The sequence below is a fragment of the Curtobacterium caseinilyticum genome (genome assembly GCF_030363035.1).
In the GTDB taxonomy this organism is placed as follows: domain Bacteria; phylum Actinomycetota; class Actinomycetes; order Actinomycetales; family Microbacteriaceae; genus Curtobacterium; species Curtobacterium caseinilyticum.
The window spans coordinates 57,672-112,416 of the sequence record NZ_JAUCMN010000004.1 but is presented as its reverse complement, the minus strand read 5'-3'; the positions used below and the strand labels follow the sequence as shown (position 1 = coordinate 112,416).

58 protein-coding genes and 1 riboswitch (1 of these 59 running past the window's edge) are annotated in these 54,745 nt (G+C 73.2%); of the genes, 28 read left to right on the top strand and 30 right to left on the bottom strand.

The genetic code is table 11. The features are described from left to right. Positions 1-753, top strand: partial view of a S1C family serine protease gene (locus tag QUG93_RS07265; protein ID WP_289473259.1) — the 3' end only. It extends 777 nt beyond the left edge of the window; the window shows 753 of its 1,530 coding nt (coding positions 778-1,530); the start codon falls outside the window, past its left edge; the stop codon is at positions 751-753. A gap of 79 nt (positions 754-832) precedes the next feature. Here QUG93_RS07265 and QUG93_RS07260 read toward each other — a convergent pair whose 3' ends face one another. After that, on the bottom strand, positions 833-1,990 hold the full coding sequence (locus QUG93_RS07260; RefSeq protein WP_289473258.1) for a hypothetical protein: 1,158 nt from the start codon (positions 1,988-1,990) through the stop codon (positions 833-835). A 94-nt stretch (positions 1,991-2,084) separates the two neighbouring features. Continuing rightward, positions 2,085-2,345, bottom strand: a complete 261-nt coding sequence (locus QUG93_RS07255) for a hypothetical protein (RefSeq protein WP_289473257.1) — start codon at positions 2,343-2,345, stop codon at positions 2,085-2,087. 104 nt (positions 2,346-2,449) lie between these two features. Here QUG93_RS07255 and QUG93_RS07250 point away from each other — a divergent pair, with 104 nt between their 5' ends. After that, a complete protein-coding gene (locus tag QUG93_RS07250) occupies positions 2,450-2,812 on the top strand; it encodes an RNA-binding S4 domain-containing protein (RefSeq protein WP_289473256.1) in 363 nt (120 codons plus the stop codon). Positions 2,813-2,873: 61 nt separating this feature from the next. Here the strand turns inward: QUG93_RS07250 and QUG93_RS07245 are convergent, their stop codons facing one another. The 3 genes from QUG93_RS07245 to QUG93_RS07235 form a co-directional block, all read right to left on the bottom strand. Further along, complete coding sequence (locus QUG93_RS07245) at positions 2,874-3,821, bottom strand: J domain-containing protein (RefSeq protein ID WP_289473255.1); 948 nt, start codon at positions 3,819-3,821, stop codon at positions 2,874-2,876. A gap of 165 nt (positions 3,822-3,986) precedes the next feature. Further along, a complete protein-coding gene (locus tag QUG93_RS07240; RefSeq protein WP_289473254.1) occupies positions 3,987-4,739 on the bottom strand; it encodes a phosphotransferase enzyme family protein in 753 nt (250 codons plus the stop codon). 98 nt (positions 4,740-4,837) lie between these two features. After that, the gene (locus QUG93_RS07235) at positions 4,838-5,806 is read right to left on the bottom strand and encodes an NUDIX domain-containing protein (RefSeq protein ID WP_289473253.1); all 969 of its coding nucleotides are present in this window, start codon (positions 5,804-5,806) and stop codon (positions 4,838-4,840) included. Positions 5,807-5,896: 90 nt separating this feature from the next. Then, positions 5,897-5,992, top strand: a riboswitch (TPP riboswitch). On the opposite strand from QUG93_RS07235, the gene thiM reads away from it, so the two are divergent. The 3 genes from thiM to thiD all read left to right on the top strand — a co-directional run bounded on the left by thiM (position 5,981) and on the right by thiD (position 9,068). Beyond that, on the top strand, positions 5,981-6,886 hold the full coding sequence (gene thiM / locus QUG93_RS07230) for a hydroxyethylthiazole kinase (protein ID WP_289473252.1): 906 nt from the start codon (positions 5,981-5,983) through the stop codon (positions 6,884-6,886). (Overlaps the previous riboswitch by 12 nt.) Continuing rightward, on the top strand, positions 6,883-7,551 hold the full coding sequence (gene thiE / locus QUG93_RS07225; RefSeq protein WP_289473251.1) for a thiamine phosphate synthase: 669 nt from the start codon (positions 6,883-6,885) through the stop codon (positions 7,549-7,551). Before thiM ends, thiE begins: the two co-directional genes overlap by 4 nt. Before the next feature lie 17 nt (positions 7,552-7,568). Then, the gene (gene thiD / locus QUG93_RS07220) at positions 7,569-9,068 is read left to right on the top strand and encodes a bifunctional hydroxymethylpyrimidine kinase/phosphomethylpyrimidine kinase (RefSeq protein WP_289473250.1); all 1,500 of its coding nucleotides are present in this window, start codon (positions 7,569-7,571) and stop codon (positions 9,066-9,068) included. On the opposite strand, the gene QUG93_RS07215 is transcribed toward thiD, so the two are convergent. From QUG93_RS07215 to QUG93_RS07200, 4 genes are all read right to left on the bottom strand, one after another. Continuing rightward, complete coding sequence (locus tag QUG93_RS07215) at positions 8,992-9,501, bottom strand: metallophosphoesterase family protein (RefSeq protein ID WP_289473249.1); 510 nt, start codon at positions 9,499-9,501, stop codon at positions 8,992-8,994. The two genes, thiD and QUG93_RS07215, sit on opposite strands and share 77 nt — an antisense overlap. Continuing rightward, the gene (locus QUG93_RS07210; protein ID WP_289473248.1) at positions 9,498-9,986 is read right to left on the bottom strand and encodes a MarR family winged helix-turn-helix transcriptional regulator; all 489 of its coding nucleotides are present in this window, start codon (positions 9,984-9,986) and stop codon (positions 9,498-9,500) included. Before QUG93_RS07210 ends, QUG93_RS07215 begins: the two co-directional genes overlap by 4 nt. Positions 9,987-10,073: 87 nt before the next feature. Then, positions 10,074-10,535: a VOC family protein gene (locus QUG93_RS07205; RefSeq protein ID WP_289473247.1), complete on the bottom strand. Its 462-nt coding sequence runs from the start codon at positions 10,533-10,535 to the stop codon at positions 10,074-10,076. 59 nt (positions 10,536-10,594) lie between these two features. Further along, the gene (locus QUG93_RS07200; protein ID WP_289473246.1) at positions 10,595-10,891 is read right to left on the bottom strand and encodes a GNAT family N-acetyltransferase; all 297 of its coding nucleotides are present in this window, start codon (positions 10,889-10,891) and stop codon (positions 10,595-10,597) included. A 56-nt stretch (positions 10,892-10,947) separates the two neighbouring features. Between QUG93_RS07200 and QUG93_RS07195 the strand changes: the two genes are divergently transcribed. Together QUG93_RS07195 and QUG93_RS07190 are read left to right on the top strand one after the other, a co-directional pair. Continuing rightward, positions 10,948-11,595, top strand: coding sequence for an NADPH-dependent F420 reductase (locus QUG93_RS07195; protein WP_289473245.1), 648 nt, complete (start codon positions 10,948-10,950; stop codon positions 11,593-11,595). Between the two features lie 184 nt (positions 11,596-11,779). Further along, complete coding sequence (locus QUG93_RS07190; protein WP_289473244.1) at positions 11,780-13,093, top strand: hypothetical protein; 1,314 nt, start codon at positions 11,780-11,782, stop codon at positions 13,091-13,093. Between the two features lie 69 nt (positions 13,094-13,162). Here the strand turns inward: QUG93_RS07190 and QUG93_RS07185 are convergent, their stop codons facing one another. Next, positions 13,163-14,020 (bottom strand): LysR substrate-binding domain-containing protein, encoded by an 858-nt coding sequence (locus QUG93_RS07185; protein WP_289473243.1) that lies wholly within the window; start codon positions 14,018-14,020, stop codon positions 13,163-13,165. 146 nt (positions 14,021-14,166) lie between these two features. Here QUG93_RS07185 and QUG93_RS07180 point away from each other — a divergent pair, with 146 nt between their 5' ends. Next, on the top strand, positions 14,167-15,492 hold the full coding sequence (locus tag QUG93_RS07180) for an MFS transporter (RefSeq protein ID WP_289473242.1): 1,326 nt from the start codon (positions 14,167-14,169) through the stop codon (positions 15,490-15,492). Between the two features lie 152 nt (positions 15,493-15,644). Here QUG93_RS07180 and QUG93_RS07175 read toward each other — a convergent pair whose 3' ends face one another. After that, complete coding sequence (locus QUG93_RS07175) at positions 15,645-16,298, bottom strand: NAD(P)-dependent oxidoreductase (protein WP_289473241.1); 654 nt, start codon at positions 16,296-16,298, stop codon at positions 15,645-15,647. Positions 16,299-16,388: 90 nt separating this feature from the next. Between QUG93_RS07175 and QUG93_RS07170 the strand changes: the two genes are divergently transcribed. The 3 genes from QUG93_RS07170 (at position 16,389) to QUG93_RS07160 (ending at position 18,884) form a co-directional block, all read left to right on the top strand. Continuing rightward, positions 16,389-16,751, top strand: coding sequence for a winged helix-turn-helix transcriptional regulator (locus QUG93_RS07170; RefSeq protein WP_289473240.1), 363 nt, complete (start codon positions 16,389-16,391; stop codon positions 16,749-16,751). An 80-nt stretch (positions 16,752-16,831) separates the two neighbouring features. Further along, positions 16,832-17,860: an NADPH:quinone reductase gene (locus QUG93_RS07165; RefSeq protein ID WP_289473239.1), complete on the top strand. Its 1,029-nt coding sequence runs from the start codon at positions 16,832-16,834 to the stop codon at positions 17,858-17,860. Positions 17,861-18,011: 151 nt separating this feature from the next. Beyond that, positions 18,012-18,884, top strand: coding sequence for a patatin-like phospholipase family protein (locus tag QUG93_RS07160; RefSeq protein ID WP_289473238.1), 873 nt, complete (start codon positions 18,012-18,014; stop codon positions 18,882-18,884). Positions 18,885-18,997: 113 nt separating this feature from the next. On the opposite strand, the gene QUG93_RS07155 is transcribed toward QUG93_RS07160, so the two are convergent. Continuing rightward, on the bottom strand, positions 18,998-20,191 hold the full coding sequence (locus QUG93_RS07155; RefSeq protein ID WP_289473237.1) for an acyl-CoA dehydrogenase family protein: 1,194 nt from the start codon (positions 20,189-20,191) through the stop codon (positions 18,998-19,000). A gap of 63 nt (positions 20,192-20,254) precedes the next feature. Between QUG93_RS07155 and QUG93_RS07150 the strand changes: the two genes are divergently transcribed. Continuing rightward, a complete protein-coding gene (locus tag QUG93_RS07150; protein ID WP_289473236.1) occupies positions 20,255-20,875 on the top strand; it encodes a QsdR family transcriptional regulator in 621 nt (206 codons plus the stop codon). A gap of 70 nt (positions 20,876-20,945) precedes the next feature. Here QUG93_RS07150 and QUG93_RS07145 read toward each other — a convergent pair whose 3' ends face one another. The 5 genes from QUG93_RS07145 to QUG93_RS07125 all read right to left on the bottom strand — a co-directional run bounded on the left by QUG93_RS07145 (position 20,946) and on the right by QUG93_RS07125 (position 26,088). Next, positions 20,946-21,170, bottom strand: a complete 225-nt coding sequence (locus tag QUG93_RS07145; protein WP_289473235.1) for a cold-shock protein — start codon at positions 21,168-21,170, stop codon at positions 20,946-20,948. Between the two features lie 32 nt (positions 21,171-21,202). Further along, the gene (locus QUG93_RS07140) at positions 21,203-21,640 is read right to left on the bottom strand and encodes a VOC family protein (protein WP_289473234.1); all 438 of its coding nucleotides are present in this window, start codon (positions 21,638-21,640) and stop codon (positions 21,203-21,205) included. Positions 21,641-21,688: 48 nt separating this feature from the next. Next, positions 21,689-22,186: a VOC family protein gene (locus QUG93_RS07135; RefSeq protein WP_289473233.1), complete on the bottom strand. Its 498-nt coding sequence runs from the start codon at positions 22,184-22,186 to the stop codon at positions 21,689-21,691. Beyond that, entirely contained in the window at positions 22,183-22,338 is a 156-nt protein-coding gene (locus QUG93_RS07130; RefSeq protein ID WP_289473232.1) for a DUF8730 family Cys-rich protein, read from the bottom strand. Before QUG93_RS07130 ends, QUG93_RS07135 begins: the two co-directional genes overlap by 4 nt. 276 nt (positions 22,339-22,614) lie before the next feature. After that, entirely contained in the window at positions 22,615-26,088 is a 3,474-nt protein-coding gene (locus QUG93_RS07125; protein WP_289473231.1) for a proline dehydrogenase family protein, read from the bottom strand. A gap of 81 nt (positions 26,089-26,169) precedes the next feature. On the opposite strand from QUG93_RS07125, the gene QUG93_RS07120 reads away from it, so the two are divergent. The 5 genes from QUG93_RS07120 to QUG93_RS07100 all read left to right on the top strand — a co-directional run bounded on the left by QUG93_RS07120 (position 26,170) and on the right by QUG93_RS07100 (position 33,270). Then, positions 26,170-27,072 carry a LysR family transcriptional regulator gene (locus QUG93_RS07120; protein ID WP_289473230.1) on the top strand — a complete coding sequence of 301 codons (903 nt, stop codon included), beginning with the start codon at positions 26,170-26,172 and terminating at the stop codon, positions 27,070-27,072. Positions 27,073-27,186: 114 nt separating this feature from the next. Continuing rightward, positions 27,187-28,845 carry a Hint domain-containing protein gene (locus QUG93_RS07115; RefSeq protein WP_289473229.1) on the top strand — a complete coding sequence of 553 codons (1,659 nt, stop codon included), beginning with the start codon at positions 27,187-27,189 and terminating at the stop codon, positions 28,843-28,845. A gap of 239 nt (positions 28,846-29,084) precedes the next feature. After that, positions 29,085-30,620: a hypothetical protein gene (locus QUG93_RS07110; protein WP_289473228.1), complete on the top strand. Its 1,536-nt coding sequence runs from the start codon at positions 29,085-29,087 to the stop codon at positions 30,618-30,620. Positions 30,621-30,848: 228 nt separating this feature from the next. Continuing rightward, positions 30,849-32,477, top strand: a complete 1,629-nt coding sequence (locus QUG93_RS07105) for a putative Ig domain-containing protein (protein WP_289473227.1) — start codon at positions 30,849-30,851, stop codon at positions 32,475-32,477. 160 nt (positions 32,478-32,637) lie between these two features. Then, entirely contained in the window at positions 32,638-33,270 is a 633-nt protein-coding gene (locus QUG93_RS07100; RefSeq protein ID WP_289473226.1) for an FMN-dependent NADH-azoreductase, read from the top strand. A 61-nt stretch (positions 33,271-33,331) separates the two neighbouring features. Here QUG93_RS07100 and QUG93_RS07095 read toward each other — a convergent pair whose 3' ends face one another. Then, the gene (locus tag QUG93_RS07095) at positions 33,332-34,375 is read right to left on the bottom strand and encodes an MBL fold metallo-hydrolase (protein ID WP_289473225.1); all 1,044 of its coding nucleotides are present in this window, start codon (positions 34,373-34,375) and stop codon (positions 33,332-33,334) included. Between the two features lie 171 nt (positions 34,376-34,546). On the opposite strand from QUG93_RS07095, the gene QUG93_RS07090 reads away from it, so the two are divergent. From QUG93_RS07090 to QUG93_RS07080, 3 genes are all read left to right on the top strand, one after another. Next, positions 34,547-35,017: a 6,7-dimethyl-8-ribityllumazine synthase gene (locus QUG93_RS07090; RefSeq protein WP_289473224.1), complete on the top strand. Its 471-nt coding sequence runs from the start codon at positions 34,547-34,549 to the stop codon at positions 35,015-35,017. Between the two features lie 58 nt (positions 35,018-35,075). Beyond that, positions 35,076-36,119, top strand: coding sequence for an ATP-dependent DNA ligase (locus QUG93_RS07085; protein WP_289473223.1), 1,044 nt, complete (start codon positions 35,076-35,078; stop codon positions 36,117-36,119). 100 nt (positions 36,120-36,219) lie between these two features. Then, on the top strand, positions 36,220-36,363 hold the full coding sequence (locus QUG93_RS07080) for a hypothetical protein (protein ID WP_289473222.1): 144 nt from the start codon (positions 36,220-36,222) through the stop codon (positions 36,361-36,363). An 84-nt stretch (positions 36,364-36,447) separates the two neighbouring features. Here QUG93_RS07080 and ligD read toward each other — a convergent pair whose 3' ends face one another. Together ligD and QUG93_RS07070 are read right to left on the bottom strand one after the other, a co-directional pair. Beyond that, positions 36,448-37,467, bottom strand: coding sequence for a non-homologous end-joining DNA ligase (ligD, locus tag QUG93_RS07075; protein WP_289473221.1), 1,020 nt, complete (start codon positions 37,465-37,467; stop codon positions 36,448-36,450). Between the two features lie 34 nt (positions 37,468-37,501). Continuing rightward, positions 37,502-38,179, bottom strand: coding sequence for a G5 domain-containing protein (locus tag QUG93_RS07070; RefSeq protein ID WP_289473220.1), 678 nt, complete (start codon positions 38,177-38,179; stop codon positions 37,502-37,504). Positions 38,180-38,331: 152 nt separating this feature from the next. Between QUG93_RS07070 and QUG93_RS07065 the strand changes: the two genes are divergently transcribed. Genes QUG93_RS07065 through QUG93_RS07055 form a run of 3 tightly spaced genes read left to right on the top strand, consistent with a single transcriptional unit; the run spans position 38,332 to position 41,072 of the window. Next, positions 38,332-39,228: a DUF429 domain-containing protein gene (locus QUG93_RS07065; protein WP_289473219.1), complete on the top strand. Its 897-nt coding sequence runs from the start codon at positions 38,332-38,334 to the stop codon at positions 39,226-39,228. 9 nt (positions 39,229-39,237) lie between these two features. Further along, complete coding sequence (locus tag QUG93_RS07060) at positions 39,238-40,440, top strand: glycosyltransferase (protein ID WP_289473218.1); 1,203 nt, start codon at positions 39,238-39,240, stop codon at positions 40,438-40,440. After that, positions 40,440-41,072: a uracil-DNA glycosylase gene (locus QUG93_RS07055; RefSeq protein WP_289473217.1), complete on the top strand. Its 633-nt coding sequence runs from the start codon at positions 40,440-40,442 to the stop codon at positions 41,070-41,072. The genes QUG93_RS07060 and QUG93_RS07055 overlap by 1 nt, the downstream gene beginning before the upstream one ends. A gap of 14 nt (positions 41,073-41,086) precedes the next feature. On the opposite strand, the gene QUG93_RS07050 is transcribed toward QUG93_RS07055, so the two are convergent. Next, positions 41,087-41,515: a DUF6892 domain-containing protein gene (locus tag QUG93_RS07050; RefSeq protein WP_289473216.1), complete on the bottom strand. Its 429-nt coding sequence runs from the start codon at positions 41,513-41,515 to the stop codon at positions 41,087-41,089. 122 nt (positions 41,516-41,637) lie between these two features. Between QUG93_RS07050 and QUG93_RS07045 the strand changes: the two genes are divergently transcribed. Further along, positions 41,638-43,191, top strand: coding sequence for an APC family permease (locus QUG93_RS07045; RefSeq protein ID WP_289473215.1), 1,554 nt, complete (start codon positions 41,638-41,640; stop codon positions 43,189-43,191). A gap of 380 nt (positions 43,192-43,571) precedes the next feature. Beyond that, the gene (locus QUG93_RS07040; protein ID WP_289473214.1) at positions 43,572-44,186 is read left to right on the top strand and encodes a hypothetical protein; all 615 of its coding nucleotides are present in this window, start codon (positions 43,572-43,574) and stop codon (positions 44,184-44,186) included. Between the two features lie 23 nt (positions 44,187-44,209). On the opposite strand, the gene QUG93_RS07035 is transcribed toward QUG93_RS07040, so the two are convergent. The 3 genes from QUG93_RS07035 to QUG93_RS07025 form a co-directional block, all read right to left on the bottom strand. Next, entirely contained in the window at positions 44,210-44,683 is a 474-nt protein-coding gene (locus tag QUG93_RS07035; protein ID WP_289473213.1) for a hypothetical protein, read from the bottom strand. Between the two features lie 93 nt (positions 44,684-44,776). Continuing rightward, positions 44,777-45,097 (bottom strand): hypothetical protein, encoded by a 321-nt coding sequence (locus QUG93_RS07030; RefSeq protein ID WP_289473212.1) that lies wholly within the window; start codon positions 45,095-45,097, stop codon positions 44,777-44,779. A 233-nt stretch (positions 45,098-45,330) separates the two neighbouring features. Further along, positions 45,331-45,720 (bottom strand): DoxX family protein, encoded by a 390-nt coding sequence (locus tag QUG93_RS07025; protein WP_289473211.1) that lies wholly within the window; start codon positions 45,718-45,720, stop codon positions 45,331-45,333. A 135-nt stretch (positions 45,721-45,855) separates the two neighbouring features. On the opposite strand from QUG93_RS07025, the gene QUG93_RS07020 reads away from it, so the two are divergent. Next, entirely contained in the window at positions 45,856-46,188 is a 333-nt protein-coding gene (locus tag QUG93_RS07020; protein WP_289473210.1) for a hypothetical protein, read from the top strand. 126 nt (positions 46,189-46,314) lie between these two features. Here the strand turns inward: QUG93_RS07020 and QUG93_RS07015 are convergent, their stop codons facing one another. Continuing rightward, entirely contained in the window at positions 46,315-46,761 is a 447-nt protein-coding gene (locus QUG93_RS07015) for a DUF427 domain-containing protein (RefSeq protein ID WP_434533089.1), read from the bottom strand. Between the two features lie 91 nt (positions 46,762-46,852). Here QUG93_RS07015 and QUG93_RS07010 point away from each other — a divergent pair, with 91 nt between their 5' ends. Continuing rightward, positions 46,853-48,274, top strand: a complete 1,422-nt coding sequence (locus QUG93_RS07010; RefSeq protein ID WP_289473208.1) for an amino acid permease — start codon at positions 46,853-46,855, stop codon at positions 48,272-48,274. 161 nt (positions 48,275-48,435) lie between these two features. On the opposite strand, the gene QUG93_RS07005 is transcribed toward QUG93_RS07010, so the two are convergent. The 5 genes from QUG93_RS07005 to QUG93_RS06985 all read right to left on the bottom strand — a co-directional run bounded on the left by QUG93_RS07005 (position 48,436) and on the right by QUG93_RS06985 (position 51,077). Next, positions 48,436-48,621 (bottom strand): hypothetical protein, encoded by a 186-nt coding sequence (locus QUG93_RS07005; RefSeq protein ID WP_289473207.1) that lies wholly within the window; start codon positions 48,619-48,621, stop codon positions 48,436-48,438. A 3-nt stretch (positions 48,622-48,624) separates the two neighbouring features. After that, on the bottom strand, positions 48,625-49,140 hold the full coding sequence (locus QUG93_RS07000) for a hypothetical protein (RefSeq protein ID WP_289473206.1): 516 nt from the start codon (positions 49,138-49,140) through the stop codon (positions 48,625-48,627). A gap of 518 nt (positions 49,141-49,658) precedes the next feature. Then, on the bottom strand, positions 49,659-49,964 hold the full coding sequence (locus tag QUG93_RS06995; RefSeq protein ID WP_289473205.1) for a hypothetical protein: 306 nt from the start codon (positions 49,962-49,964) through the stop codon (positions 49,659-49,661). A 41-nt stretch (positions 49,965-50,005) separates the two neighbouring features. Next, a complete protein-coding gene (locus QUG93_RS06990) occupies positions 50,006-50,440 on the bottom strand; it encodes a BLUF domain-containing protein (protein WP_289473456.1) in 435 nt (144 codons plus the stop codon). 88 nt (positions 50,441-50,528) lie between these two features. Then, complete coding sequence (locus QUG93_RS06985) at positions 50,529-51,077, bottom strand: hypothetical protein (protein WP_289473204.1); 549 nt, start codon at positions 51,075-51,077, stop codon at positions 50,529-50,531. A gap of 81 nt (positions 51,078-51,158) precedes the next feature. Between QUG93_RS06985 and QUG93_RS06980 the strand changes: the two genes are divergently transcribed. Further along, positions 51,159-54,461, top strand: a complete 3,303-nt coding sequence (locus QUG93_RS06980) for a DEAD/DEAH box helicase (RefSeq protein WP_289473203.1) — start codon at positions 51,159-51,161, stop codon at positions 54,459-54,461. The last annotated feature ends 284 nt before the right edge of the window (positions 54,462-54,745 follow it).

Here is a 54,745-nt window from a genome sequence, read left to right as displayed (position 1 = left end):
GAGACCACGGGCAAGGAGTACGCGGCCGAGGTCGTCGGCACCGACGCCACGCACGACGTCGCCGTGCTGAAGCTGAAGGGCGCGTCGGGGCTGTCCACCGTGACGCTCGACGACGACGGCGAGCCGTCGACGGGTGACACCGTCACCGACGTCGGCAACGCCGAGGGCACCGGCAACCTCGTCGCCGCCACGGGCACGGTCACCGCGCTCGACCAGGACATCCAGGTGCAGAGCGAGACCGGTACCGGGACCGAGTCGCTGCAGGGCCTGATCGAGGTGGCCGCCGACATCGTGTCGGGTGACTCGGGCGGGCCGGTCCTCGACAGCGAGGGCGAGGTCGTCGGGATGGCCACGGCCGCGTCCTCCGGGTCCGCCGAGGTGACCGGGTACGCGATCCCGATCACCACCGCGAAGGCGATCGCCGACAAGATCCTCGCCGGGGAGTCCTCGGACACGATCACGATCGGGTTGCCGGCGTTCCTCGGCGTGCAGGTCGGGTCGGGCGCCACGACGCAGACCGGCAGCGGCGTCGCGGTCGCGGGCACGGTCGAGGGTTCCGGTGCGGCTGCTGCCGGCCTGGTGGCCGGCGACACGATCACGAGCCTCGACGGCACGGCGGTGACGAGCAGCGAGGCGCTGACCGCCGCGGTGCAGTCGCACGCGGTGGGCGACGAGGTCGTGGTCGGCTACACCGACGCCTCCGGCGCGGCGAAGACCGTCACGGTCACCCTCACCGCGGGCCCCGCAGCCTGACCCGAGGAGCTCAGCCGAGCAACGCCCGCACGACGGACCGGTAGACGTTTGCCCAGCGGGCGCAGCGTCCGGAACGTCGTCAGCCGAGCAACGCCCGCACGACGGACCGGTAGACGTTGGCTGGGGAGTCGGTCCGGAAGGCCGTCTCCCCGGCCTCGGTCCGTCCCACACGTGCGAACCCGATCCCCTCGGCGTGCACGACGACGACCGGGGTCGGACGCCCCGGACGGCGGATCGACGAAACCGTCCACGGCGCCGCCCAGAACCGCGCCAGACGCGGGTCCGCCTCGGCGACGACCTGCGGCAGGTCCGGCGCGGCGACTGCCGCACCCGTCCTGCGGGCAAGCAGGTCGGCGCCGACCGACCCCGTGCGGAACGGGAAGGTCCACGTCGGACGGATGCCGAGCCTCCCGGCCATCAGCGCGACCACGCGCTCGACCGGCAGCCGCGAGACGGTGCCGCCCGTCTCGTCCGTCCCGTCGACGACGGTCTCGGCCCAGGCCTGGAGGCGCGTGGTGCGCCCGTCGGGCAACCGCTGTTCGAGGGTGACCGGCTGGGTGTCGTCGGCCCAGGGACCGATGAGCTCCTGGGTCGGCTCGGGGAGCGTGCCGAGGCGACCGACCAGCCCGGACTGCACGAGTTCGCGGCCACCGGGCGTGCGGAGGAGCGTCGGGCTCCAGCGCCGGCCGGCCAGGGAGCGGAGCGTCGCGAGTGCCTCGGCGCCGAGGTGCGTGCCGTCCAGGTCCGGGGCCGGCACCGCCGCCGGGAGCGGCTCGAGTCCGCGCTGCGGCCGCGCCGGCACCGGTTCGGTCGCCCGGACGGACTCGAGGACGGCCGAGACGAGGTCGTCGGTCGCGAGCATCCGAGCGAGCGGACGCTCCACGGTGAGGTCGACGCGGTGCCGCCCGGTCACGAAGAGCAGGTGCGAGCCGGCGACGTCGCCGCCCTCGTCGGGTCGCACGTACTCGACCAGGCGTGCGGGTGCGTCGGCGACCGTCCACGGATCGCAGCCGATCAGGTGGAGTCCCTCGACGGAACCGGGCAGCCGCTCGAGCAGGCTGGTGTGCTCCTCGGCGATCGTGCGGTCGGAGGGACGCGAACGCACGGTGAGCACCACGTCGTCGCCGGTCAGGCGGAGGTCGGCCTGCGGAGCGTCCTCCCGGCGCCAACGGTCCGGGTGGCGGAGCGTGAGGCGGGCGGTCCGGTCCTCGGTGCCGAGCGGGACGGGGACGACCATGGGTCGAGGCTACGTGGGGTGCGGGGCGCGGACGGCGACGGCTCGCCGGTGTCGGGAGGGCCCGAGGCGGGGCACGGGAGCGAGCGGCGCGTGGTCAGCGCTGTCGCTGCCGCGGTGCGGGCGGCGGCGGGACCGGCTTCGCGGCGACGACGTCCGCCAACGGGACCTGCACCGGACCCCTCCGGGTGTCGATCGTCACCGCGGACGGCGAGCGGGCGGACAGCGTGCCGAGGGCGTCCCGCGCTCCGTCGCCGTGCCGGGCCCGCACCACGAGGCGGTCGCCGAGCGCCGCGCCGTCGAGCACGCCGAGCGCCAGCGCGCGGGCGATGGCGTCCTGGTCGCGGCGGTCGGGCACGGGTCGAGCGTAGCCGCGAGCGGGCCCACCCCGACGGCTGGGACGTCACCGGACGTGGCCGTGGCCGCGTCCGCGTCCGCGTCCGGCACGCCTAGGGTGGACGGATGGAGAAGGCGCGCGTGGACAGCTGGATCTGGGCGGTGCGGATCACGAAGACCCGGTCCGCCGCCACCACCGCGTGCAAGGCCGGCCACGTCCGGGTGAACGGGGAGCGCGCGAAGCCGGCGCAGCCGATCGGCCCCGGCGACGAGGTCCGCGTCCGCCAGCACGGCTTCGACCGGATCGTCGTCGTGACGGGCATCATCCTCAAGCGCACGAGTGCTGCCGAGGCCGCGAAGCACTTCGAGGACCGGACGCCGCCGCGACTGCCGAAGGAGGAGGCCGGCTTCGTCCCGGTGCGCGACCCCGGCGCGGGGCGGCCCAGCAAGCGGGAGCGCCGCGACCTCGAGAAGCTCCGCGGCTACTGACCCGCGCTGTGGTGGTCCGTCGTGAGCGTCGCGCCGACGACCGCCACCACGCGGTCGGGCATCAGACGAACCGGACGGTCTGCTGCAGGCGGTCGCGGATGTCGAAGACGTCGACGGAACCCTCCGGCGACCACACGCCGTTGAGCACCTGTCCGAGGGCGCTCCGGCGCACGACGAGGGCGGTGGGCTTCCGCGGGGAGCCGACGACCTGCACGTCCTCGTCGACCGCGGAGTCCGGCACGACCACGAGCCGGCCGGTGAACTTCACCCGGGTCTGCTTCTGCACCGCCCGCGCCGCGCGTACGAGCTCCTTGACGGGCCGCTCCCCCGGTGCGAGGGTCTCCCCGGTGACCTCGCCGTGCTCGATGCGCACGGGGGCGCCCCAGTCGATCGACTCGACCGCCCACAGACCGCTCGGGGTCAGGACGGCGTGGTCGAGCTTGCCCTCGGCACCGGCGTCGAGGTCGTGCCACACCGTGACGCCGATGCCCATGTCGGCGACGATGGCCGCCGTCGCCTCCTCGGCGAGGGCCTCGCCCAGCAGACGCCGGATGTGCCGCGGGGCGGACCGGACGAGCGTCGGGTCGTACGGGTCCTCGATCGGGTCGCCGAGGCCGACCCACTCGCGCTCGGCCTGCAGGAAGACCTCGCGCGACCGGCCGCCGGGGTGTCCGTGGGACCGGGCGCGGGGGCGGGAGTCGCGACGCGCTGTCGGCGGTGCGTACTCGTCACGACCGGAGTCGGGCCTCCAGGCCGAGGAACCGGACGGGCCGGACGCGCCCTGCGGAGTCGAGGTGCGGGATCCGGCGTCGTAGGCACGGCGTGCAGCGGGCGTGCCGACGCGCTCCCAGGCGACCTGCACCTGGCGGAAGCGCCGGGCGTCGCCGCCGAGGTCGGGGTGGGTCTCGCGGGCGGCCCGGCGGTACGCGCGGCGGAGTTCGTCGTCGTCAGCGGTCGCGGGGACGCCGAGGACCTCGTACGGGGTGGCGTCGGCCGGGCTGTCGGTCATGGCCCACCGACACTACCCGAGGCAGCTTCGGAGTCCGCCGCGTGGCTGCTGGGAGCTGCCGGGAGGCCCGGTGTGCGTCCGACACGCTCGTCCGGCCCGCCGTCGGGTCGCGTCCGCTGCTCGGCCCGCGGGACGCCGGCGTTCCGCCGACGACCGCACCGCGGCTCAGGGCAGTGCGACCGCGGTGCGGATGGCCTCGGCGTGCGACTCGATCCAGGCGACGTCGGCCCGGTACAGGTCCGCGTGCCCGTGCTCGAGGTCGCTCGTGAACTTCGGGTTGCCCGCCGCGGCCTCGGTCTCCATGGTCGTCACGAGGGCGACGAGCGACGCCGTCATCGTGTCGACGAGGACGCCGCGGGACCGGTCGTCGAGCCCGTACGCACGGCAGAACTCCGCCGCCCGGTCGAGTCGCTCGTCGAGGCTCGGCGCCGTGCCGCCCTCGACCGCCCCGGTCGTGAACGGGGCGAAGCGGTACACGGCACTCGCCACGTCCCACACCCGCGGTCCGGGGTGGGCGGTGTCGAAGTCGATGAGGCCCACGGCGGCGATGCCGTCGTAGACGCAGTTGTACGGCGCGAAGTCGCCGTGCACGATCGTCTCGACCGGCAGCCGCTCGGCCTGGGACCACACGTCGACGGCGTCGTCGCGGGGGTAGGTCGCCGCGGCGTCGTGGTACTGCCGGAGCAGGCGCGCGGACGTGACGAGGGCCGCCTCGCTCGCGATCTCGGCACTCCACGGGTAGTTGCCGGCGGTGCCCGGGACGAACGTCACCGTCTCGAGGGCGTCCCCGACGGCGATGGGTTCGGGGGCCGCGACGAAGCCCTGCTCGTGCAGGTGCGCGAGCAGCCGGTGCACCGTGGGCGTCCAGGGCCCCGCGGGGCGGTGGACGCGGTCGTCGGCTCTGGTGACACGCTCCATCGTGACCTCCTGATCGGTACGTCTCCGTTGACGTGAGGGCCAGCGTAGCGACCACGGGTGTCCGACGTCACGATCCGGTCACGGAGTGCGAGATCGGGCTACTGCTCCCGGAACCATCCCGGTCCGCGGACCTCGGCGCCGAGGGCCTCGACGCGGGTCCGGAGCTCCCGGTCCGCCGTCACGACGACCACCGGTGCACCGCCGGCGCCGAGCGCGGCACGGGCGGCCTCGACGATCGCGTCGTCGCCGGAGCCGTCCGCCCGCAGGACCCGGACGCCACCGGCCCCGACCGGCGCATCGCCACCGGTCGCGTCCGCTCCAGCGCCACCGGCACCGGCCCCGGCGACGACGCGGCCGCTCCGGCCGTCCGTCCGCGCCGCTCGTGCGTCACCCTCGAGCACCACGGTCCACTGCGGCCACCACCGGGCGAAGGGCAACCCCAGCTCCCGCGCGTCCAGGCCACGCTCGGCGAGCGCCGCCACGGACGACAGCAGCCGCTCCGCTGCACCCGCACGGTCCTTCCACCACCCGTCCGGCACGCTGCCGACGACGTTCGCCGCGTCGACCACGACGTGCGGCGTCGTGCTGATCGCCGCACGGAGCGCCGGCCACGAGGCACCGAACCCGGGGTGCAGCGGCAGGTCGTCGACCTCGTCCACGGGCACCCACGACAGCGCCAGGCTCTCGCGGTCGGCGATGACCGGCTCGAACGCCTCGCGAGCACGGCCGACCACGGTCGTGTACGTCCAGAAGCCCAGGTCGAGCACGGCGGCGTGCCGCAGGTCGATGCCGTCCTCGGGCACGCCCGCTTCCTCGGCGGACTCGCGGAGTGCCGCGGCCACGGCCTCCTCGCCCTGGTGCCGGGCACCACCGGGGATGCCCCACGTGCCGCCGTGGTGGCTCCACTCGACGCGGTGCTGCAACAGCACCCGCCCGGCGCCGTCGTCGACGAGCAGTCCGGCCGCGCCGAACCGCCCCCAGGCCTTCGTGCCGTCCGGCCCGACGGCCCAGGCGTCGCCGGGATCGCGGGGGCCGGGCGGGGGTCCGGGAGGGGTCGCTTCTGGCACCCGTCAACCCTGGCACAGGGTGCCTGCGGTGTGACGGGAACGGCGCCGCGGGAGTGCTCGGAGCCGTCGCGCGGCGTCGTGTACGGTGTCGTCCGAGACACGGGGTGCCGCACCGAGCGGCTGAGATCACACCCGTCGAACCTGCTCGAGCTCGTACTCGCGAAGGGATCGTCCATGCACACTGCTGCGCCCGTACCCGGCCCCGCGCCCACACCCGGGGTCCCGTCCCCGGACTGGGCCGACCGCACCGCCACGCTGCTCGAGGGGGTGCGCGCGAGCAGCCCCCTGGTGCAGTGCATCACGAACACCGTCGTGCAGAACGTCACGGCCAACGTCCTGCTGGCGCTCGGGGCGTCCGCTGCGATGGTCGACGTCACCACCGAGGCCGGACCGTTCGCCCGCGTCGCGGACGCCCTGCTCGTGAACACGGGGACGCCGCACCCCGAACCGCGGGCCGCGTCGCTCGAGGCCGCGCACGCGGCGGTCGAGGCCGGGACCCCGTGGGTGCTCGACCCCGTCGCCGTGGGCTCGCTGCCGGTGCGCACCGCACTCGCGCACGACCTGCTCGCGCTCCGACCGACGGTGCTCCGCGGCAACGCGTCCGAGGTGCTCGCGCTCCTCGGGGACTCCGGCGGCGGACGGGGCGTGGACAGCACGGCCGGCCCCGACGACGCGCGTGCGGCCGCCGTCGACGCATCGGACGGGAGGACCGTGGGTGCCCTGGCCGTGTCCGGTCCCGTCGACCTGCTGGTCGCGCCGGGTACCGGCGTGGTCCGGGTCGCGAACGGCACCCCGCTGCTGACGCGGATCACCGGCGGCGGGTGCGCGCTCGGCGCCGTGGTGGCAGCCTTCACGGCGCTGGCCCCCGACGACCCCGGGGCGGCGGCGGTCGCGGCGACCGCGGTCCACACGATCGCTGCGGAGCTCGCCGCTCGCGACGCCGCCGGTCCGGGCACGTTCCAGCCGCTCTTCCTCGACCGGCTCACGTCGCTCACGCCGGAGGACGTCGTCCGCGAGGCCCGGATCACGACGGAGCCGACGACCGAGCCGACAGCGGTGTCGACGGCGGTGCCGGCATGAGCGCGGCGACGGACGTCGGCGTCTACCTGGTCACCGACGGTCCGCTCGCCGATCGGCACGGCACCGGGGTCCTCGGGGTGGTCCGGGCCGCCGTCGACGCGGGCGTCCGCACCGTGCAGGTCCGTGACAAGGACGCCTCGGCACGCGACCTCCTCGCGCTCACCGCCGCGGTCGCCGACTCGGTGGGCGACCGCGCCACCGTGGTGGTCGACGACCGCCTCGACGTGGCCCTCGCCGCACGGCACGCCGGGCACCGGGTCGCCGGGGTGCACCTCGGCCAGTCCGACGTCCCGGTGACGGCAGCGCGGGCGCTCCTCGGGCCGGACGCCCACGTGGGGCTGACGGCGAACACCCCGGCGCACGTCGACGCGGTCGCCGCGCTCCCCCGCGGCACCGTCGACCTGCTCGGGGTCGGGGTCGTCCACCCGACCGCGACGAAGGCCGATCACCCGCCGGCCCTCGGCCACGCCGGGTTCGCCCGCATCGCCGACCTGGCACGGGCCGTCGGTGTGCCCTGCGTCGCGATCGGTGGCATCACCCTCGAGGACGTCGCTCCCCTGCGTGCCGCCGGGGCGGCGGGGGTGGCCGTGGTCTCCGGCATCTGCGCTGCGGCCGACCCGTACGCCGCCGCAGCCGCACACGTCGACGCGTGGACGCTCCGGTGACCGGGAGCGTCCCGCGCGTGCTGAGCATCGCGGGCACCGACCCGACGGGCGGCGCGGGCCTGCAGGCGGACCTCAAGGCGATCGCCGCGGCGGACGGCTACGGCATGGGCGTCGTGACGGCGCTCGTCGCGCAGAACACGCACGGCGTCCGCTCGGTGCACGTCCCCGGGACGGCGTTCCTGCGCGAGCAGCTCGACGCGGTGTCGGACGACGTGGTCGTCGACGCGGTGAAGGTCGGGATGCTCGGCACCGCCGACGTCGTCCGCACCGTCACCGACTGGTTGCGCGAGCACCGCCCGCCCGTGGTCGTCGTCGACCCGGTGATGGTCGCGACGAGCGGCGACCGGCTGCTCGACGAGTCGGCCGCCGCCGCGATGGGTGACCTGCTCGCCCTGGCCGACCTGGTCACACCGAACCGCGCGGAGCTCGCCGAGCTCGTCGCGCTCGCCGGGACGGACGGCCCCGGTGACGGGACACCGACCGAGGCGGCGCTGCTCGTCGCCCGCAGGTGGGACGTCCTGGTGCTCGCGAAGGGCGGGCACGACGACGGCCCGACGTCGGACGACGTGCTCGTCGCACCCGACGGCACGACCCGTACCTTCACGGGTCCCCGCATCGACACGACGAACACGCACGGCACCGGCTGTTCGCTGTCGAGTGCGATCGCGACGCTGGCCGCCCGCGACGGCGACTGGGAACTCGCGGTCGGCGGAGCGAAGGCGTGGTTGACCGCGGCACTCCGCGGGGCGGATGCGCTGCAGGTCGGCACGGGCAACGGTCCGGTCGACCACGGCGCGGCGGTGCGCGCGGCCCTGCCCCGGGTGTCGTGGACCGACCGCTGGTGGGAGGACGTGGCGGCCACGCTCGACGAGACCCTCGCGTGCGACTTCCTGGCCGGCCTGCGCGACGGCAGCCTCGACGATGACGTGTTCGCCGGCTACCTCGCCCAGGACGTCCACTACCTGCGCGCCTACGAGCAGCACCTCGCGCGCCTCGCCGCGTGGTCGACCGGAGCACCGGCGTCGTTCTGGGCCGCGTCCGCGCAGGGCTGCGCGGACGAGGCCCGCGACCTGCACCACCGCCGTCTGGCCGGCTCGCACGCCGACGACCCGGTCCACCCGACCTGCGCCGGGTACCTCGCGCACCTGCAGGACGCCGCGGACTCCGGGTCGGCCGCGGTCCTCGCCGCCGCGGTGCTGCCGTGCTTCCGCGTCTACGCCTGGGTCGGGACGCAGCTCGGGCACGCGCCGGAGGGCCACCCGTTCGCCGACTGGCTCGGTGCCTACGGCGACCCGGACTTCGCTGCGGCGAGCGCCGAGGCCACCGCGCTCGTCGAGGAGCTCGCGGCCGCGGCGGAACAGGTGGAGCGGGGGCGCATGACCCGAGCCCACCGCCGCTCCACCGAGTGGGAGCTCGCGTTCTTCCGGATGCCGACGTCCGTCAGCGCGCGGCCGGTGGCAGCCGGACCAGCTCGACCGTCAGGTCGCGTCCGTCCGCCGTCCCCCGCATCCAGGTGAAGTCCGGCTGACGCCGTCGATCCGTCGGCGACCCGGGGTTGAGCAGCCGCATGCCCGAGGGGGCGACGGTGTCCCAGGGGATGTGCGAGTGCCCGAAGACCAGCACATCGGTGTCCGGGTACGCGACGTCCGCCCGGCGCTCGCGGCCGGTCGCGGCTCCGGTCTCGTGCACGAGGGCGAACCGGAGGTCCTCGACGGTGAAGTGGTCGACGAGCGGCAGGCGGTCGTCGAACTCGGGGCCGTCGTTGTTGCCGCGGACGCCCCGGAACCGGCGGGACCGCGCCTGCACGGCGTCGAGCGTGGCCAGGTCCACCCAGTCCCCCGCGTGCACGACCAGGTCCGCGGCCTCCAGGTCCTGCCAGAGGCCCGCGGGCAGGTCCTTCGCGCGCTTCGGCAGGTGGGTGTCGGAGAGCAGGACGAACGTGGTCGTCACGATGCGGCGCGGTCGTCCGTGGCGGCCCGTGCGGGCATCGGGAGCCCGGCCTCGTCGGCGGCGCCGAGGCGTTCGAGCAGCCCGGCCAGGAGCGCGACGTCGTCGTCGGACCAGTCGGCGAGCCGTTCCTCGAGCGCGTCGCGGTGCAGCCGCACCGAGCGGTCGAGCGCGGCACGACCCGCGTCGGTCGCCTCCAGCGGCTTGGCGTTGCCCGACCCGCCGTCCGTCGTGCGGACCAGGCCCGCGGCGAGGAGACCCGACAGCTGGCGGGAGATCGTCGACCGGTTCAGGCGCAGGTACCGGGCGATGTCGATCGCCATGCACCCGGGGTGCTGCACGACGAAGTCGACGAGCGACTGGTCGACGACGCTGAGCACCAGGTCGTCGCCGCGCGCGCGGATGCTCGCGCGCCTCGTGATGCGGGCGAGTTCGGTGTAGGCACGTCCGATGTCGCTGTTGCGGACGTCCGAGCTCGGGCTGCTCATGGCGTTCTCCGGCCTGTGACGGTGAGCGCCGGGTGATCGGCGCCGACGGGTCCGGCCACCATACCGGCGAGCACGAGGTGCCCGCCCTCAGCGACCGGCCGACGCTGCCTGCAGCGCCGGGATGTCGAGCTTGACCATGTCCCGCATGGCGGCGAAGACGCGGGCGTTCGCCTCCGGGTCACCGCCGCCGGTCATCAGGTCGCCGAGCATCGACGGCGTCACCTGCCAGGCGAGCCCCCAGCGGTCGTGCAGCCAGCCGCACGCGAGCGGTCGGCCGCCGTCGGCGAGCAGGGCGTCCCAGACCCGGTCGAGCTCGTCCTGCGTGTCGACGTCGACCTGGAACGACACGGCATCGGTGTGCGGGTGGCCCGGGCCGCCGTTCATGGCCCGGTACGGCTGTCCGAGCAGCGTGAACTCGACGACGAGGGCGGTGCCGTCCGGGGTGCGGGCGACGCTGTCGACCCGGCTGTCCGCGAAGAGGTCGGTGTAGTACGTCGCGGCCTGCTCGGCCTGGTCGTCGTACCAGAGGAACGGGGTGATCGTGGTCATGGTCTGTCCTCGTGAGCGGGACGTGCCGGCCGCGACGCTGCGGCCGGTCGGGGTGGGTCTCAGTCCGCGGTGCCACGGCTGAGCAGGTCGGCCTTCTCGGGGTGCTCGTCGAACCACTTGCCGACGAACCAGCACATCGGCACGATGCGCTTCGTGGTGCTGGCCTCGACGTCGGCGACGGCGTACGCCACGAGCTCCGCCGCGTAGCCGTTCCCGCGGTGCGCCGGGACCGTGTACGTGTGCGGGAACGACACCGCGTCGTCGGTGGTCCGGCGGTCGAGGACGCTCACGAGCTCGCCGTCGACGTACATCGCGTAGCGGTCGCGGTCGGCTTCGTCGCGGAACTCGTGGGCCATGGCGCCATCATGCACCCGTGGGGAATGCGCCGCTCGGAGCCGCGTTGCACGGTGCCATGACCACCATCGGCATCATCGGAGCAGGCAACATCGGATCCCAGCTCGCACGCCTCGCGGTGCAGCACGGCCACCAGGTCGTGATCGCGAACTCGCGCGGGCCGGAGACGCTGCAGGACCTCGTCGCAGAGCTCGGCGACGGCGCCCGCGCGGCGACCCGCGACGAAGCGGCGGCCGCCGGCGACATCGTCGTCGTGACCACCCCGCTCGCCGCGATCGACACCATCCCCGTCGAACCCCTCGTCGGCAAGGTCGTCATCGACACGAACAACTACTACCCGCAGCGCGACGGCCACATCGCGGCGCTCGACGACGAGACGACCACCACGGCCGAGCTCCTGCAGGACCACCTGCAGGGCGCACACGTCGTCAAGGCCTTCAACCACATCGCGGCGCAGGCCCTCACCGACGAGGCGACCCCGGCCGGCACCCCGGACCGCCGCGCCCTCGTGGTGGCCGGTGACGACGCCGACGCGAAGCGCACGGTGTCGGACCTGATCGACGAGTTCGGCTTCGACGTGGTCGACGCCGGTCCGCTCGCCGAGGGCTGGCGCATCCAGCGGGACACCCCCGGCTACGTGACGCGCTTCACGGCCGACGAGCTGCGCCAGAAGCTCGCCGAGGCGAAGCGCTACCGCGACATGTGATCCCCCTCCGCACGACGCACCGTGGGCGGTCCTGCGCAGCGACATCGCGCTGCGCAGGGCCGCCCGTCGTGCGTTCCGCGGAGCCGTCGCGCCCCCGGAACTGGGGCTGCGCCGGAGTGCATGCACGCGGATAGAACTGACGATGGATCAGTAGACCGAGGGAGCACGAGTGGCGTCGCACCGCATGCCGGACCGAGACCGGCCGCGTCGAGCGGTCCCCGCGTGGGTCGTCGCGCCCCCGGAGGACACCGCCGACGGCCGGGAGGCGCAGCCCGCCCCCGCCCCGCAGGCTCCCGTGGTCGAGGTGGTCGCGTCGAGCACCGCGCCCGCCTCCGTCCCCGAGGTCGCCGCCGTCGCCGACCGCGCCGCCGCTGGATCGTCAGCCACCGGATCGTCTGCCTCCGGGTCGGCTGCCGCAGGATCGGCTGCCGCAGGATCGGTCAGCCCCGGGTCGTCCGCCGCTGCTCCGGCCGGGTCGCTGTCCGACGTCGACGTCATCGTGCCCGACTACCCGCCGGAGGAGCACCTGTTGCCGCCGGCACCGACCTCGCCGGCCGTCCAGGTCCCGTCGTTCGACACGGCTCCGCTGCCGGTCTCGCCCGTCGACGCCGTCGGGGACCCCGGTCCCGGCACCGACACGCCGGCTGCGGCAGCCGGCAGCGTCGTGAGCGGGCCCACGCCACGCGCATCGACCGAGCAGACGCGTGCCCCGCTCACGCCCCCGACGGATCCCACGCACGACGCCGCACAGCGCGGAGCCGCGCACCGCGAGCCCGTCCAGCCCGTGTCGCCCGCGATCCCGGTCGTCGGACAGCCCCGCTTCTCGGTGCCCGGTCTCGAACACGTCCTCGTCGAGGGCAGCGAGCCCGAGCCCTCCGGACCGATCGGCTACCGCACGCCGGCGCGCTTCGCCCGGCAGCAGGCACCGCGGCCCGTCGTCGCCGATCCCCCAGCCACGCCGTTCGATGCCGTGATCGCACCGCCCGCCGGTGCTGCAGCCGTGCCGACGGCCGTCTTCCCGGCCGTGGCGGACGCTCCCACCGGCGGAACGGCCCCGACCGTCGACGGTTCCGCCGAGGTCGCGACGCGACCCGAGGCGGAGGCACCCGGTCGTGACGGCGGTGCGGCGAGCCTCCAGGCCGGTGCCCGTCCACCCCGCGACCGCGCGCTGACGACGGTCGGAGCCACCCCGGCTGCCGTCGTCGGTGCGGTGACCGGCCTCGGTGCCCTCGGACTCGCAGCCTGGTGGTTCACCGCGCCGGCGACCGTGCACGCCGCCGGACTCGTGCTCGGCGTGCTGGCGCTCGTGCTGTCCGGCAGGGCGCTGCGGGATCCCGCGGCGACGTGGCAGCGACCGGTCGCACTCCTCGGCGCGGTGCTCGGCGGCGTCGGCACGCTCGTGCTGCTCTGGGCGGTCGCGTCGGCACTGCTGCCCCTCGCCGGGGTGACGCTGCCCGACCTGACGGGCACGGGGGTCGTCCCGACCGTGGCACCGTAGCGCGGCGTCCGGTCCGGACGGCGGCCGGCTCGGTGCGGGTCGGCACGGCTCGGCTCGGCTCGGACCGGCTCAGACCGCGCGGACGACCCCGCGGGACAGGATGGCGGCGGTCAACGCGTCGATCGGCTCCCGCTGCACGGTCGGGTTCGCGATGAGCACGTAGTCCACGGCGGGCAGCTCGGGCAGCGACAGCCGCTGGGACACCTTGACGAGGTCGGCCGGGATGAGCGAGTGCGGGAAGACCGCCACGCCGATGCCGGCCCGCACCGCCGCCAGCACCCCGTTGACGTCGCGCGTGTTGCAGGTGATGCGCCAGGTGCGGCCCGCTGCCTCGAGGGCGTCGATCGCCATCTGCCGGCTGATGCTCGGCGCCTGGTAGGCGATCAGCGGGACGGGCTCCCCCGCCTCGAGCGCGATCCCGTCCTGCGCCATCCACACCATCTGGTCGGTCGCGACGCGGGTGCCCTCGGCGGACTCCCCCGCGGTCTGCTTGATGAACACGAGGTCGAGCTGCCCCGCGTGCACGCGGCGCAGCAGCGGCGCGGACTGGTTGACCGTCAGCTCGAGGTTGACCTGCGGGTGCAGGCGGCGGAAGTCGCGCAGGATCCGCGGCAGCTGCGTGATGGCGAGGTCGTCGGCCGCACCGAACCGGAGGCGCCCGCGGGTCGCCGCTCCCGAGAAGTAGGCGTCCGCGGTGGCGTGGGCCGCCAGGATCGTCCGCGCGAACCCGGCCATCGCGTCGCCGTTGTCGGTGAGCGCCACGCCGCGGGTGTCACGGGCGACGAGGGTCCGGGACACCGCGGTCTCCAGCCGCCGCACGTGCTGGGAGACCGTCGGCTGGCTGATGCCGAGGCGCTGCCCGGCGGTCGTGAAGCTGCCGGTCTCGGCGACCGCCAGGAACGTCCGGAGCAGGACCGGGTCGAGCACGCTGGGCCTTCCGTCGGATCGAGGTCATTCGACATCGCAATGGAGTGATAGCCACCATAGGGGTGTCGAATGGCCGCGCGCCACGTAGTTTCGGATGGGTACCGAATGTCCGTTGCCCGTCCTCGACGATCCGGAGCCCTCCCACCGTGAGTGCGTCACCGACGACCCTCCCACCGCCCACCGAACCGCTCCCCGTCCAGGCCGACCGGCCGCCGTGGCGGCACACGCTCATCGCCCTGTCGGTGCCGAACTTCCGCCTGTTCACCGCGACCAACCTGGTGGCGATGACCGCCGGGTGGATGCAGCGGATCGCGCAGGACTGGCTCGTCCTCCAGCTCACCGGGTCGGTCGCGCAGGTCGGCATCACCGTGGCGTGCCAGTTCGCGCCGATGCTGCTGTTCGGACTCTGGGGCGGAGTGCTCGTCGACCGGTTCTCGAAGCGCGCGCTGATGATGCTCACGCAGGGTGCCTTCGCCGTGCTCTCGGCGCTGCTCGCGGTGCTCACCCTGACCGGCGTGGTCGAGGCGTGGCACATCTGGGTGATCGCGTTCCTGGTCGGCATGGTCACCGTGATCGACAACCCCGCACGGCAGGTCTTCGTCACCGAGATCGTCGGCCACCAGCACCTGCGCAACGCCATCAGCGTCAACTCGAGCGTGTTCCAGCTCGGCGGCATGATCGGTCCCGCGCTGTCGGGAGCCCTGCTCGTCGCGGTCGGCGCCGGGTGGTCGTTCGGGGTGAACGCGGTCGCCTGCGTCGCCGTGGTCGTGACGCTCGGGTTCCTCCGGACCTCGGAGCTGCACCGCACCCCGCCCGCGCCACGGTCGAAGGGCCAGCTCGTCGAGGGGCTGCGCTACGCCGTCCGGAAGCCCACGATCCTGGTGCCCGTCGTCCTCATGGCGTTCTTCTCGGTGTTCGCGCTGACGATGCCGGTGCTGCTGTCGGCCTTCGCGTCCGAGGTGTACGACGTGGGCGCCGGCGGCTACGGCGTCTTCAACTCGGCGGTCGCGGCCGGCGCGCTGGCCGGGGCACTGCTCTCGACCCGTCGGGCGGTGGTCCGGCTCCGGACGATCGTCGGCGGGGTGTTCTGGACCGGGGCGCTGCTCGTGCTGTCCGGCACGGTGCCGGTGATCGCGCCGTTCACGGTCGCCCTCGTCGCCGTGGGCATGTCGCAGCTGCTGTTCATGACCGCGTCGAACTCGCTCGTGCAGCTGTCGTCGAACGTCGCGATCCGCGGGCGCGTGATGTCGCTCTACGTCCTCGTGCTGCTCGGCGGGCAGGCGCTCGGCGGGCCGCTCATGGGGCAGGTCGTCGACCACTTCGGGGCGCACGTCGGCATGGTCGTCGCCGGGGCGGTCCCCGCCGCGGCCGCCGTCGTCGTGGGGCTCGTGCTCGCGCGGCGCGGCGGGCTGCACCTGGCGGTGCGGATGCGGCACCACCTGCCGGTCCCCGCGATCGTCGGGCAGCGGTAGCGCGGCGGCGCGGCGGCGGCGCGGTGCGGCGGCGGTCACCTCTCGCGGAACCAGGTTCCGGACACGACACCGCGCTTCTCCGTGGTGCTGTGTCCGGAACGTGGTTCCGCCGCCGCCGCGCGGCGCGGCCCGTCGCTGCGCGGCGCGGCGCGTCAGTACGCGACGCCGAAGCGCGCGCGGTGGTGCGCCGGGCGCTCGACCTCGTCGACGAACGCGATCGCGAAGTCCTCGCCGGAGATGTCCGAGTTGCCCTCGGCATCGGTGAGCAGCAGGTCGTCCGTGGTGCGGTAGGTGCCCTTCCGCTCGCCGGGGTTGTAGCCACCGAAGGCCGCCGCGGGGCTCACGTAGAACCAGTCGACGTCCCCGGTGTAGGCACCGGAGCGCAGGCCCTCGAGGATCTCGCCGTGGCTCTTCGCCTCACCCGCGAACGCGTCCGGGAAGTCCGGGGTGTCGAACAGCGCCGGGCCGCCCTCGGCGACGAGCAGCGAGCCCGCGCCGCCGACGATGCCGAGTCGCGCACCGGCGGCAGCGGCCGCGTCGACGAAGTGCTGGAAGCGGTCCTTCAGCTCGCTGCCGTCCGCCTGGACCGCGTGCAGCGACACCACCACGACGTCGGCGCCCTTCGTGACGTCCGCGACGAAGGACTCGTCGAAGGCGTCGCCCTGCGCGAGGGTCAGCCCCTCGGCAGCCTCGAGCTTGGAGGTGTCGCGGGCGACGGCGGTGACGGTGATGCCGCGGGACAGGGCCTCGCGGACGATGGCGGAGCCGGCGTACCCGGTGCCGCCGAAGACGACGATGCTGGTCATGGGAGTCCTTTCGTGACTGGTGGGACCGACCGTACCCGCGTTACTCTCTTCTGGGAAGTAGGCACCTTTCGGTGCGTAACGGAGGTCACGGTGTCAGCACTCGAGTACAGCCCCTACGCGGCGGACTGCCCCTCGCGGCAGCTGCTCGACCGCATCGGCGACCGGTGGAGCGTCCTGACGATCGGGTCGCTCGTCGACGGGCCGCAGCGGTACTCGGTGATCGCGAACCGGGTGCAGGGCGTGTCGCAGAAGATGCTCACGCAGACCCTCCGGGCGCTCGAACGCGACGGACTGGTGACGCGCACGGTCTACCCCGAGATCCCGCCGCGGGTCGAGTACGAGCTGACCGACCGTGGCCGCTCGCTCCGCGCGGTGCTCGAGCCGCTCGAGGACTGGGCGACGTCGCACATGGCCGACGTGCAGGACAGCCGCGAGGCCTACGACGCCCGCTGACGGGCCTCGCGACGCGCGCGGCCCGCTCCCGCTGACCGCCACCCGGAAGACCCGACGGCCCCGGGTGGTTGCGTGGAGACATGCGATCGATCGTCTACACGAAGCCCGGTGACAGCAGCGTCCTCGACCTGGTCGAGCGGGAGGTCCCGCAGCCCGGCCCCGGCGAGGTCCGCGTCCGCGTCGTCGTCTCCGGCGTCAACCCCACCGACTGGAAGGCCCGCGCGGGCGGCACCTACGGCGACGGTCTCCCGTTCCCCGAAATCACCCCGAACCAGGACGGCGCCGGCGTGGTCGACGCCGTCGGCGAGGGCGTCGAGGACCTGACCGAGGGCGACCGCGTCTGGCTGTACATGGCCGCCGCGAACCGTCCGACCGGGACCGCGCAGGAGTACACGGTCGTGCCGGCCGAGCGTGCCGTCCGGCTGCCCGAGGGCACGAGCTTCGACGTCGGCGCCTCGCTCGGCGTCCCCGCCATGACCGCCCACCGTGCGCTGACCACGCACGAGGACGGCCCGAGCCGACTCACCCCGGGGGCGCTCGAGGGCCGCACGGTCCTGGTCGCCGGCGGCGCCGGTGCCGTCGGGCACGCCGCGATCCAGCTCGCCCGCTGGGCCGGCGCCACGGTGGTCAGCACGATCAGCTCCGACGCCAAGGCCGCCCTCGCGACCGCCGCCGGCGCCCACCACACCGTGAACTACCGCGAGGAAGACGCCGCCGCACGCATCCGCGAGATCGCCCCCGACGGCGTGGACATCGTCGTCGAGGTCTCGATCCCGCAGAACGCCCAGCTCGTGGCCGACGTGCTTGCGAACCACGGCGTCGTGTCGATCTACGCGAACAACGGCGGTGACGACGCGACGCTCCCGATCCGTCCGAACATGTCCGTGAACGCGCGCTACCAGTTCCTGCTGCTCTACACGATCGGCGACCAGGCGCTCACCGCGGCCGCCGAGGACGTCACCGCCGCGCTCCGCGACGGTGTCCTGCCGGTGGGCGAGGACGCCGGCCTGCCGCTCGTGCGCTTCGCGCTCGAGGACACAGCGGCGGCCCACGACGCCGTCGAGGGCGACGCGGTCGGCAAGGTCCTGATCGACGTCGCGGCCGAGTAGGTCGTCGGCGGTCCGTCGGGACCGCGTGACGGCCGGACCGGTGGGACGGGGCGACCACCGGTCCGTCGTGACCGGCTGACGGACGGGAGGCGCGTGGCGGGGCCGCGACGCGCCTCCCGTCCGTCCCGTGGTCACCTGGTACACAGGTTCCATGACGGAACCGACCACTCCCCAGCCCGGAACCAGAGCCCTCGTCCTGGGCGGAGGCGGCGTCGCCGGCATCGCGTGGGAGGTCGGCGTGCTCTCGGCCCTGCAGGACGCCGGCGTGGACCTCGATGCGGCCGACCTCGTGGTCGGGACGAGCGCAGGCAGCGTCGTCGGGGCGTTCGTCCGCGCAGGAGCGGTCGAGCACGCGTACGAGCAGCAGCACGCGCCCCTGCCGAGCACCTACGTCGAACCGGACCGGGTCGGCGGCGAGGACTTCCAGCAGCGCGTCGCGCAGGTGCTCGCGGGAGCGACCTCGGAGCAGGACGCCCGCGCTCGGCTCGGCGTGGTGGCGCAGCAGGTCGTCACCGGGCAGACCGACGACGAGCGCGTCGCGACCTTCGCGGAGACGCTGCCGTCCGCCGAGTGGCCCGAGAAGCCGCTCGCGCTGACCACGATCGACGCACAGGACGGGACCTTCCGGGTGCTCACCGCCGCGTCCGGGGTCCCGCTGACCCGGGCCGTCGCCGCGAGCTGCTCGGTGCCGTTCGTGTGGTCCCCCGTCCGCATCGACGGCGTGCCGCACTACGACGGCGGCCTCCGTTCGGCGACGAACGCCGACGTCGCGGCCGGGTACGAGCGCGTGCTCGTCGTGGCCTGCGGGCCGGAGGGACCGTCGCCGCTCGGGCCGTGGCTCGACCTGGCGGTCGAGTCACTGCGGGCCGGCGGCAGCTCGGTCGAGACCGTCGTCGCCGACAGCGGCGCGCAGCACGCCTTCGGGGAGAACTCCCTGTCGCTGTCGACGCAGGCACCGTCGGCGACGGAGGGGCGGCGTCAGGGCGAGGCGGTCGCGGAGGCGATCGCCGCGTTCTGGGCCTGAGGGCGAGGCTCGCTGGCGGTCGGGCGTGGAGTGGCCGGTGCCACGTGTCCGCGACACCACGCGTCCGCGACACCGCGCGCGTCGATCGACGCGCGCAGTGTCGCGGGACCGCGTCAGACGAACGCGGCCTCGCCGGTGATCGCGCGCCCGACGATGAGCGTGTTCACCTCGCGCGTGCCCTCGTACGAGTAGATCGCCTCGGCGTCGGAGAAGAACCGCGCGACGCCCTTGTCGAGCACGATACCGTTGCCGCCCTGCACCTCGCGGCACCAGCCGACCGTCTCGCGCATCTTCGCGGTCGCGAACGCCTTCGCCATCGCGGAGTGCTCGTCGCCGCCGATCCCCTGGTCCTGCATGGCCGAGGCCTGCGTGCACAGCGCGATCGACGCCGTGATGTTCATCAGCGACCGCACGAGCAGGTCCTGCACCATCTGGTGCGCCGCGATCGGCTTACCGAACTGGATCCGTGTGCGGGCGTAGTCGAGCGCGGCCTCGTAGGCACCGACCGCGATGCCGACGGCCTGCCAGGCGACCTCGGTCCGGGTCAGGCGGAGCACCGCAGCAGTCGTCCGGAACGAGTCGGCACGCTGCAGTCGACGCGACTCGGGCACCCGGACGCCGTCGAGCACGATGTCGGCGTTCTGCACGCTGCGCAGCGCGATCTTGTCCTCGATCTTCGTGGCGGTGAAGCCGGGGGTGTCCGTCGTGACGATGAAGCCCTTGACCTGGTCGTCCGCGACGTCCTTCGCCCAGATCACGACGACGTCGGCGAACGTGGCGTTCCCGATCCAGCGTTTCTCACCGTCGAGGACCCACGAGTCGCCGTCACGACGGGCCGTCGTGCGGAGGCCACGCGCGGAGTCGCTGCCGGACAGCGGCTCGGTCAGCCCGAACGCGCCGACGACCTCGCCGCGGGCCATGCGCGGGAGCCACTCCTGCTGCTGCTCGTCACTGCCGCCGACCGCGATGGAGTTCATCGCCAGGCCGGACTGCACGCCGATGAACGTCGAGACGCCGGCATCCACGCGGCCGAGCTCGAGCGCCGCCCAGCCGCGGTACACGGCGGAGTTCTCGAAGTGCCGCACGAGCGGGATGCCCGGGCCGTACATGCCGAGTTCCGCGAGCGGCTCGATGACCTGCTCCGGGAACTCCGCGCGCGCCCAGTACTGGTCGGCGATCGGCCGCACCTCGGCCTCGAGGTACGCGCGCAGCTCCCCGAGCGACTCGCGCTCCCTGGGCGTGAGCCCTTCTTGGAAGCGGTAGAAGTCGGACTCGAGCAGGGGCGTGTCGGTGATCGACGTTGACATGCCACCAACGATGCATCATTCTCGAAAACGTTGCAATACAGACGGCACCACTCAGGGGGAACGGTGAGGAACGAGTCACTCGGCACGCTCGGATCGACGCTGGTCCCGACCGCGCTCGCGGACAGACTGGAGGCGCACGGCGACTCCCAGCGCGCGTTCCGATCCGCGCGACGCGCCTTCATCGACGGCGCCCGCATCGACATGGGCTCGCTTGCGTCGTCCCTCGGCGTGGACCGCACCTCGCTGTTCCGGTGGGTCGGCAACCGCGACCAGCTGCTGTCCGAGATCCTCTGGTCGCTGGCCGTCCCGACGCTCGACGCCGCCGGACGGGCCGCCGCCCCGTCGGGCGCGGCTCGCATCGTCGACGTGCTCGACCACTTCACGGCGGACCTGATCCGGGCGCCGTACTTCCGTGCCTTCCTGACGCGCGAGCCGAGCCGGGCGCTCCGACTGCTGACGACGACGGAGAGCGACGTGCAGCGGCGGTTCGTCGCCGTGGTCGCGTCCGTCATCAGCACCGAGCAGGAGGCGGGGACGTTCGACCCGGCGCCGCTGTCGGCGGAGGAGCTGGCACGGCTGCTCGTGCGCGTCTCGGAGTCCTTCACGTACGCGGACCTGATCTCGGGCGATGCCCCGGACCCGGATCGCGCGCGAGCGACCTTCGAGTACATCCTGCGGCCGTAGCCGACCGTTCCTCGGCGCCGACAACCCGCCGAGACTCACCGTTCACCTCGAGCGCTCGCGGCACCCCCGGTCAGGCGAACCGGACGTCGTTCGCGCGGAACACGAAGCCGTCCTGTCCGGACGGGTACGGCTCGACGTCGAACCGGACGCGGTCACCGGGACGCAGCGAGAGGTACCCGTCCCCGACGAGGGCGGAGAAGTGCGCGAAGACCTCAGACGCGACGGCATCCGACCGGAGGACACCCCACCCGTCGTCGTCGCTCCACCGGACGCACTCTCCGTCAACCGTCTGCACGCTCGAACCGTACCGCCGGGGACGGGCCGAAGTCAGTTCTGCGCGGCGAGCTCCAGGTTGATGTCGTCCGGGTCCTGGACCGAGAGGATGACCATGCCGGACTCGCCCAGGTCGGTCACCTCGCCGTGCTCGATCCCCGCGGCGTCGAGACGCTCGGCGGCGGCGTGCAGCTCGTCGACGGACCCGACGACGAAGCTGACGTGGTCGAGGCCGACCGTGTCCGGGTCGAAGCGCTGTCCGCTCGGGGCGACCGGGCGGAGGCCGAACAGCTGCTCGCCCACGGGGAAGATCACACCGCCGTAGAGACGCTCGCGATCCTCGCTGATGCCGGGCTCGTCGATGTGCTCGCTGAAGTCCATCGCCGGAGCCGTCCCGAACAGCTGCTCGTAGAAGGCCTTGCTGCGGTGGATGTCGGTGACGGTGACCCGGACGTGTGCGAGGCCGAGGGGCTTGACGATCTGTTCGCTCATGCCGTCGAGCCAACGCCGCCGGGCTGGGCGGCGGCAGGAGTCGTGCGGCTACCGGCCAGCTCGACTCCCCCGCTCGTGTCCAGCGTCGGACGGACGCGGTGCGGCGAGTTCGAGGTTGATGTCGTCCGGGTCCTGCAGGGACAGGATCACCAGACCGAACGGTTCGAGGTCGGTGACCTCGCCGTGCGTGATGCCCGCGGCGTCGAGCCGTTCGACGGCGCGGTGCAGGTCGTCGACCGAGCGGACGCGCAGGCTGAGGTGGTCGAGCCCGACGCGGTCCGGGTCGAACCGGTCACCTGCGGGAGCGACCGGGCGCAGCCCGAGCGTCTGCCCCTGGAAACGGAACGAGCAGCCGCCGTACGTCCGCCAGGGGTCGTCGCGGACGGTCGGGTCGTCGATCTGGTCGCTGAAGTCGCTGCCAGGTGGCATGCCGAACAGCCGCTCGTAGAAGGCCTTGCTGCGGTGGATGTCCGTCACCGTGAGCCGGACGTGCGAGAACCCCTGCGGGTCGATGATGCCGTCGCCCGCGTCGTCCGACGTGCTCACCGGAAGCCGCCGGCGTCGAGGACGTGTCGGGGCAGGCCGTGACCCGAGCAGCGGTCCCGCCGGCGGACACCGCGGAAGACGTCCCGCACGTGGTCGCCGCAACCGGTCCACGAGGTCTTGCCGCACACGGGGCACTGGACGGACTCGCACATGGCCCCGACGCTACGCACGACCGGTGCTGGGCGACTGCCGGCGGGGCACCTCGCCCGCCCGTCGTCCGGAACGCGCACCGCCGGGAGCCGCGACAGCGGCCAGCGTCGGTCGGTCGGTCGATCGGTCGAGGTCGTCGAACCACGAACGCGACGTCGAACCAGCCCCGGGGACTGGTTCGACGTCGCTTCCGTGGCTCGACGGGTGACCGGTGCGCAACCGACCCGCGACCGTCGCGCAGCCGACCGGCGGCGACGTGGCGCCGGACCGCCCCCGCGTCAGATCAGCGCGTCGGTGAGGTGGTTCGGCGTGCCGAAACGGTGCGCCGTGATCGACACCGCCTGCTCGCGGAGGAACGGCAGCAGCTCGATCCGACCGGCCTCGGTGACGGGCTCCCCGTACACCGCGACGTCCGGACGCCCGCCGATGGCAGTGGTGAGCGCAGCGGTGTCGCCGCCGACGAGTCGGACCCGCGTGGACTCCCCCCGAGCGATGCGCTTCGCGAACGCGTCGTCGGACTGCGACTCGGCGACCGAGCGGACGTTCGGCAGGGCGCGGAGCGCGGCAGCGACGGGTGCGGGGAGCGCGGCGACCGATGACACGTGCACCGTCGTTCCCGCACGGACCGAGGCGGCGACGACGCGGACGAGGTCGGCGACGGAAGACTCTTCGGCCGAGGCCAGGCGGACGTGCACGCCCGGGTACGGCAGGTACCGCGCGATGTTCCGCTCGGCGGACAGCGCCGAGACGTCGACCGCTGCACCGAAGAGCGTCGACCACGCGTGCTCGTCGGACGCGGTCGCCCGGTCGAGCGCCTCGGACGAGACGCCCGTGGCGCCGACGAAGGACCGCACCGGCGACGACACCGCGGCACTCGTCGTCGCGGTCGTGGACGACCAGGAACCGAGCCCGAGGAGGTAGTTCAGCCCGCCGGCCTTGGTGCCAGCACCGACTGCCGACTTCTTCCACCCGCCGAACGGCTGGCGGCGGACGATGGCGCCGGTGATGCCGCGGTTGACGTAGAGGTTGCCCGCCTCGATCCGGTCGAGCCAGGTCCCGATCTCGGTGGCGTCGAGCGAGTGCAGGCCCGAGGTCAGACCAAAGTCGACCTCGTTCACGAGGTCGATCGCCTCGTCGAGGGTCTTCGCGGTCATGATGCCGAGGATCGGACCGAAGTACTCGGTGCGGTGGAAGGCGGAGCCACGGCGGACGCCGTCGCGGACACCCGGGCTCCAGAGCTTGCCGGACTCGTCGAGCTGCTTCGGTTCGACTGCCCACGTCTCGCCGGTGCCGAGGGTGGTGAGCCCCTCGAGGAGCTTGCCCGCTGCGGGCTCGATGACCGGGCCCATCTGTGTCGTCGGGTCGGTCGGGTAGCCGACGGTGAGCGAGGACACCGCGTCGAGGAGTTGCGAGCGGAACCGGCGCGAGGTCGCCACCGACCCGACGAGGACCACGAGCGACGCGGCGGAGCACTTCTGCCCGGCGTGCCCGAAGGCCGAGGCGACGACGTCCTTCACCGCGAGGTCGAGGTCGGCCGACGGCGTGACGATGATCGCGTTCTTGCCCGAGGTCTCCGCCAGCAGCGGCAGGTCGGGGCGGAAGGACCGGAAGAGCTCGGCGGTCTCGTACGCCCCGGTGAGGATGACGCGGTCGACCTGCGGCGCGGTGATGAGCTGCTTGCCGAGCTCGTCCTCGGCGACCTGCACGAAGGCGAGGACGTCGGCGGGCGCTCCGGCTGCGTCGAGTGCGGTCTCGATCACCGACGCCAGGACGGCACCACAGCGCTCGGCGGGCGGCGCGGGCTTCAGCACGACGGCGGAACCGGCGGCGAGCGCGGCCAGGGTCGAGCCGGCCGGGATCGCGACCGGGAAGTTCCACGGCGGGGTCACCAGCGTCAGCGCCGCGGGCGTGAAGGCCGCGCCGTCGACCTGGTCGAGCTGGCCGGCGAGTTCCCCGTAGAAGTGCGCGAAGTCGATGGCCTCGGAGACCTCGGGGTCGGCCTGGTCGATGGTCTTGCCCGCCTCGGACGCCATCACCTCTACCAGCGCGGCGCGGTTCGCCTCGAGCGCGTCGCCGATCGCGTGGAGCACGGCGCCGCGTGCCGGACCGGACCACTGCGCCCACGACGCGCCCGCGGCGCGGACGCGGTCGAGGACGGTGGTGAGCTGCGTGTCGGAGGTGAGCCGGGCCTCCTGGACGGCACGCTCGCCCAGCGTCGACGAGGCGACGCGTGACGTGATCGCCGATCCCCACTCGCGGAACGCCGCGACCGACGGGTCGGTGTCCGGGGTGTTGTCGAAGTGGCCGGGGCGGGGGCGCTCGACCGCGGCGTAGCGGTCGGCGACGCGGTGGGACGCAGGGGCGTCGAGGCCCCCAGGCAGCGTCAGCGGCAGGAGGGAGTCGCGGAAGCGCGCCTCTTCGCGGGCGAAGAGCTCGGGCGAGGACGCCAGCGAGAACACCGCGGACATGAAGTTCTCCTGCGACGCGCCTTCTTCGAGGCGACGGATCAGGTACGCGATCGCGACGTCGAACTCGCCCGGGTGGACGACCGGTGTGTAGAGCAGGAGCGAACCGACGGTGCGACGGACGGCCTCGGCCTGTCCCTGCGCCATGCCGAGCAGCATCTCGAACTCGATGCCGTCGCGGACCCCGCGCTCACCCGCGAGGAGCCAGGCGTGCGCCACGTCGAACAGGTTGTGCCCGGCGACACCGACGCGGACGTTCGCGATGCGCTCGGGTGTGAGTGCCCAGTCGAGGACGCGCTTGTAGTTCGTGTCGGAGTCCTGCTTGGTGTGCCAGGTGGCGAGGGGCCACCCGTGCACGGAGGCCTCGACCTGCTCCATGGGCAGGTTCGCACCCTTGACGAGACGGACCTTGATGTCGGCGCCACCGCGGGCACGACGGGCAGCGGACCACTCCTGCAGGTGCTGCATCGCGGCGAGCGCGTCGGGCAGGTACGCCTGCAGGACGATGCCGGCTTCGAGGTCCGTGAACTCGGGCTCGTCGAGGAGCTTCGTGAAGACCGCGATCGTCAGGTCGAGGTCCTTGTACTCCTCCATGTCGAGGTTGATGAACTTGCGCGGGCTGCTCTGCACGGCACGGCGGAACAGCGGGCGGAGCTTGGCGATGATGTCCTCGACCGCGTGATCGAAGGCCCACGGCGAGTGCGGGTGCACGGTCGACGAGACCTTGATCGACACGTAGTCGACGTCGGGACGCGCGAGCAGGCGCTCCGTGCCCTCGAGCCGGCGTGACGCTTCCTTCTCGCCGAGGACGGCCTCGCCGAGCAGGTTGACGTTGAGTCGTACCCCGTCGCGCTTGATCTTCGCGATCGCCGGGCCGAGCTTGGCGTCGGTGGCGTCGACGATCAGGTGCCCGACCATCTCGCGCAGCACGCGACGGGCGATCGGCACGACGACGTTCGGCAGCACGGGCGCCATGCCACCGCCGAGGCGGACGAGACCGCGGAGCGCGGCGGGCAGGAATCCGGGGGCGTCCGGGGCGATCTGCCGGAGCTTCCGGGCGGCGACCCCGAGGTCCTCCGGCCGGACGACGCCGTCGACGAACCCGACCGCGAACGCCAGGCCCTTCGGGTCGGCGAGGACCCCGGCGAGCTGCTTGGCCGAGCCGTCGACCGGGTAGGTCTCGGCCTCGGCCAGCCACTGGCGCACGAGGGCGACGGACTGGTCGGCGAGGGGGTCGGTGGCGCCGGCCCCGGCGTCGGTGACGGGGTGCTCGTGCAGGTCGGTCATGGCATCAGTGTGGAGCCGCCCACCGTGAAGCGGAAGCGACCGTTCCTGATGCATACCGTTCAGCTGCACTATCGTTTCGGCATGCTCGACGTCCGCCGCCTCGTCCTCCTCCGCGAGCTCTCGATCCGCGGCACGGTCGCCGCCGTCGCCGAGGCGATGAACTTCACGCCGTCGGCGGTCTCGCAGCAGCTCGCGGTGCTCGAACGCGAGGCCGGTGTCCCCCTGCTCCGCAAGGCCGGACGACGGCTGCAGCTCACGCCGCAGGCCGAGGTGCTCGTGCAGGCCGCCGGGCACGTGCTCGACGTGCTCGACCACGCTCAGGCGCAGGTCGAGTCCTCGCTGCCGACGGTGCAGGGCCGCGTACGGGTGGCGGTGTTCCAGTCGGCGGCGCTCGCGCTCATGCCGAACGCCCTGCACGAGATGGCCGTCGCGCATCCCGAGGTCCGGATCGAGATGGTGCAGCGCGAGCCGGAGACCGCACTGCACGAGACCTGGGCGCGGGAGTTCGACATGGTCATCGCCGAGCAGTACCCCGCGCACACGGCACCGCACCTGTCCGGGCTCGAGCGGTCCGACCTGACCACCGACGAGGTCCGGCTCGCCCTGCCGCCGGTGGACACGGCGCTGGCGGCGGTGTCCTCGATCGCGGACGCGGAGGCGATGCCGTGGGTCATGGAGCCGCGTGGCACCGCTTCGCGGCACTTCGCCGAGCAGGTCTGCCGGCGGTGGGGGTTCGAGCCGGACGTGCGGTACGAGACCGCCGACCTGCAGACCCAGATCCGGCTCGTCGAGTCGGGCAACGCGGTCAGCCTGATGCCCGACCTGATGTGGACGGGGCGGACCACCACGTGCCGGCTCGTGGACCTGCCCGACCGACCGCGACGGACGATCTTCACGGTGGTGCGGACGGCGGCGTCATCGTCCCCCGCGGTCCGCGAGCTGCGCGCCGCCCTCGAGCGAGCGGCGGCCGACGTCGAGCGGTGACGGACCGTGCACGGTCGTGACCGATCCGTGACCTCCGGCACGTCAGGACCCGCCCCGCGGTGACAACTCGTCAGTGAGGGCACATGCGGTGCCCACGAGAACGAGGGGGACCCCATGAAGCAGTCCTGCAGCTCCACGCTCCGACGCAATGCCGCGATCGGGGCGGCGGTCGCGATCGTCGCGGCGTCGTCGGCGTTCGGCATCGGCGCCACGGCGGCGACCGCGGCGACCGCGGCGACCGCCGACCCGACGTCGAGCGCGAGCAACGGCAACGGCACGGGCACGAGCACGAGCACGGGCTCCGGCACGAGCGCGAACGGTCCCGGGGCGACGGACGGCGCGACCGCGCCGAGCACGACCGCCCCGAGCGCGGCCGCCCCGACACCCGCACCGGCCACCGACACCGACACGACCCCGGCTGCCCCCGCAACGGCCGCGGACACCGACACGGACACCAGCACCGACTCCGGCGCCGGCACCGGCGCCACCCCGGCCGTCGACGGCACGCCCACCCCGGCGACGTCAGCACCGGCGACCCCGGCGACCCCGACCCAGTCCGCCGACCCCGCCGCCGCCACCCCCGTCACGTGGGCCGACCCGTCCTCCGAGCAGGACCCGATCGTCCTCACCGCAACCGCCGGCCAGCCGTTCTCGCACACCTTCGTCGCGCAGGGCGGCGACGGCCCACTCGAGTACCTCTTCGACCCACACAGCAACGAGGACACCGGGTGGGAGTGGAACGAGCAGACCGGTGTCCTGAGCGGCACCCCCACGAGCACGATCACGTCCACGGTGCTGTTCGAGGTCACCGCGACCGACCTGCACCAGAGCGCGGTCCAGTACGTCCGGATCGAGGTCCAGCCCGCCCAGGCGAAGGGCGTCGCCCTGAGCATCGCGCCGCAGGACGGCCGCTTCGTCTGGAGCGTCTACCTGGACGGCGTGGTGCACCAGTCGACGCCCGGCGCCGGGGACGACACGGTCGTGCCGGCCATCCAGGTCCGCGACGGCGAGACGATCTCGTTCTCCGGCCTCGCCGTGGACGAGTACGGCAACCGGGTCACCCCGGGCGAGGACTACCCGCGCTCGACGGGCACGAGCACGAACGCCGCCGACAGCATCGTCTGGGACGACCAGTGGTCGTCGAACCGGGTCACGTTCTCCGGCACCGGCGCCCGGACCGTCACGATCTCCGAGGGCGGCGTCTCGACCTCGGTCCCGATCGAGGTCACGGCCGTACCGGAGGCTGGCTCGGTCGCCGGCTTCGCGATCGGCGTGCTGCCCGGTGACGGCTCGGGCGACCGGTACGGGGTCCTCGACGGCGTCGTCACGCGGTACGCCGCGGACGGCACATCGGAGCGCGTCGACGCGGTCCCGGCTCGGCAGGGCGACCGCGTGCAGGTGCGTGCCCTCGCGGTCGACGCCGAGGGCGACCCGGTCGGCGAGCACAGCGACCTGACCTTCACGAGCAGCGTCGCGAGCGACCGCATCGAGTACGACCCCGAGCAGGCCGCGACCTGGGTCACGTTCGAGCACGCCTCGCCCCACGTGATCACCGTCGCGTTCCAGGGCGTCTCGACAACGATCCCCTTCGAGGTCACCCCGGTCGCGGCACCCGCCGCCACCACGCCGACCGTCGGCTCCTCGACCCCGACGGCCTCGGGTCACCTCGCGTACACCGGCGCCGACGAGTCCGGTCCGCTCGGCTGGGCCCTCGGCCTGCTGGCCGCGGGGGCCGGCCTGCTGGTGCACCGGATCCGCCGCGGTCGCGCCTGACGACGCCGCCACGGGGCGGACGGGAGGCACGGTGCACGCCCGCACCGCGCCTCCCGTCCGTCGCGCCGAGCCACGCTGCGCCGCACGTCCCAGACCTGTGAGAAACCCCAGGTCAGGAAGTAGTTCCCGTTATCCGATCGCAATCGAGATCTCGTACCGGAGCGGTCCTTCCACCCGTACCGTCATCCTCGACGGCGAAGCGCTCGAGCGGTGCCGCGACCATCTTCCAAGGGGAACCCATGCAGCACTCAACCCGCCCGCGCACCTGCCGGGCGGCAGCGATCGCCGTCACCGTCGCCGCCACCACCGCGGTCTCGGTCGTCGGCTCCGGCGCGGTCGCCTCGGCCGCACCGCTCGCGACGCCGGCGGCGGTCAGCACCGCGAGCCCGGCAACCACGACCGACCCGACGTCGACGTCGACCGCCGGTCAGGGCACCACGTCCGGCGGCGCCGCCGGCACGAGCACGACCGGTACCGGCACGACCGCCGGGACCGGCACCAGCACCACCGGGGGCACGACCGACACCGGCACCAGCACCACCGGGGGCACGACCGGCGCGACCCCGTCCGGCACGACGAGCACGACCGGCGGCACCAGTCCGACCGGCGGCACCGGCACCACGGGCACGACCGGCACGACCGGCAGCAGCACCGGCACCACGTCCGGCACGGCCGCCGCTCCCCTCGCCTTCACGGACCCCGGCACCGAGGCCGACCCGGTCGAGCTGACCGCCACGGTCGGCACGCCGTTCAGCCACACCTTCACGACCACCGGCGGCAACGGCACCGTCGCCTACGCGCTCCAGGCGAACCCGCACACCGAGTACTCGGTGAACGTCGAGACGGGTGTCCTGAGCGGCACGCCGACGACGCCCGGCACGATCGACCTGCAGGTCGTCGCCCTGAGCGGCGGCACCCAGGTCACGGATTTCGTCCGCCTGACCGTGGCGCCCTCGCCCCTGCAGTTCACGGAGCCGTCCAGCCCGTCCGCCCCGCTCCGCCTGACGGCCACGGCCGGAACCCCGTTCTCGCACCGGTTCACCGCGACCGGCGGTTCGGGCCCGGTGGCGTACGCGATCCAGGACTCCCCGTCCGAGGACCTGTCCGTCAACGTCGACACCGGCGTCCTGACGAGCACCGCGACCGAGGCACGCACCTACTCGTTCCAGGTCGTCGCCCTGCGCGGCACCGCGACCGCGACGGAGTACGTCCAGCTGACCGTCGAGCCGGGCGCCCCCGTCGGTGTCGTCACGATCGTCGCCGGCGAGAACGCGGACGTGCAGGCCTGGTCGGTCGCACCCGACGGCACGATCGAGCGGTACGACGGCGGCGCAGAGGCGCCGGTGCGCGTGTCGTCGATCCCCGTCGACCAGGGCGGCTCGCTGTCCGTGAGCGGCCTGGCCGTCGACCGGTTCGGGAACCGGACCACGCCGGCCTCGACCGGCTCGCCCGTCCCCCGCTCGACGCTCACCAGCTCGGTGGCCTCGGACGAGATCACCTGGGTGCCCGCGGACTTCGCGTCGAAGATCACCTTCCCGCACGCGTCCGACCACGTGCTGACGATCAGCGAGGGCGGCGCCTCGACGTCGTTCACGGTCGCCGTCCGCCCGGTCGTGGCTCCCGCCGCCACCGTCGCGCACACGACCGGCACCCCGACCACGGGGACGCTGGCGTTCACGGGTGCCGACGAGACGACGCCGATCGCGTGGGCCGTCGGCCTGCTGGCCGCCGGCGCCGCGCTGATGCTCCGTCGGTTCCGTCGCCGTCGCGCCTGACCGGCAGCCTGACCGCGGACGGGAGGCACGGTGCCAGCGGGCACCGAGCCTCCCGTCCGTCGTCGGTGCGGGAGGCCGCAAGCGGACAGCCGGTCCCCCAGGTCGGGTCACATTTCGGTCTCGCAGCCGCGCTGAACGGACGAGCAGCCCTACTATCCGAGCACGCCGTGGATTCACGGCTGATTCTCACGATCCGGCACCCGACCGGACCTGAACCTGGGGGAACCCGTGCGCCGTAGCACCTCCACCGTCCGACGCGCCTGTGCCGTCGGCACGACCATCGCACTCGTCGGCCTCTCGACCGGCCTGGGCATCATGACCGCGACCTCCGCGTCTGCTGCCGAGGCCAGCTCCGCAGCCGTGACCGACGGCGCGACGACCGCTCCGACGTCGTCGAGCACCGGCACGTCGACCGCGGACGCGCCGGGCGCCGCCGCATCGACCTCGAAGACGCCGGACGCTGCGACGCCGGACGCCGAGACGCCGACCGCTCCGGCGCCCGACGTGCCGGCCGCGTCGGGGACGGACGCTCCGGCCACGGGCGAGCCCGCCGCACCGACCACCACCGCGCCGACCACCACCCCGGCGAAGCCCTCCGTCGGCGACGCGATCCGTGGAGCGGCGGATGCTGCGAAGAACGCGGCGCAGGACGCACCGGTCAGCGCGACCGCAGCCGGCCAGACCGCGGAGATCGTCGGCGACGTCTCCTACGGCGGCGTCCTGAACGCCGACGTCGACTTCACCGGCGGCAGCTACGTCTGGACCGACGAGCGTGGGAACGTCCTGTCGACCGACCCGTACTACGAGATCGGCACCGAGGCCGCCGGTCAGCGCGTGACGGTCACGGTCACCGGGCCCGACGGCCAGCTCGCGACGGGCACCACCGAGGACGCCGTCCCGCCCGTCTTCCTCGACACCGACGGCACGCCGCTCTTCGACGGCGACGAGACCTACGTCGAGGCCGTCGCTGGCGAGCGCTTCAGCGCGACCTTCCGTGCCGAGAGCACCCCGGCCGCGACCTACGCGATCGAGTACCTCTCCTCGGACGACGACGACACCTCGACCCTGCCCGCCGGCGTCTCCTTCGACGCCGCGACCGGCACGCTGAGCGGCGTCCTGACCTCGTCGGACGCCTTCGCCCAGTTCATCATCACGGCGACCGCTGGCAACCCGAGCGCCGGAGGCTCCTCGAGCACGCTCTTCGTCGACGTCGACCTGCAGGCCGCCGCGCCGGCCGGCATCCTCGTCGCCGCCATCGACGCCTCGGACCTCGAGGACCCGTCGCTCGACACGAAGACCTGGCTGATCACCCCGGACGGCACGGTGTCGACCGGGACCCTGCTCGACGACCAGTCCGACTACACCCCGGGCGGCCGCATCTCGGTGCCGCAGGGCGGCTCGCTCGTCGTGTACGGCCTGACGGTCGACCGCTTCGGCAACCTCGTCATGCCGGACCTCGACGAGGACACCGGCGACATCACCTGGCCGAGGACGACGGTCACGTCGGACGTCGCGTCCGACGTCGTCGAGGACCTGACCGAGGAGGACAGCCCGTCCATCGCGCGGGTCACCTTCCCGCACGCCTCGACGCACACCCTGACCGTGTCGAGCGCCGGCGTGCCGAGCACCTCGTTCGCCGTCGAGGTCGTCCCGACCGCCGCGGCGGCGCCGACCACGCCCGTCGCCCTGACCCCGGCGGCCCCGGTCGCCGCTGCCGCCCCGGTGCGCCAGACCGGTCGCCTCGCCTACACGGGTGCCGACGAGTCCGCGCCGATCGCGTGGGCCCTCGGCCTGCTCGTCGCCGGTGCCGGCCTGATCGGCGCACGCACGCTGCGCCGCCGTCGCGCCCAGCGCTGACCACGCGCCTCCCGTCCGTTCCGACCACGCGGCGGACGGGAGGCACCTCCCGCGGCCCCGCCCCGTCCCTCCCGGCCGTGGCGGGGCCGTTCCGCGCTCACGGCGGACACGGACGACGGAACAACCGCCCGGCGCGGGGTCGCGTCGGTAGCGTGGGCGCATGCCCACACTGCTGCACATCGACTCCTCGGCCGACCTCGCCCACTCGCGCTCCCGGGCCCTGACCGCGGCGTTCGCGGACGCCTGGCGTGCCCGCGGCCCGGAGTACACGGTGGTGCGTCGGGACCTGCACGTCGACCAGCTCCCGCACCTGGAGTCCTCGGCGCTGCACTGGGCAGCGTCGGACCGCACGGCAGAGGAGACCGTCGCCCCCGAGGCCGACGCGCTCCGGCAGGAGGTCATCGACGAACTCCTCGCAGCCGACGCCGTCGTGGTCGGCGCGCCCCTCTACAACTACACCGTGCCGTCGACCCTGAAGGCGTGGATCGACCGCGTGCACGTGCCCGGGGTGCTCGCAGGCGACGTCCAGCCGCTCGCCGGGCGCCCGGTCGTCACCGTCGTCAGCCGCGGCGCGACCTACGACGCCGGCACCCCGACGGAGACCTGGGACCACGGCTCTCCCGTGCTGCACCTGATCCTCGGCACCGCCCTCGGCATGAAGCTCTACCCGGTCACCGTCAGCGCCACGCTGGCCGACCGCATCCCGGACCTCGCGCCGCTCGCCGAGCACGCCGCCGCCGAGTTCACCGACGCCCGGACGACACTGGAACGCCTCGCCGCCACCGTCCTCTGACGGGTCAGGGCCTCGGCGAGCTGGTGGACGCGCTGGGCCGACAGGCCGAGCGCAGGGCCCGTCAGGCGGGGCGGATCTCGTCCGCACGGCCGAGCAGGTCGGCGTGGAAGGCCGTCTGCGCCAGCGCACTCGCGAGCAGGAACCCCGTCATCGAGCCGATGCCGCCGCTGAACGGCACCCGCGACGCGACCTCGAACAGCGTCGGCGACGACAGGGCGTCGAGGGCAGCAGCCACGTGCCGGGTCCGTTCCTCGCGGTGCCGGGCGAGCGTCCGAGCGCGGGTCACGACGTCGCGGAACCGGTACTCGTGTCCGGGGCACACCTCGAGGTCCCCGTACCCCTCGAGCCGGGCGAGCGACGCCAGGTGGTCGGCGAGCGGGTTCGTCGGCGTGCGGCCACCGAGACCGATCCCCGAGTTGATCCGCGGCAGCACGTGGTCACCCGTGAACAGCAGTCCGTCGGCGGCGTCGACGAAGCACAGGTGGCCCGCGGTGTGCCCCGGCGTCCACAGCGCGCGGAGCTCGCGCCCTGCGACCGGCACCACGTCGCCGTCGTCGAGCAGCAGGTCGGCGACCGGTTCCGACACCCGTCCGAGGCCGATCCGACGCCCGCTCCCCCAGGCGGCGACGACGCCGGCGCGGAGTTCGTCGGGCACGCCCCACGTCGCGATCTCCGCGTCGGTAGCGGCCGCGTCCGATCGCTCGCGGTGCAGCGCCTCGACCTCGAGCCGGTGCATCGCGACGCGGGCACCGCTCGCACGCCGGAGCGCCCCGGCCGCACCGAGGTGGTCCGCGTGCAGGTGGGTGACCACGACCAGCCCGACGTCGTCGAGCGTTCGGCCGAACGCCGCGAGGCCGGCGCGGAGCAACCCGAGGTCGTCGCCGTCCGCCCAGCCAGGGTCGACGACGGTGAGCGTGCCGTCGGATCCCTCGAGCACGTAGACGAGCGTCGCGTCGGGCACCCCGCCACGGAACGGCACCGCGAGCGACCACACGCCGGGGCGCACCTGCTCGACGGGTGGCAGGACGCCGTCGCGGAGTGCGGCGGCCTGGACGGAGCTGATCGGTTCCGGAGCGGGCGCTGCCGGCGGGGGCGCGGTCGTCACGCCACCACCCTAGGTCGCGAGCAGGGCACTCGCCGACCGACCTCCTCCGAGCGGGTGATCCCGCCTCGGCGGATCATCCGGACGGACGTGTCGCGGACCCGTTCGGATCGCCGACCCTGGCCTGGCCGATCGCACTCGACGGCCGGACCAGACACACGGAAGGCACGCACCATGACCGCTCAGACCGACCACGCCCACGCCCACGAGGACCTCCCGGCGATCGACGTCATCGTCGCCGACGCGAACCGCTGGGCGACCGACCAGCTGCTCGCTCGCGCGACGGCCGTCCTCGAGCCCTCGACGGAACGCGTCCTCCGCTTGTCCCGGGTACCCGGGTGCTTCGAACTCCCGGTCGCTTGCCGGTGGGCGCTGGAGGCCGGATCCCGCGGCATCGTCGTGCTCGGCGCGGTCATCAGCGACGGGACCGCGCACGGCGCGCAACTGGCAGACGCCGTGACGACGTCCCTCGCCGTGATGAGTGGCGAGACCGGGGTGCCCATCGCCTTCGGTGTCCTCACGGTCGACACCCCGGACGAGGCGCTCGACCGCATCGGGACCCCGCAGTCGCGCTGGGACAAGGGCAGGGACGCGGCGCTGGCCCTCGAAGCCATGCTCGAGAACTCGCCGCGCACCGCTTGCTGAACGAGACCGGTGCCGGGTCGTCCCCGGCACCGGCCCGTCCGACGAGTAGACAGGGCGCATGCAGATCGCACCGATGCTCGCCAAGGCCGTCGCCACCGTCCCCGAGCCCGACAGCGTCCGGGGCGGTCTGCGGTACGAGCCGAAGTGGGACGGCTTCCGCGGGATCGTGACGATCGACGGCGACGACGTCGAGATCGGCAGCCGCGGCGCGAAGCCCCTCACGCGCTACTTCCCCGAGCTCGTCGAGGCCTTCCGGGCGCAGTTCGGCGGACGCGACCACCCGGTCGTCCTCGACGGTGAGGTGGTGCTCCGCTCCGGTGATCCCGGCGCCGAGCGGCTCGACTGGGAGGCCCTGTCGCAGCGCATCCACCCCGCGGAGTCCCGCATCCGCAAGCTCAGCGTCGAGACGCCCGCGCAGTTCGTCGCGTTCGACCTGCTCGCCGTCGACGGACAGGAGCTCGTGGACCGGCCGTTCGACGAGCGGCGCTCGCGCCTGGAGTCGCTCGCGACGGAGCTGACGGACCCACTGTTCGTCACCCGGACGACCCTCGACGTCGACCTCGCCCGCGAGTGGCTGACGACCTTCGAGGGAGCGGGCCTCGACGGCGTCGTCGCGAAGCCCCGCGCGAAGCCGTACGAACCGAACAAGCGCACGATGCTCAAGGTCAAGCACCACCGCACCGCGGACGTCGTCGCGATCGGGTACCGCGTGCACAAGAGCGGTACCGGGGTCGGGTCGCTGCTCGTCGGGCTGTACGACGACGACGGCGAGCTCCGGCAGGTCGGCGGGGTCTCCGCCTTCTCGGACAGGCGGCGGGTCGAGTTGGTCGCGGAGCTCGAGCCCGTCGTGCTCCGCGATGCGGACGGGAGGCCCGTCACCGGTGACGGGGAACGGTCGCGCTTCTCGTCGGGTCGGGACACGTCGTTCGTCCGGCTGTCGCCGGACCGGGTGCTCGAGGTCCGGTACGACCAGATGGAGGGCGACCGCTTCCGCCACACCGTGCAGTTCGAGCGCTGGCGGCCTGACCGCGACGCTCGATCGTGCGGGTTCGAGCAGCTCGATGTCCCCTCTGCGTACGACCTGCGGGAGGTGCTCTCGTAGCGCTTGCACTCCCCTGGTCTCGTCAATATGCTCGCAGTAGTTAGGCTAACTAGTGACTTGGGAACGGGGTTCCCGATCACGGTGGAGACGGGAGCGGGACATGATCATCGACGGCATCAGCGACGCCAACCGAGGCACCCGGTCCCGCCTGACACGCCTGCACACGGCGAGCGTCACACTGCCGATGCACACCAGCCGCGTGGCGAAGCCCGAGCACCGCGCCGAGGACGTCGCCGCAGCCTGATCGGCTCCGGCTCCGGCTCGGCCGCGCCGGGGTGCAGCCCCTCCGTGCCGCGTCGCGTGGCAGGCCTGCCCGGTGCGCGGCGGGTCAGGGCTTCCTGGCACGCGAGGGCTGCACGCGCGGCGGCTCCCCCGGCATCTTCGGGAAGTCCGGCGGGAACGGCAGCTCGCCCAGCCCGGCGGCCAGGTCGCGCTCCCACCACCCGAGCAGCGGGGCGATGTCGCCCGGCTCGTCGTGCATCGTCTCCCACGGGTCACCGGTGCTCGCGAGCCGCTCGGGCACCGACCGCACCGTGAAGGTCGTCGGGTCGGCACCGTCCAGTTCGTCCCACGCGATCGGCGTCGAGACGCTGGCGTGCGGCAGGGCACGTGGGCTGTACGCGCCGGCCATCGTCCGGTCGCGGTTCGCCTGGTTGAAGTCGACGAAGACCCGCTGCCCCCGCTCCTCCTTCCACCATGCGGTGGTCACCTGCTCCGGCATCCGCCGTTCGAGCTCCCGTGCGGCGGCGATCACCGCATGCCGCACGTCGAGGAACTCGTGCTCGGGCCGGATCGGAGCGAACACGTGCAGTCCGCGGTTGCCACTCGTCTTGATCCAGGCCGTGAGCCCGGCCTCGGCGAGCACCTTCCGGAGCTCGTGGGCGATCGGCACGGTCTCGCGGAAGTCCGTACCCGGTTGCGGGTCGAGGTCGATGCGGAGCTGGTCCGGGTGGTCGGGGTCGCCGGCGCGCGACGCCCACGGGTGGAACACGACCGTGTTCATCTGCGCCGCCCACACCGCCACCGCCGGCTCGTCGATCACCAGCTGCGGGTGCGAGCGAGCGCTCGGGTAGGTCACGACGACGTCGCGCACGTAGTCGGGAGCGCCCTTCGGTGGGTTCTTCGAGAAGAACGACTCGCCGTCGATGCCCGACCCGAACCGCTGCAGCGAGATCGGCCGGTCGCCGTTCGCCCGGACGAAGGGCTCCCCCACGGCGACCAGGTACTCGGCGAGCTCGAGCTTCGTGATGCCGACCTCGGGGAAGAGCACCCGCGACGGGCTGCTGATCCGGAGCTCCCGGTCGCCGTCCGGGCCCGGAACCGTCAGCGTCGTCGCCTCGCTCGCCATGCTGCGGACCGTACACGGACCCCGCCGGCACAGGTCACATCGTGTTCCAGTGGAGGTCGCCGTTCTTGTCCGGACCGTGACCGCCGCACCGGTACGACTTGCCCGTCGCCGCCTGTGCGACCGCGCCTGCCTGGGACGGCGAGCAGTACGCACCGGGTCGGATCACGTCCTGCGCCGGAACCTGCTGCGCGGGTGCCGGCGCGGCGGGCTCCTGCTGCGCGGGTGCCGCCGGGGCGGGCGCCGCCGGGGCGGGAGCCACGTACGAGCCGATCGCGGTCACCTCGGCAACGGGTGTCTTCGTGACCTCCTTGCCCACCTCGACGCGGTCGGTCTCCACACCGTCCGTCGTCGTCACGCGCCAGGTGGTCGTCTCGACGCCGTCGACCCCGGCCGTCGTGACCTTCATCTGGCCCTTCGGCAGCGCCGGGTCGTCGACGGTCGTCCGGTCGAACGGCACCGGGGCATCCGACGTCACCTCGGTCACCTCGACGACCGGCGTGGGGGTCGGGGTCGGGGTCGGCGTGCGGGCGGCCTTCGGCGCGGTGGTCGGGTCCGCGGCGGTCGAGACCGCAGCGGGACGGGTGTCCCCGGTACTCGCGGCGACCGACCCGACGAGCGCGCCGGCGGATCCGACTCCCCCGAGCCACACCACCGCTGCCACGGCGACCACGATGGTCGCCTTCGTCTTCGTCTTGAGCGCTGCCCACCGCATGTCGTTCGCCCCTTCTGGCTGTCCGACGAAGAGGATGACGACCTCTCATGGTCAGGCGCGACCCCCCACAACGGGGCGCCGCGTTCCCGGGACACGCGACCGTCCGGGTGGAAGCGCGGCTCGACAGCGGTGTCGCAGGGCACGATGGACGGGTGACGGCGTACCTCGGGGTGGACCTGGCATGGGGACTCGGCAGCGACCGGAAGCCCGCGAACGAGACCGGTCTCGTCGCGATGGACGCCGACGGCAGGGTCACCGACGCCGGGTGGGCCCGCGGGGTCGACGCCGTGACGGACTGGATCGCCGCGCACCTCGGGCCGCGGACCCTGGTCGCGGTCGACGCGTCCCTCGTCGTGACGAACCCGACCGGCATCCGCGAGGCCGAGCGGCAGGTCGGACAGCGCTACGGCCGGTGGAAGGTCGCCGCGAACCCGACGAACCTCGCCTCGGCGGCGAGCGCCGGCGCGCGGCTGCTCGACCGTCTCACGGACCTGGGCGTCGGGTACGTGTCGTCGACCCGGGCGATGCGGGAACGGTCCGGGCCGGCGGCGTTCGAGTGCTACCCGTACACGACGCTCGTCGGGGTCGAGGAGCTCGGCTACGACGACGAGCGCCCCCGGTACAAGCGTCTCGACCTGAAGGTGCCCGCCGCCCAGGCCCGCGCCGCCCGTGCGGTGGCGTTCGACGAGCTGGTGCGCCGGCTCCGCACGACGCCGCTCGACCCGCCGCTGCGCCTCGACGCGCATCCGCTGACCGCTGGGCTCGCCGATCCCTCGGTGCTGCACGGGCCGACGCACAAGCACCGGGAGGACCTGCTCGACGGTGCCCTGTGCGCTTGGACGGCCGCATTCTGGGAGCGGCACGGCGACGGGCGGGTGCAGGTGCTGGGAGGTGATCCTCCCCACCGGCACGGCCCGGACGCCGCTGGCGCGTCGCCCGGGAACCGGCGGCGTGGGCCCAGCCTCCCGTCCGACCCGCCGGACGAGGCGGGCCGCCGGCCCGTCGTGGTGGCGCCCGCGCGCCCGTCGCAGCGACGACCCGCTCGCTAGGCTGGACCGGTGAGCACCACCCCTGAACCCCTGCGCATCGGGCTGGTGTCGCTGCACACCTCCCCCGGCGACGAACCCGGCTCCGGCGAGGTCGGCGGCATGAACGTCGTCGTCCGGCACCAGGCCGAGGCCCTGGCCGATCGCGGGCACCAGGTCGAGATCATCACCCGGCGTTCGGCCCCGACGCAGCCGGACAGCGTCTCGCTCGTGCCGGGCGTGTGCCTGCGGTTCCTGTCGGCCGGCCCCGCGCAGCCCGTGCCGAAGGGCGAGCACGACGCGTTCATCGAGCCCTTCCGCCAGGGTCTGCAGGAGCTCGGCCCCTACGACGTGCTGCACTCGCACCACTGGTTCTCCGGCGCCGCCGCGCTGCCCGTCGCCCGCGAGCGCGGCATCCCGCACGTGCAGTCGTTCCACTCCATCGCCGCCGACTCGGACACCCCGCTGTCCGAGGGCGAGCGCCCCGAGTCCGCCGGGCGGATGGCGGGCGAGCGGCTGCTCGCACGCGAGTCCGACGCGGTCGTCGTGGTCTCCGCGGCCGAGGCAGAGACCGTCCGCACCCGGCTCGGCGGCGAGGACGCACGCACCTGGATCGTGCCGCCGGGCGTCGACGGATCGGTCTTCCGTCCAGCGGGGACGGGCGCGCGTCGCGCCGCCTCGCCGTACGTCGTCGCCGCGGCCCGCGTGCAGCCGTTGAAGGGGCTGGACCTGGCGATCGAGGCGGTCGCGGGCATCGGCCTGGAGGCCCGCCCCACCCTCGTCATCGCCGGGGACGCGTCGAGCGAGGCGGGCGACTACGTGGCCGAACTGCGTCGGCTCGCCGCCGCGCACGGCATCGCCGACCGCGTGACCTTCGTCGGTCCGCAGTCGCGTGCCGACCTGGCGTTCCTGTTCCGCGGCGCGGCAGCCGTGCTCGTACCGTCGCACTCGGAGACGTACGGGCTCGTCGCGCTCGAGGGCTCCGCTTCCGGCGTACCCGTCGTCGCCGCGGCGGCCGGGGGCCTGCGTGAGGCCGTGGTCGACGGCGAGACCGGCGTCGTGCTCGAGTCGCGTGACCCGGGGGTGTGGGCGGCGGAGATCGAGCACATCCTGACCGACCCGGCGTACGCGTCGGGGCTGGCCGCGGCAGGACGCGAGCACGCCGAGCGGCTGAGCTGGGAGCGGTCGGCGGCCGGCCTCGAGGACGTCTACCGCCGGGTGCTCGGGCGCTCCTGATGACCGGCGGTCCTCGGTTCGACGCCTTCTGGGCGGCGCTCGACGCCGTGCCGGTGGCGGACGACGCGGAGGCGCTCTACTCCCCCGACTCGGCCGAGGGACGGCTCCGGCGCGCGAACCTCGCCGCCTACCTGGAACACGTCGGCGCGGGGGCGGACACGGTGCTCGTGGCAGAGGCACCGGGGTGGCGCGGCATGACGAACACGGGCATCCCGTTCACGAGCATGCGCGAGCTGGACGCCCTCGGCTTCTCCGTCGAGCACCCGCCGGCACCGACCGCCCCGTGGGAGGCGTCGTCACGCGTCGTGCACGCAGCGTTGGCGGGCTGGACGGGTCCGCTCCCGGTCGCGTGGGCGATCTTCCCGCACCACCCGTTCGTCGCGCCGGACCGGCTGACGAACCGGACGCCGCGGCCGTCGGAGGTCCGCGACGGGGCGCCCGTCGCGCTCGCGCTGCTGCAGGCGCTGCAGGCTGCACGTGACGGGGGCGCCCGGCCCGTCCGGGTCGTCGCCGTCGGGCGGAAGGCACAGGGCGCGCTCGCGCTGGCGGGCATCGACGCCGTCACGGTCCGGCACCCCGCGCAGGGCGGCGCGGCGCAGTTCACCGAGCAGGTGCGGGCGCTGCAGCGGTAGGGCGGGCGAGCGGGTCAGGCGGAGCGGACCTCGACGCCCTTCGCGGCGAGCCGCTCGGCGACGTGCGCGGGCAGCGGTGCCGCGGCGTACACGACCGACAGGGCGGGCAGGTCGAGCACGTCGTCCCAGTTCTGCGGGTCGTAGCGGTCGTCGTGGCCGTCCCAGCCCGGGTGCACGTCCTGCAGGACCTCGAGGTCCGAGTCGACCGTCAGCTCGGTGACCATCGCGAGCTGCGACGGCAGGAGGTCGAGGTCGTCGTAGTACTCGCGGGCGCGGTCGTCCTGCCCCTCGACGTCGAGGTCCTCGGAGACGTCCTCGTCCTCGTCGCCGTCGTACGGCTCCAGCACGTCGAGGTCGTAGCAGAGGACGTCGAGCACGAGCAGCTTCGCGTTGAAGTCGGCGAACTCGACGGGTTCTTCGGTGGTGTTGGACTCCTCGTACATGGGTCGGAGCGTAGCGACCGGCCCCTCGGAAGCGCTCGGCCGCCGGGTCACGGGCGTGTCACGTCCGCGACGGATGAGCCTGAGGAAGTTGACAGCAGGCACGAACCGGGAAAGGGTGACGCATGGCCACCACCAACACGGATCGACCGCAGCAGGAGCAGCCGACGCTGAAGCGCGTGCTCGGCCCCAAGCTGCTGCTGCTCTTCATCGTCGGCGACATCCTCGGCACGGGCGTCTACGCGCTGACCGGGCAGGTCGCGGCCGAGGTCGGCGGAGCCGCGTGGCTCCCCTTCCTCATCGCCTTCGCCGTGGCGCTGCTGACGGCGTTCTCGTACCTCGAACTCGTGACGAAGTACCCGCAGACCGCCGGTGCCGCGCTCTACGTGCACAAGGCGTTCGGCATCCACTTCGTCACGTTCATCGTCACCTTCATCGTGATGTGCTCCGGGATCACGTCGGCGTCGACGGCCTCGCGGGCGTTCGCGGCGAACCTCGGCGCCGGTTTCGGGCTGGAGCTGCCGAACGGCGTCGTCATGCTCATCGCGATGGGCTTCATGCTCGCGGTGATGGCGGTCAACTTCCGCGGGGTCAGCGAGAGCGTCAAGACCAACGTCGTGCTGACCCTGGTGGAGCTGTCGGGCCTCGTGATGGTCATCCTCATCGGCTTCTGGGCGATCGCCGGCGGCAACGCGGACTTCTCGCGCGTCGTGATGTTCGAGACGCCGGAGGACAAGTCGCTGCTGCTGTCCGTGTCGACCGCGACGTCGCTGGCGTTCTTCGCGATGGTCGGGTTCGAGGACTCGGTGAACATGGCCGAGGAGACGAAGGACCCCTCGCGGATCTTCCCGAAGGTGATGCTCACCGGCCTCGGCATCACGGCCGTCATCTACGTGCTCGTGTCGATCTGCGCGGTCGCGGTCGTGCCCATCGGCGAGCTCGCCGGCAACGAGACGCCGCTCGTCACCGTCGTGCAGACCGCGGCGCCGGACTTCCCCATCGCCGACCTGCTGCCCTTCATCTCGATGTTCGCCGTGGCCAACACCGCGCTCATCAACATGATGATGGCGTCGCGACTGCTGTACGGCATGAGCAAGCAGGGCGTGCTGCCGGGCTTCCTGTCGCGGGTCTCGCCCGCCCGCCGCACCCCGTCGACCGCGATCGTCTTCACCACCCTCATCTCGCTGGCGCTCATCGGCTGGGTGTCGCTCGACCCTGACTCCCCCATCGTGGTGGTCCTGGGTGGGACGACCTCGCTGCTGCTCCTGTCGGTGTTCGCGGTCGTGAACCTGTCGGTGCTCGTGCTCCGGCGGGACCGGGTCGAGCAGAAGCACTTCCGCGCCGGTGTGGTCATCCCCGTCATCGGCGTCGTGACCTGCCTGTGGCTCGTCCTGCCGTTCTCGTCCGGCCGCGACCCGCAGCAGTACCAGATCGCTGGCGCACTGCTGGCACTGGGCGTGCTGCTCTGGGTGGTCACGTGGTTCACGCACGGTCGGAAGCAGACCGAGAAGGCCCCGACCGGACTGGTCACGGAGCCCACCGCCGTGATCCGACCGGGCACCGGCCACCGGCACCACGAGGACGGCCAGCACCCCGACGGCCAGAACCCTGACGGCCGGCACCCGGACGACCGGCAGTCGGACGGCCGGCAGTCGGACGGCCCTGACCGGCGGGTCTGATGGAGAGCGCGGAGGTCGTCCTCGTGGTCGCCGTCGGGGCGATCGTCGTGCTCTCGCTGGCCGCGACCGGCCTGTTCGACCGCCGCCGGCGCTGAGGCTCGGACCACGGCGGTCCGGTCGACACCGGACCTCCGCCGGCGCTGCGACACGGACCACCGCGGTCCGGTCGACACCGGACCTCCGCCGGCGCTGCGACACGGACCACCGCGGTCCGGTCGACACCGGACCGCCGCGAGCGTTGCGACACGGACCACCGCGGTCCGGTCGACACCCCCGATCGGGCGGCTGTGTCCTCCCAGCAGGTGCCCGTACGCTCGTCGTGCTCTGCACCAGACGGCATCCGGCACCGCCGGACGACCGCCCGCTCGGAAGGACCACGCATGCGCCGCGCCGGCATCGCCATCGCCTCGGTGTTCGGTGCCGGCGTGGTCGCCGCGGTCATCGGCGTCGTGGTGGTCGTCGTCATCGCGGTGCACTCGCTCACGGGCGCCGCGAAGTCCGTCACGGCGGCCCCGGCCTGCCCCGAGGTCGCGTCGAGGACGGTCGGCGGCATCGTCGTGCCAGCGGGACCGGTCGGCGGGTTCTGCCAGGACCGCCTGGTGAACGCCGCGTACGTCATCGAGGCGGCGCAGGCCCTCGGCATCGGTCCGCACACCCAGGCCGTCGGCGTGATGACCGCGATCGGCGAGTCGAGCCTGGTGAACCTCGACCACGGTGACGCCGCCGGGCCCGACAGCCGGGGGCTGTTCCAGCAGCGTGACAACGGCGCGTGGGGCACCTACGAGCAGCGGATGGACCCGTACACGGCGGCGACGATGTTCTACACCAAGCTCGTGAAGACGCCCGGGTGGAAGACGATGACCCCGACGCAGATGGCGCACGCCGTGCAGATCAACGCCGATCCGGAGCACTACGCGAAGTTCTGGCCGGAGGCCAAGGCCGTGGTCGAAGGGCTGACCGGCCAGACCGTCCCCGACGCCGCCCCGCAGGGCTGACGAGCGGGACGGACAGCGGGTCGTCACGACCGCACCGCCTGCTCGCCGTGCTCGACCTCGGCCTCGGCTTCGGCCTCGGCCTCGAGCTCGTCCAGCTCGACCATCGCGGTCCCCGTAGCGTGCACGACGACCTGTCCCCGCACCCGGACGGCGTGCTCCGCGAAGGCGCACGCGCAGGCGTCGATCCACTCCCAGTCGACCGGGAACAGCTCCGTCTCGCCCGGACGCTCCCACACCAGCACGACCTCGGCCGCGGAGTTGTCGGCGCACACCTCCGCCACGAGGGTCGCGAGGTCGTCGACGTGCTCGTCGGGCTGCAGCGGCAGGTCGGACACCGGCAGCAGGAACGGCACGGGCAGTGCCCGTTCGTCGAGGAACAGCACCCAGCACTGTCGTCGGAGGGGCCTTCCGACGACACCGGTGACGAGGGCGACCACGTCGTCGTCGGTGCGGGCGGGGGTGGTGAACAGTTGGTCGAGCACATCGGTTCCTGACATGCGTCGACCTTGGCGGGCGAGGCCGCCGGGCAGAGCCGCCGATGGCCGCGCTGTGGACGACCGCCACCGACGGGCGCGCTGTGCAGGAGTGGCTCAGAAACCGTGCTGCACGGCGCTGTCGACCAGCAGCAGTGCCGCCGAGAACACGACGATCTGGGCGGCGATCCCGACCAGGGCGATCGGCCAGGCCAGGCGGCGGCGCACGAGTCGCAGGGTGCAGCCGAGCAGGGTCGCGACGAACACGAGCCCGGCGAGCACCGGACCGACGGTGACGACGGTGCTGCCGAGACCGACGTCGCAGGAGTTCCCCGGCGCAGCACACGAGTGGAACGCCATCGAGAGGAAGACGATCGCGCCGCCGGCGGCGACCGACTCGACCGCCAGCAGGACCAGCAGCAGGACCGTGGCGACCACGTCGCCGACGCGACGGGACCCGTGGGAGGTGCGCCGTGCCTCCCGGCCGACCGCGGCGCCGTCCGGACCGCCGCCAGCACCGGCACCGGCACCGGCACCGGCACCGGCCCGCGCACCGGGCCGGGTCCGTGTCCCGGCATCGTGACCGGCGAAGCCGACCGCTCCGGCTGCTCCGGCCGCGCCGCGCGGCCCGGACGGGCCGTCCGGGTCGCGCGGTGTCGCCGGGCCGGGCATCAGCGACCCGCGCTCGCGGAGCCGCGCGTCGACCAGAGCGCCGCCCAGATCAGCAGGGGCTGCCCGAACAGGCGGGCGACGCGCTTCTCGTCGCTGTCGAGGCCGAAGGCATCGCGGCGGTTCACCCACTGCGACAGGTTGCCGGGGAAGATCACGGTGAAGAACAGCGCCGCGATGGTGCCGACGGTCCTCCGGCGGCGCCGCGGCGTGAACAGCAGCGCGCTGCCGAGCCCGATCTCGGCCACGCCCGACGCGAGCACCGTCGTGTCCGTGTCGAGCGGTACGAAGTCCGGCACCTGGGCGCGGAAGTCCCGACGGGCGAAGGTGAGGTGGCTCGTCCCCGCGAAGACGAGGGCGGCTCCGAGCAGGACACGGACGAAGGAACGCATGCCTCCATGGTGCTCGCTCGTGCGTCGGCCGTCCGGCGCGTCGACCGGCGGTGCGCGGAACGGCGCTCGTCCACGTGACGCGAGGCTCCGTCAGCTCCCCGGACGGCGACGGTCGCCGACCGCTAGGTTCGGTTCATGGGAGCCGCAGCCCGCGACCACGAGCCACCCGCCGCCCTGGCGACCGTCGCCGTGCTGCTCGCTCCCCTGTCGCTCTGGATGGGGATCATCGTGCCCGCGGCGGGCATGGCCCGTCACGTGTTCCTCGGAGCGGCGTTCGGCATCGTCTGCGTGCTCTGTGGTCTGCGCGCCGTCCGCATCGCCGGACGCCGACGCGCGGTGCGCGTCTGGGCGTGGATCGCCCTGGTGCTCGGTGCGGTCGGGCTGGCGATGATGGTCTGGCAGCTGCTGACCTTCGGGACGGACGGGGGCTTCCCGCCGCCGTTCTGGTCGCCCTACGCGCGCCGCTGACGGCCCGACGCGTCCCGCGGATCGTGCCGGACGGGAGGCGCGGCGGACGTCCGGCACGACGCACCCGCCCGCGCGTGGTCACCGAGGCGGGTGGTCATCGTGCGTGCGCGGCCGCCGGACGGGTGGTCACCACCCGAGCGTGCCCGGCGCGCCCTTGAAGGGTCCGACCACGCGGGACGTGATCCAGCCCCCGTAGAAGTCGCCCTCCTGCGCTTCGACGACTTCGCCGCCCACCTCGCACGAGTCCATCGCCGACGGGTAGATCGCGATCCGGTGCCGCAGGTCCTCGTACCCGGGCTCCGGCGTCGGGTAGTTCCACGCAGCCCGCGGAGCCACGACCCCGTTGCCGCCGACGACGTCGAAGTACCGCGCGCGCCCCTTGAACTCGCACATGCTCGACCCGGCGGCCGGGCGCAGGTCGACGCCCGTCATCGGCACGTAGTACACCGGCGGGTGCGACGTCTCGAGCACCCGCACCGCGTCCGTCGTGTCGACGACGACCGCCCCGCCGAGCCGGACCACCACCCGTTCCGGGACGGCCTCGACGGCGGGAGGACGGGGGTAGTCCCACACGGACTCCTGACCGGGACCGGGTTCGACTCGAGCAGCACGACGCATGCAGCCGGGTCTACCACCGTCGCCGCAGAAGGAGCAGAGTGGGCGCGTGACGACGACGACACACGGCATCTTCCGACGGAAGCCCATCGACACGATCGACGACGGGCCCGAGGACGAGGGCGGCCTCAAGCGGCACCTCGGCCTGTGGCAGCTCACCGCGATCGGCATCGGCGGGATCATCGGCGCGGGCATCTTCACGCTCGCGGGCACCGTCGCGAACGGTGTCGCCGGCCCCGCCGTGCTCATCAGCTTCCTGGTCGCCGGTGTCGCCAGTGCCGCCGCTGCGCTGTCGTACGCCGAGTTCGCGGGCCTCATCCCGAAGGCCGGCAGCGCCTACACCTACGGCTACGCCGTGCTCGGCGAGGTCGTCGGGTGGCTCATCGGGTGGGACCTGCTGCTCGAGTACACCGCCATCGTCGCCGTCGTCGCGATCGGCATCTCGGGCTACGTCGGGTTCCTGGTCGGCCAGTTCGGCATCGAGCTGCCCGCGTGGATGCTCGGCGCGCCCGGCACCGGCGACGGCCACGTGGTCGACGTCTTCGCGATCGTGCTGTGCCTGCTCACCGCGTTCGTCCTCACCCGCGGCATCCGGAGCGCCGCTCGGTTCGAGCTCGTCGCAGTGGCGATCAAGGTCGGCCTCGTCGTGCTCATCGTCGTGCTCGGGGTCTTCCACATCAACAGCGCCAACTACTCGCCGTACTTCCCGTTCGGGTTCGGCGGCGTGATGACCGGCGCCGCGACGGTGTTCTTCGCGGTGTTCGGCTACGACGCCATGTCGACCGCGGCCGAGGAGTCCACCGACGCACGGAAGCACATGCCGAAGGCGATCCTGCTCTCCCTCGGCATCGCGATGGTCCTGTACGTCCTGGCGACCCTGGTGCTGACGGGCATGCAGGAGTACACCGACATCGACCCGGCCTCGGGGTTCTCGTCGGCGTTCGCGGCGGTCGGGCTCGGCGGGGTCGCGAACGTCATCGCGATCGGCGCCATCGTCGGCATCGTCACCGTGCTCGTCACGTTCATGCTCGGGGCCTCGCGCGTCTGGTTCTCGATGAGCCGCGACGGCCTCATGCCGAAGTGGTTCGCGAAGACCGATCCGAAGCGCCACGTCCCGACGCGGGTCACGTGGATCCTCGGCATCGCGTCGGCGGTGCTCGCGGGCGTGCTGCCGATCGGGGTCGTCGCCGAGCTGACGAACATCGGCATCCTGCTCGCGTTCGTCGTGGTGTGCTCGGCCGTGATCGTGCTGCGCTACCGGCAGCCCGACCTCGACCGGCAGTTCAGGCTCCCCTTCATGCCGGTCGTGCCGATCATCGGGGTCGTCGCGTCGCTGTGGCTCGTGACGTTCCTGCAGTGGGAGACGTGGGTGCGGTTCGCGATCTGGTTCGCGATCGGGCTCGGGGTGTACTTCGGGTACTCGCGGAAGCACAGCAAGCTGGCGGGATCCGAGGCTTCCGAAAGGCGTTAGACCCCGGTGGCCGCGGCTGTGGAGAACCTGTCCTGCAGAAGGACGGGGCGGCTGTAGGTCCGGTCGAGGACCTCCTGTGCCACCGGGTGCATGGAAGGACCCCGCCCGCTCCTGCGTACGGGAGCGAACGGGGCTTCCTGGGCGTGGGTTCGGAACGAGCGCTAACGCATCCGGCTGTTCCGACGGACGAGCACAGCCCAGACGACGGCCACCACGACTCCACCGCCGAACCACAGCCAGGAGTTCGGCTGCCCGATCCGCTCCCCGATGGCGCTCGCGACGAGCCCGAGGACGAGGGCGAGCAGCGGGAGCAACTGCTTGACCGGCCGGGACCGTCGTCGACTCATGAGCTACGCCTTCTTGAAGTGGAGCTTGCAGTACGAGTTGGTGCACTTGAAGGCCGGCTGCACCTGCGGACCGACGAAGTTGTCGGTGTAGCCAGTGTAGGTCACCTTGAACGTCTCACCGTAGGAGCACAGCGGGGAGATCTGGGTCGGTGCGCAGATCTTCATGACCGCAGTCGACACCCAACCTGCCATCTGAGGATCCGTGCCACGGCGCGACGTCGTGTTGTTGTCGAAGCGCCATCCGGCGCCCGTGCCCAGCGGCGATGGATCCCACTTCATCGAGGCCGACGAGGAAGTCATCTTCGAGCCCGATCGACAGTTGTTGGTGTTGATGGTGATGGTCCCCACCGAGTACTTGACGCTCGCCTCCGTCACCGTGTACCGCTTGGCGACCGGATTGCACTTCGTCGATGCGGCCTGCGCCGGGCCCGCGACCAAGACCGAGCCAAGAGTCAGGGCGCTGACGGCGAGCACGACGGCGAAGCGTCGCTGCGTGTCCTGGCGGAACAGTGTGAACATCTGGTATCCCCTCGTGACGGCCGGACCAGGCCATTTCCTCGCCCTGGCCAGGGCTCAAGACTCGTGCTCACCGGCCGTCGCCTGCATCCCCCTCGCGGCGCATCGGAGCTCGCCACTCGACCACGTTCAGGCAGCCTGATGGCGGCGCACCCTTCCCTTGTGGCTGGTCCAGCGTGTCCGATCGGCCAGTTCCCTGGCCGGCCGTCCCTCCGCGCCGGTGCACGTGCCCCCTCCGCAGACGTCCGCAGCCAGGAGCGCGGCGCTCGGCGGGATCTTCCGTGACACCAACGGTGTCTGCCCTCCCCTGGAGAGCACGCGCGCCGTGCGGCGCTCGTTGAGCCGGCGCACAGCTGTCGGGTCTGGCACGATCGCGTCGGCGGAGTCGACGTCCCTGTGCCCTCCGTCTCCCGAGGGGGAGGTGACGTCCGACACCGGTGCCATCGTCGCAAGCCACCTTGCGATCCACCGCTGAACAGCGCCGCGGACCCGTGGTGTGCTCACGACCGGATGGTGCTGCGCTACTCCGTCACGACCCACACGTGCTGCGCCTGCCACCCCTCCGGCACGGTGTTCCGGTACGCCGCCAGCGCCGCCTCGTAGTCCGGCCCCGACGCCTCGTGCTCCCGCGTCGCCGTCGAGCGCGCCGTCGCCTTGATCGTCGTCTCCCCCGTGGCCTTGCTCTCCACCGCGTTCGTCTGCGTCAGCTCGAACCCGTCCAGGTCGAGTGCTGCGATCGCGGCTTCCTTCGCCGCCACGACCGAGGTCGCGTACCCCTCGGCCTCGCGCGTCTCGGTCGAGCGGATCATGCCTCGCAGTGTCGTCACCGGACCAGTATGACCCGGTGCAGCGTCGCCCTCGGACCGCCCTAGGCGTCGCGCCGGTGCTTGCCCTTAGCGGCCGTCGGGTCGGCCATCGGGTGGTTCCGGAACCAGCGCAGCAGCTCGCGCGGACGGCTCGCGTCGGCGCTGTGGTCGCCCTGGTCGAGGAACGTGCTGAAGCCCTCGGGCACCTCGACACCGGCGGACTCGCGGTCGTACGCCATCGACCACTCCGGGAACCGGCGCGTGTGGATCGACTCCTCGACGAGCAGCCGGACCTCGTCGTGACGCGAGTCCTCGACGATCCGGGCGTAGGTCGCCAGGACGGCGTCGTACGGACCCTCGAGCAGCTGCATGAAGCGACCACCGCGGTGCACGAGCATGCCGGACAGGCCGTCAGCCGTGTTCCGCGAGCGCGCGTGCTCGAGCACCGCCTCGAGGGCGTCCTCGTCGAACGGCTCGGTGGCGGAACTCATGTACACCAGTGAATGCAGCACGATCCGATCCTGCACGACGGCACCGCTGCGGCGACGCCCCCAGAACGGGACGCGGACACCTGCGGCCGGGACGTCAGTCGAGGGGCGTCCAGGGCATGACCTGGCTGTCCTCGGTGCACCAGGTGGTCGACGAGTCGTCGGTCGTGGTCCTGCTGTACGACGGCGACCAGTAGACGGCGTCGATCTCCGTCTGCTTCGGGAAGGTCCCGACCACGGTGCCCGCGGACGTGTCCGGTGCGCCGGGGATCGGATCGACGTCGTTCGTGTCCCGGTTGAACCAGCCGTAGGTGGTCTTCCCGGTGATGCTGTCGAACCCGATGTACATCGAGATGGCGTGCTCCTGCGACTCGTCCCCGAGGTACAACTGGTACTCCTGCCGCGCACCCTCGGCGCTGGTCGGCACACCGGACCACTCGACGCGGTAGGCGTCCGCGGTCTCCTCGAGCGACACCGAGCCACCGCCCGAGGTCAGGTCGCACGATGCCCTGCCCGGCGTGGCCTTCGTCACACTCGGGCTCGGTGCCTCGGCTGTCGCCGTACCGCCACCCGCGCAGCCCGTCAGCGTCGTCGCCGTCGCCAGCACACCCACCAGCACGGCTCCACCGCGCATCCGCATCCCCATGCGATCCCCCTCGTTCCGCGCGCCGTCCGGCACCCGTCCACGGTAGCAGCGACGGTCGGTGGAGCCTGGCAGCATGGACCCGTGCCAGCCGCCCCGATGATCGACGCCGTCGACGTCATCCGCTTCGTCGGCCCGCAGACCTTCGGCCGGGCCCGTGACGTCGTCCGCGCCGGTCTGGTCGAGGACGCCGCCTGGCACGACGACGACGGCACGGTCACCGCCACGGTCTCCGGCTCCGCGGACGACCCGTACGAGCTCCGCGTCGAGACCACCGTCGCGCGCGGCGAGTTCGTCCGCCCGGTCCGCAGCACCTGCTCCTGCCCCCTCGGCGGCGACTGCAAGCACGTCGCCGCCGCACTCCTCACCATCAACGCCCGCGCGCTGGCCGCAGCAGCCGGCCCCCGGACCGCGGCTCCCGTCAGCGCACCCGCAGCACCGGACTGGAGGCACGACCTGGCCCGCCTCGCCGGTGACGACGAGCAGGCGGTCGCCTCGCAGGGCACCCCGATGGGTCTGCAGTTCGAGTTGCGCGACGCGGTCCCCGCAGCGCTCGCGTCCCGCGCGCGAGCGGCGGGTCGTGCGCTGCCCACGCGGTCGCGGGGCGTCCGGCTCGGCGTCCGTCCGGTCACCCGGAGCGCCGCGGGCAACTGGGTCCGCGGGCAGCTCACCTGGGGCACGCTCCCCTACTCGATGAACCGGCTCGGCATCGCGCCCGAGCAGCACGCCTGGTTCCTGCAGTTCGCGGCCCTGCACCGCGCCGGGCAGCTCGCCGGACTGCCGGGCGAGAGCGACTGGGTGCACCTGGACGACTTCGGCACCCCGCTCCTCTGGCCGTTGCTGCGGCAGGCGCCCGGGCTGGGCATCGCCTTCGTCACCGGCAAGCGCGAGGGTGGCGCCGTCCTCGGGTCCGAGGCCCGTGTCCTCCTCGACGCCGCCCGGCAGGACGGTGCGCTCGTCATCGGCGCGAGCGCGGTGGTCGACGGCCGGCCCGTGCCCGACGGCTCCGCGCGCACGATCGGCGACCACGGCGTCTACGCGTTCCGCGAGAGCCCGGAGTTCCACGTCGCCCTCGCCCCGACCCCGGTGCCGGTCCCCGCAGACCAGCGACGCATGCTCGTCGAGGGATCACGGATCACCGTCCCTGCCGAGGCGGTGGACGAGTTCCTGGCCGACTGGTCCCCGCGCCTGCGCGGTGCCCTCGGGCTCGTCAGCTCCGACGGCTCCGTCGAGCTGCCCGAGCGCACCCCGCCCGAGCTCGTGCTCACGGCGACGTTCGAGCCCGCGCGGGCGCCCCGCACCGACGACCGCGTGCACCTGCAGTGGCGGTGGCACGTCGACGGGCGGAAGGACCCCCTCGCGTTGCACGGGCCGCTCCCCGACCTGACCGGACTGCACGCGGCGGACGAGACCGAGACGTCGGGCCCCGGCGGCGGCCTCGACTGGTTCGCGGACGGCACCTTCGACGGCGCGGACGTCGCCGTGTTCGCGCACGAGCTGCTGCCGGCACTGCCCGGCTTCGGTGTGCGGACCGTCGTGCAGGGCGAGCCGGGCGACCACGAGCGGCTCACCGGGCGACCGCACGTCCGCGTGACGACGATGCCCTCGGACAAGCACGACTGGTTCGACCTCGGCATCTTCGTCACCGTCAACGGCACGCAGCTCCCGTTCACTCCACTGCTCCGCGCCCTGGCGAACCGCGACCGCCGGATGAAGCTCATCGACGGTTCCTACCTGTCGTTGGCGGACCCGGCGTTCGACCGACTCAAGGAGGTCATCGAGGAGGCCCGCGCACTCGACGAGTGGGAGCCGGACCAGCCCCTCACGGTGACGCCCCTGCAGGCCGGGATCTGGTCGGAGTTCGACCAGCTCGCGGACGAGACCGAGCACGACGAACGATGGGAGCGCATCGCCGCCGGGCTCCTCGACGCGACCCCACCGGGCGACGTCCCCGTGCCGGACACCGTGCACGCCGAGCTCCGGCCCTACCAGCACGCCGGGTACGCGTGGCTGCGGTTCCTGCGCGAGCACGGCATCGGCGGCGTGCTCGCCGACGACATGGGCCTCGGCAAGACGCTGCAGGTGCTCGCGATGATCGCCGCCGCGCGCGCGACGGAGCCGGACGGCGCGCCGTTCCTCGTCGTGGCACCGACCTCCGTCGTCGGCAACTGGGCGGACGAGGCCGCGCGCTTCACCCCGTCGCTCCGCGTCACGACGGTCACGGCGACCTCGCTCAAGGACCCCGCGCGGGTCGCCCGGGCTGCGGCTTCGTCGGACGTGGTCGTGACCTCGTACGCGCTGCTCCGGCTCGACGCGACGGAGTACGCCGAGCTGCCGTGGTCGGCGCTCGTGCTCGACGAGGCGCAGTTCGTGAAGAACCCGCAGTCCCAGGTGCACCGGGTCGCTGCGGACCTGCCCGCGCCGGTGAAGTTCGCGATCACGGGCACGCCGCTCGAGAACGGCCTCACCGACCTGTGGGCACTCTTCCACGTCGTGGCCCCCGGGCTGCTGTCGTCGTGGTCGCGGTTCGGCGACGACTACGTGAAGCCGCTCGGCTCCCCCGACCTGCGGGGCGAGGCCCGCGCCGAGCTCACCGCACGGCTCCGGCGGCGCATCCGGCCGCTGATGCTCCGCCGCACGAAGGAGAGCGTCGCCGCCGACCTGCCGGCGAAGCAGGAGCAGGTGGTCCGGGTCACGCTCGACCCCGCGCACCGTGCGCTCTACGAGACGACGCTGAACCGCGAGCGGCTCAAGGTCCTCGACCTCATCGACGACCTGGCACGCAACCGGATGATCGTCTTCCGGTCGCTGACCCTGCTGCGGATGCTCGCCCTGTCGCCGGCGCTCGTCAGCGAGACCGACGCCGAGACCGCACCGGTCCCCTCGGCCAAGCTCGACCTGCTGCTCGACGAGCTCGAGCAGCTCGCCACCGAGGGGCGCCGCGCCCTCGTCTTCAGTCAGTTCACGACGTTCCTGCGCATGGTCGCCGACGCGCTCGACGCCCGCGGGATCGGCTACGAGTACCTCGACGGCTCCACGAGGAAGCGTCCGCAGGTCATCGACCGCTTCCGGACCGGCACCGCTCCCGCGTTCCTCATCTCGCTCAAGGCCGGCGGCTTCGGCCTCACCCTGACCGAAGCGGACACCGTCTTCGTCCTCGACCCGTGGTGGAACCCCGCCGCCGAGTCCCAGGCGGTCGACCGGACGCACCGCATCGGGCAGACGCGCTCCGTCTCCGTGCAGCGCTTCATCGCCGAGGACACCATCGAGGAGAAGGTCCTCGCCCTCGCGGCGAAGAAGGCCGAGCTCTTCGCGACGATGATCGACGACGACGCCCTGTTCGCCGACGATCTGACCGCCGAGGACATCCGCTCGCTGCTCACCTGACCATGCGACACACGAAGTCCTCGGTGGTCGGTCTCCGGCGTCGGTACCGTCGCGCCATGCTCGTCGAACCGATCCTGATCACACCTCCGTCCCCTGCACCGCCTCGGCCCGTCCCGGACGCAGGGCAAGCTCCGACCACGCTGCGCCCGGCCGGGCTCGTCGGCCGCGATCCAGCACGAGGCATCTCCGTGTTCCGACTGCGCAACGGCAACGAGATCGTGCTCGGCGCATCCTCCGGCGGTAGCCGAGGCGTGTGGGCCGGCACCTCCGATCACGGTCCAGGC

What these genes read in the sequence shown, in the direction of transcription:
- QUG93_RS07260 (WP_289473258.1), bottom strand. Translation starts at nt 1,990, where the DNA reads ATGGTCGTCCCCGTCCCGCTCGGCACCGAGGACCGGACCGCCCGCCTC.
- QUG93_RS07250 (WP_289473256.1), top strand. Translation starts at nt 2,450, where the DNA reads ATGGAGAAGGCGCGCGTGGACAGCTGGATCTGGGCGGTGCGGATCACG.
- QUG93_RS07245 (WP_289473255.1), bottom strand. Translation starts at nt 3,821, where the DNA reads ATGACCGACAGCCCGGCCGACGCCACCCCGTACGAGGTCCTCGGCGTC.
- QUG93_RS07240 (WP_289473254.1), bottom strand. Translation starts at nt 4,739, where the DNA reads ATGGAGCGTGTCACCAGAGCCGACGACCGCGTCCACCGCCCCGCGGGG.
- thiM (WP_289473252.1), top strand. Translation starts at nt 5,981, where the DNA reads ATGCACACTGCTGCGCCCGTACCCGGCCCCGCGCCCACACCCGGGGTC.
- thiE (WP_289473251.1), top strand. Translation starts at nt 6,883, where the DNA reads ATGAGCGCGGCGACGGACGTCGGCGTCTACCTGGTCACCGACGGTCCG.
- QUG93_RS07210 (WP_289473248.1), bottom strand. Translation starts at nt 9,986, where the DNA reads ATGAGCAGCCCGAGCTCGGACGTCCGCAACAGCGACATCGGACGTGCC.
- QUG93_RS07205 (WP_289473247.1), bottom strand. Translation starts at nt 10,535, where the DNA reads ATGACCACGATCACCCCGTTCCTCTGGTACGACGACCAGGCCGAGCAG.
- QUG93_RS07200 (WP_289473246.1), bottom strand. Translation starts at nt 10,891, where the DNA reads ATGGCCCACGAGTTCCGCGACGAAGCCGACCGCGACCGCTACGCGATG.
- QUG93_RS07195 (WP_289473245.1), top strand. Translation starts at nt 10,948, where the DNA reads ATGACCACCATCGGCATCATCGGAGCAGGCAACATCGGATCCCAGCTC.
- QUG93_RS07190 (WP_289473244.1), top strand. Translation starts at nt 11,780, where the DNA reads ATGCCGGACCGAGACCGGCCGCGTCGAGCGGTCCCCGCGTGGGTCGTC.
- QUG93_RS07175 (WP_289473241.1), bottom strand. Translation starts at nt 16,298, where the DNA reads ATGACCAGCATCGTCGTCTTCGGCGGCACCGGGTACGCCGGCTCCGCC.
- QUG93_RS07165 (WP_289473239.1), top strand. Translation starts at nt 16,832, where the DNA reads ATGCGATCGATCGTCTACACGAAGCCCGGTGACAGCAGCGTCCTCGAC.
- QUG93_RS07160 (WP_289473238.1), top strand. Translation starts at nt 18,012, where the DNA reads ATGACGGAACCGACCACTCCCCAGCCCGGAACCAGAGCCCTCGTCCTG.
- QUG93_RS07155 (WP_289473237.1), bottom strand. Translation starts at nt 20,191, where the DNA reads ATGTCAACGTCGATCACCGACACGCCCCTGCTCGAGTCCGACTTCTAC.
- QUG93_RS07140 (WP_289473234.1), bottom strand. Translation starts at nt 21,640, where the DNA reads ATGAGCGAACAGATCGTCAAGCCCCTCGGCCTCGCACACGTCCGGGTC.
- QUG93_RS07130 (WP_289473232.1), bottom strand. Translation starts at nt 22,338, where the DNA reads ATGTGCGAGTCCGTCCAGTGCCCCGTGTGCGGCAAGACCTCGTGGACC.
- QUG93_RS07125 (WP_289473231.1), bottom strand. Translation starts at nt 26,088, where the DNA reads ATGACCGACCTGCACGAGCACCCCGTCACCGACGCCGGGGCCGGCGCC.
- QUG93_RS07120 (WP_289473230.1), top strand. Translation starts at nt 26,170, where the DNA reads ATGCTCGACGTCCGCCGCCTCGTCCTCCTCCGCGAGCTCTCGATCCGC.
- QUG93_RS07115 (WP_289473229.1), top strand. Translation starts at nt 27,187, where the DNA reads ATGAAGCAGTCCTGCAGCTCCACGCTCCGACGCAATGCCGCGATCGGG.
- QUG93_RS07110 (WP_289473228.1), top strand. Translation starts at nt 29,085, where the DNA reads ATGCAGCACTCAACCCGCCCGCGCACCTGCCGGGCGGCAGCGATCGCC.
- QUG93_RS07100 (WP_289473226.1), top strand. Translation starts at nt 32,638, where the DNA reads ATGCCCACACTGCTGCACATCGACTCCTCGGCCGACCTCGCCCACTCG.
- QUG93_RS07090 (WP_289473224.1), top strand. Translation starts at nt 34,547, where the DNA reads ATGACCGCTCAGACCGACCACGCCCACGCCCACGAGGACCTCCCGGCG.
- QUG93_RS07085 (WP_289473223.1), top strand. Translation starts at nt 35,076, where the DNA reads ATGCAGATCGCACCGATGCTCGCCAAGGCCGTCGCCACCGTCCCCGAG.
- QUG93_RS07080 (WP_289473222.1), top strand. Translation starts at nt 36,220, where the DNA reads ATGATCATCGACGGCATCAGCGACGCCAACCGAGGCACCCGGTCCCGC.
- ligD (WP_289473221.1), bottom strand. Translation starts at nt 37,467, where the DNA reads ATGGCGAGCGAGGCGACGACGCTGACGGTTCCGGGCCCGGACGGCGAC.
- QUG93_RS07070 (WP_289473220.1), bottom strand. Translation starts at nt 38,179, where the DNA reads ATGCGGTGGGCAGCGCTCAAGACGAAGACGAAGGCGACCATCGTGGTC.
- QUG93_RS07055 (WP_289473217.1), top strand. Translation starts at nt 40,440, where the DNA reads ATGACCGGCGGTCCTCGGTTCGACGCCTTCTGGGCGGCGCTCGACGCC.
- QUG93_RS07050 (WP_289473216.1), bottom strand. Translation starts at nt 41,515, where the DNA reads ATGTACGAGGAGTCCAACACCACCGAAGAACCCGTCGAGTTCGCCGAC.
- QUG93_RS07045 (WP_289473215.1), top strand. Translation starts at nt 41,638, where the DNA reads ATGGCCACCACCAACACGGATCGACCGCAGCAGGAGCAGCCGACGCTG.
- QUG93_RS07040 (WP_289473214.1), top strand. Translation starts at nt 43,572, where the DNA reads ATGCGCCGCGCCGGCATCGCCATCGCCTCGGTGTTCGGTGCCGGCGTG.
- QUG93_RS07035 (WP_289473213.1), bottom strand. Translation starts at nt 44,683, where the DNA reads ATGTCAGGAACCGATGTGCTCGACCAACTGTTCACCACCCCCGCCCGC.
- QUG93_RS07025 (WP_289473211.1), bottom strand. Translation starts at nt 45,720, where the DNA reads ATGCGTTCCTTCGTCCGTGTCCTGCTCGGAGCCGCCCTCGTCTTCGCG.
- QUG93_RS07020 (WP_289473210.1), top strand. Translation starts at nt 45,856, where the DNA reads ATGGGAGCCGCAGCCCGCGACCACGAGCCACCCGCCGCCCTGGCGACC.
- QUG93_RS07005 (WP_289473207.1), bottom strand. Translation starts at nt 48,621, where the DNA reads ATGAGTCGACGACGGTCCCGGCCGGTCAAGCAGTTGCTCCCGCTGCTC.
- QUG93_RS07000 (WP_289473206.1), bottom strand. Translation starts at nt 49,140, where the DNA reads ATGTTCACACTGTTCCGCCAGGACACGCAGCGACGCTTCGCCGTCGTG.
- QUG93_RS06985 (WP_289473204.1), bottom strand. Translation starts at nt 51,077, where the DNA reads ATGGGGATGCGGATGCGCGGTGGAGCCGTGCTGGTGGGTGTGCTGGCG.